This is a genomic window from Streptomyces pseudovenezuelae (assembly GCF_029892565.1).
GTDB classification, from domain to species: domain Bacteria; phylum Actinomycetota; class Actinomycetes; order Streptomycetales; family Streptomycetaceae; genus Streptomyces; species Streptomyces pseudovenezuelae_A.
Genome location: NZ_JARXVH010000010.1, coordinates 230,687 through 288,357, shown reverse-complemented (window position 1 = coordinate 288,357; position 57,671 = coordinate 230,687). Strand labels below are relative to the sequence as shown.

Sequence of the window (57,671 nt, the reverse complement as noted above, 5' to 3'; positions counted from 1 at the left end):
CGGGGTGCCGATGCGGCTGCGCCGGGCGCCCGTGCGTGAGCGCGAGGAGCGCGTCGAACTGCTGCTGTCCCTGGTGGGCCTCGCCGACCACGCGCGGCAGCGGCCCGGCGAGCTCTCCGGCGGCCAGCAGCAGCGCGTCGCCATCGCCCGCGCCCTCGCCAACAGCCCCTCGCTGCTCGTCGCCGACGAGCCGACCGGCCAGCTGGACGTCGAGACCGGACACGCCGTCATGGAGCTGCTGCGCGCCGTCGTGCACAGCGAGCGGGTCACCGCCCTGGTCGCCACCCACGACGCGACCCTGCTCGACCTTGCCGACCGGGTGCTGGAACTGGGCGACGGCGAGATCGTCGAGCACTGAGCCGGCGCTGAGCACCCCGCGTCAGGGTTCCGTCAAAGACGGCCGCTCAGCCCCTGCCCGCCCCTTTTGTCGCGATAGCCCGCCGTAATCTCGACGCTGCGCAGTCAGCGGTGAGCGGAAGACAATGGGGCCATGGGACGCGGCAAGCTTCGGATATACCTCGGTGCGGCACCGGGCGTCGGCAAGACGTACGCGATGCTCTCCGAGGCGCACCGGCGGGTGGAGCGCGGTACCGACGTCGTGGTCGCCTTCGTGGAGCACCACGACCGGCCGCGCACCGAGGTGATGCTGCACGGCCTGGAGCAGGTGCCCCGCAAGGAGCTGGAGCACCGCGGGGCCGTCTTCTCCGAGATGGACGTCGACGCGGTGCTCGCCAGGCACCCCCAGGTGGCCCTGGTGGACGAACTCGCGCACACCAACATCCCCGGCTCGCGCAACACCAAGCGCTGGCAGGACGTCGAGGAGCTGCTCGCGGCCGGCATCGATGTCGTCTCCACCGTGAACATCCAGCACCTGGAGTCGCTGGGCGACGTCGTCGAGTCGATCACCGGGGTACGGCAGCGCGAGACCGTGCCGGACGAGGTGGTGCGGCGGGCCGACCAGATCGAGCTGGTCGACATGTCGCCCCAGGCCCTGCGCCGCCGGATGGCACACGGGAACGTCTACAAACCGGACAAGGTCGACGCGGCCCTGTCCAACTACTTCCGGCCCGGCAACCTCACCGCCCTGCGCGAGCTGGCGCTGCTGTGGGTCGCCGACCGGGTCGACGAGTACCTGAAGCAGTACCGCAGCGAGCACCGGGTGTCGAAGATCTGGGGCTCGCGGGAGCGGATCGTGGTCGGCCTGACCGGCGGGCCCGAGGGGCGCACCCTCATCCGACGGGCCGCGCGGCTCGCGGAGAAGGGCGCCGGTGGCGAGGTGATGGCCGTCTACATAGCCAGCAGCGACGGCCTGACCGGGGCCTCGCCCAAGGAACTCGCCGTGCAGCGCACCCTGGTCGAGGACCTCGGCGGCACCTTCCACCACGTCGTCGGCGACGACATACCGGCCGCCCTGCTCGCCTTCGCGCGCGGGGCCAACGCCACCCAGATCGTGCTCGGCGTCTCCCGCCGCAAGACCTGGCAGTACGTCTTCGGGCCGGGCGTCGGCGCCACCGTGGCCCGCGAGTCCGGACCCGACCTCGACGTCCACCTGATCACCCACGGCGAGGCCGGCAAGGGCCGCGGCCTCCCCGTCGCCCGGGGCACCCGGCTCGGCCGGTCCCGGATCATCGCGGGCTGGCTCGTCGGCGTGCTCGGCCCGGCCCTGCTGGCGCTGCTGCTCAACACCGTCGACCTCGGCCTCGCCAACGACATGCTGCTGTTCCTGGCGCTGACCGTGGCGGCCGCCCTGCTCGGCGGACTGCTGCCCTCGCTGGCCTCGGCCGCGGTGGGCTCGCTGCTGCTGAACTACTACTACACGCCGCCCCTGCACAAGTTCACCATCGCCGACCCCAAGAACATCGTCGCCATCGTGATCTTCGTAGGCGTCGGCATCTCGGTCGCCTCCGTCGTCGACCTCGCCGCCCGGCGCACCCACCAGGCGGCCCGGCTGCGCGCCGAGTCCGAGATCCTGTCGTTCCTCGCGGGCAACGTGCTGCGCGGCGAGACCGGCCTGGAGGACCTCCTGGAGCGGGTCCGCGAGACCTTCGGGATGGAGTCGGCGGCCCTCCTGGAGCGGACCGGCGAGCACGACCCGTGGACCTGTGCCGGCCGCGTCGGCACCGGACCGCCCGTCGCCAGACCCGACGAGGCGGACGTGGACGTGCCGGTCGGCGACCACATGGCGCTCGCCCTGACCGGCCGTGTGCTGCCCGCCGAGGACCGCCGGGTGCTGGCCGCGTTCGCCGCCCAGGCCGCCGTCGTCCTGGACCGCCGCCGCCTCCAGGAACAGGCCGACCGGGCCCGCACCCTCGCCGAGGGCAACCGCATCCGCACGGCCCTGCTCGCCGCCGTCAGCCACGACCTGCGCACCCCGCTGGCCGGCATCAAGGCGGCGGTCTCCTCGCTGCGCTCCCACGACGTGGCCTGGTCGGAGGAGGACCGGGCCGAGCTCCTGGAGGGCATCGAGGAGGGCGCCGACCGGCTCGACCACCTCGTCGGCAACCTCCTCGACATGTCCCGCCTGCAGACCGGCACGGTCACCCCGCTGATCCGCGAGATCGACCTCGACGAAGTGGTGCCGATGGCACTGGTCGGGGTGCCCGAGGACAGCGTCGACCTGGACGTTCCGGAGACGCTGCCCATGGTCGCCGTCGACCCGGGGCTCCTGGAGCGGTCGGTGGCCAACCTGGTGGAGAACGCCGTCAAGTACAGCCCGCAGGGCAAGCAGGTCCTGGTGGCCGCCAGCGCGATCGCCGACCGGGTCGAGGTGCGGGTGGTCGACCGCGGCCCCGGCGTCCCCGACGACGCCAAGGACCGCATCTTCGAGCCCTTCCAGCGCTACGGCGACGCCCCGCGCGGCGCCGGAGTGGGCCTGGGGCTCGCGGTGGCCCGCGGCTTCGCCGAGGCCATGGGCGGCACCCTCAACGCCGAGGACACGCCCGGCGGCGGCCTCACCATGGTCCTCTCCCTGCGCGCGGCAGGATCGCCCCCGCAGGAGCTTCGACAGCAGGCACAACCCGAGAGGCAGGTCCAATGACCCGGGTGCTCGTGATCGACGACGAGCCGCAGATCGTGCGCGCCCTCGTGATCAACCTCAAGGCACGCAAGTACGAGGTCGACGCGGCCCACGACGGCGCCACCGCCCTCCAGCTCGCCGCCGCCCGCCACCCCGACGTGGTCGTCCTGGACCTGGGCCTGCCCGACATGGACGGCGTCGAGGTGATCCGGGGCCTGCGCGGCTGGACCCGGGTGCCGATCCTGGTGCTGTCCGCCCGGCACTCCTCCGACGAGAAGGTCCAGGTCCTGGACGCCGGCGCCGACGACTACGTCACCAAGCCCTTCGGCATGGACGAACTCCTCGCCCGGCTGCGGGCGGCCGTCCGCCGTGCCGAGCCGGTCGGGGTCGGCGAGGACGAGGTGACGGCGGTGGAGACCGAGGAGTTCACCGTCGACCTGGCCGCCAAGAAGGTCCACCGCGACGGCAGGGACGTACGGCTCACGCCCACCGAGTGGCATCTGCTGGAGGTGCTGGTGCGCAACACGGGCCGGCTCGTGAGCCAGCGCCAGCTGCTCCAGGAGGTGTGGGGCCCGTCGTACGGGACGGAGACCAACTACCTCCGCGTGTACATGGCCCAGCTGCGCAGAAAGCTGGAGGCGGACCCGTCGCACCCCAAGCACTTCATCACGGAGCCGGGGATGGGATATCGCTTCGAGAAGTGAGGACACGTGACGACAAGTGACCGGGGCCGGGGTACCCGTTCGAACGCTCGGGCTCGCGGGTACGTACGTGTCAGTGCACCCCGGTACGCTTCAGATATGAGCGCTGTCCCTCGTTCCGAAAAGCCGGTGGGCCGCTTCCGGCGCATGCTCGACCGGCTCTCCTCCTCCCAGGAGGACCTGGAGTCGGAGGAGCTGCGCGAGGACGCGGAGACCGCCGGCTGCGTGCGGATCGGTGACTGCCACGACCGACAGATCGTCACGGTTACTGGTACCTTGCGCACGGTCACCCTGCGCCCGCGCGCGGGAGTCCCGGCCCTGGAGGCCGAGCTGTTCGACGGCTCCGCCGCGCTGGACGTGGTGTGGCTCGGCAGGCGCTCCATCGTGGGGATAGAGCCGGGACGCAGACTGATCGCATCGGGCCGGATCTCGATGAGCAGAGGCCGCCGGGTGCTGTTCAATCCGAAATACGAACTGAGACCCCTCGGACGGGAGTAGCCGGTGACGTCGCTCGACAAGCCGACCGAAGACACTCAAGCCGACGATGCTCGGGCGGTGACCGAGGCCGCCCTGTTCGAGGCGTTCGGTGGAGTGCGGGGCATGGTCGAGACCGTCCTGCCCGGCCTGCTGTTCGTCACCATCTTCACGATCAACAAGGACCTGCACTGGGCGGCCATCGCCGCCCTCGCCGTGTCCCTGGCGCTCGTGGTGGTCCGGCTGGTCATGCGGGACACCGTCAAGCACGCCTTCAGCGGTGTCTTCGGCGTCGCCTTCGGTGTCGTCTTCGCGATGATGACCGGCAACGCCAAGGACTTCTACCTCCCCGGCATGCTCTACACGCTGGGCCTGGCGCTGGCGTACATCATCACGACCCTGTGCGGGGTCCCGCTGATCGGGCTCATCCTCGGCCCGGTCTTCAAGGAGAACCTCTCCTGGCGCACCCGCAACCCGGGCCGCAAGAAGGCGTATGCGAAGGCCAGTTGGGCCTGGGGCCTGATCCTCCTCGCCAAGTGCGCGGTCCTCTTCCCGCTGTACTGGTGGGCCAACACCGCACAGCTGGGCTGGGTCCTGGTCGCCCTCAAGATCCCGCCCTTCCTGCTGGCGGTCTGGCTGACCTGGGTCTTCCTCGCGAAGGCGCCCGCGCCGATCGACGTCTTCGCCGAGATGGAGGCGGAGGAGCAGGCCGAGAAGGACCGCAAGGCCGCACTCGCCGAGGAGCGCGCGGAGCAGGGCGAGGTCGCGGGCAGGCACCGCCGCGAGGCGTAGTCTCCGGCACGAAGAGCAGAGTTTCCGGTACGTGGATGAGGGGCCCTGGGAATCCCAGGGCCCCTCATCCACGTACCGAACCGGCAGAGCCGTCGGCTAGCCCGCCGCGTCCTCCCGGCGGACCGACAGCAGGTCCTCCAGTTGTTCCTCGCGTGCCTGGGCCGCCACGAACAGGAGTTCGTCGCCGGCTTCCAGGGAGTCCTCGCGGGACGGGGTGAGGACCCGGGTGCCGCGGATGATGGTGACCAGGGACGTGTCCTCGGGCCACTCCACGTCGCCGACCTGGGTGCCGGCCAGGGCCGACTCCTCGGGGAGGGTCAGTTCGACGAGGTTGGCGTCGCCGTGGCTGAAGCGGAGCAGCCGGACCAGGTCGCCGACCGACACCGCCTCCTCGACCAGGGCGGACATCAGGCGCGGGGTGGAGACGGCGACGTCGACGCCCCAGGACTCGTTGAAGAGCCACTCGTTCTTCGGGTTGTTCACGCGGGCGACCACGCGCGGAACGCCGTACTCCGTCTTCGCGAGCAGGGAGACGACGAGGTTGACCTTGTCGTCGCCGGTCGCGGCGATCACGACGTTGCAGCGCTGGAGCGCGGCCTCGTCCAGGGACGTGATCTCGCAGGCGTCGGCGAGCAGCCACTCCGCCTGCGGGACGCGCTCGACCGAGATGGCGGTCGGCGCCTTGTCGATGAGCAGGACCTCGTGGCCGTTCTCCAGCAGTTCGGCCGCGATCGAGCGACCCACCGCACCGGCACCGGCAATGGCGACCCTCATCAGTGACCGCTCTCCTCTTCGGGACCCTTGGCGAAGGACGCCTCGACCTTGTCGACCTCGTCGGTGCGCATCATCACGTGCACCAGGTCGCCCTCCTGCAGCACCGTCTGGGAGCTGGGCAGGATCGCCTCGCCGAGCCGGGTCAGGAACGCCACGCGGACGCCCGTCTCCTCCTGCAGCGTGCTGATCTTGTGGCCGACCCAGGCCGCGGAGGCATGCACCTCGGCGAGCTGGACACCGCCGGTCGGGTCGCGCCACAGCGGCTCGGCGCCCGAGGGCAGCAGCCGGCGCAGCATCTGGTCGGCGGTCCAGCGGACCGTCGCCACGGTGGGGATGCCCAGGCGCTGGTAGACCTCGGCGCGACGGGGGTCGTAGATACGGGCCGCGACGTTCTCCACGCCGAACATCTCCCGGGCCACCCGCGCCGAGATGATGTTCGAGTTGTCGCCGCTGGAGACGGCGGCGAAGGCGCCGGCCTCCTCGATGCCGGCCTCGCGCAGGGTGTCCTGGTCGAAGCCGACTCCGGTGACCCGGCGGCCGCCGAATCCGGGACCGAGACGACGGAAGGCGGTGGGGTCCTGGTCGATCACGGCGACCGTGTGCCCCTGTTGCTCCAGGGTCTGGGCAAGAGCGGAACCCACTCTTCCGCAGCCCATGATGACGATGTGCACGACCGTCCTTCCGGTGTCCTAAAACTACTGCTCAGCCAAGGGTCTCAGACCGACGCCCAAGCTACACACGCGCGGTAGGACGTCGGCACCCCTGTGCACGGTTGCCGTGCATGTCCTCGGCGTCAGCGGCGGCTGATGCTGCGGACACTCGCGAGCGTCAGGATTCCGAGGCCGACGAGGGTCGCCGCGGCACCGATCAACTCCGCTGTGGCGTGCATGGAACCTCCGGGTATGGCGGGCGGCAACGGCCGGGAAATGGGGTGGGGTTAGTCATATAGACATGGGGAGCGGGCGAGCTGCGGAATCCGTGGCGGGACCGCCGCCGAGTTCACCCGGAGAGCAGATGCGGGGTGGCGGGTAGTTGTGCACCCGTTCGAACGCCTACGATGCTCTGTTGTGTCCAAACTGACCGACGTGCCCAAGCGGATTTTGATCGGGCGCGCACTGCGCAGTGACCGGCTGGGCGAAACGCTCCTGCCGAAGCGCATCGCCCTCCCCGTCTTCGCCTCCGACCCGCTCTCCTCCGTGGCGTACGCCCCCGGCGAGGTGCTGCTGGTCCTGTCCATCGCGGGTGTGTCGGCCTACCACTTCAGCCCCTGGATCGCGCTCGCGGTCGTCGTGCTGATGTTCACCGTGGTCGCCTCCTACCGGCAGAACGTGCACGCCTACCCCAGCGGCGGTGGCGACTACGAGGTGGCGACCACCAACCTGGGCCCCAAGGCCGGGCTGACCGTCGCGAGCGCCCTGCTCGTCGACTACGTCCTCACCGTCGCCGTGTCGATCGCCTCCGGCATCGAGAACCTCGGCTCCGCCATCCCCTTCGTGGTCGAGCACAAGGTCGCCTGCGCGGTCGGCGTCATCGTGCTGCTGACCCTGATGAACCTGCGCGGGGTGAAGGAGTCCGGCAAGCTCTTCGCGATCCCGACGTACGTCTTCGTCGCGGGCGTCTTCATCATGATCGCGTGGGGCGCGTTCCGCGGCCTGGTGCTCGACGACACCATGCGGGCGCCGACGGCCCACTACACGATCAAGGCCGAGCACCAGGGCCTGGCCGGGTTCGCCCTCGTCTTCCTGCTGCTGCGCGCCTTCTCCTCCGGCTGCGCCGCGCTCACCGGTGTCGAGGCGATCTCGAACGGCGTGCCGGCCTTCCGCAAGCCCAAGTCGAAGAACGCGGCGAGCACGCTCCTCGCGATGGGCCTGCTCGCCGTCACCATGTTCTGCGGGATCATCGTCCTGGCCCTGACCACCAAGGTCCGCATGGCCGAGAACCCGGCCACCGACCTGCTCAAGAACGGCGCCGAGGTCGGCGCCGGCTATGTCCAGAACCCCGTCATCACCCAGGTCGCCGAGGCCGTCTTCGGCAAGGGCAGCTTCCTCTTCCTCGTCCTCGCCGCGGCCACCGCGCTGGTCCTGTTCCTGGCCGCCAACACCGCCTACAACGGCTTCCCGGTGCTCGGCTCGATCCTCGCCCAGGACCGCTATCTGCCCCGCCAGCTGCACACCCGCGGTGACCGCCTCGCCTTCTCCAACGGCATCGTGCTCCTTGCCGGCGCGGCCATGCTGCTCGTGGTCATCTACGGCGCCGACTCGACCCGGCTGATCCAGCTCTACATCGTCGGCGTGTTCGTGTCCTTCACGCTCAGCCAGACAGGCATGGTCCGGCACTGGAACCGCCACCTGGCCACCGAGAAGGACCCGGCCAAGCGCCGCCACATGGTCCGCTCGCGCGCCATCAACACCTTCGGCGCCTTCTTCACAGGACTGGTGCTGGTCGTCGTCCTCGGCACCAAGTTCACCCACGGCGCCTGGGTCGCCCTGCTCGGCATGGTCATCTTCTACGCGACGATGACGGCGATCCGTAAGCACTACGACCGCGTCTCCGCGGAGATCGCGGCCCCCGAGGGCCCGAGCGACGACAGCGTACGGCCCTCCCGCGTGCACTCGGTCGTCCTGATCTCCAAGATCCACCGCCCCACCCTGCGCGCCCTCGCCTACGCCAAGCTGATGCGCTCGGACACCCTGGAGGCGCTCAGCGTCAACGTCGACCCGGCGGAGACCAAGGCGCTGCGCGAGGAGTGGGAGCGGCGCGGGATCGACGTACCGCTGAAGGTGCTGGACTCGCCGTACCGCGAGATCACGCGGCCGATCATCGAGTACGTGAAGGGGCTGCGGAAGGAGTCGCCGCGGGACGCGGTGTCCGTGATCATCCCGGAGTACGTGGTCGGGCACTGGTACGAGCATCTGCTGCACAACCAGAGCGCCCTGCGGCTCAAGGGCCGGCTGCTGTTCGTGCCGGGGATCATGGTGACGTCCGTGCCGTATCAGTTGCAGTCCTCGGAGGCGGCCCGCAACCGGGCCCGCAGGCGGCAGGACTGGAACGCGCCGGGTGCGGTGCGGCGCGGTCCCGCGCAGGTGCGGCCGAAGGAGCCCACGGGCACCGGGACCGGTACGGGCACGGGCCCGGGCGGCAAGGGCTGACGTTCGTTGGTCGGCGGCCGGACGGCACCCACGTAGACTGGTGGGCTGTTGTCCGGCCGCTTTTCCTTTCGATGTTGTGGAGTCACCCCGCCATGCAGGCAGAACCGAAGAAATCGCTGGTCGGGGAGGCGTACGAGGTCGAGGTCGGGCCCGTCGCGCACGGCGGGCACTGTATCGCCCGTACCGCCGAGGGCCAGGTGCTGTTCGTCCGGCACACGCTGCCCGGCGAGCGGGTCGTGGCCCGGGTGACCGACGGCGAGGAGGGCGCCCGCTTCCTGCGCGCGGACGCGGTCGAGATCCTCTCGGCGTCCAAGGACCGCATCGAGGCGCCCTGCCCCTACGCCGGACCCGGCCGCTGCGGCGGCTGCGACTGGCAGCACGCCAAGCCGGGGGCGCAGCGTCGGCTCAAGGGCGAGGTCGTCGCCGAGCAGCTTCAGCGGCTCGCGGGTCTCACCCCGGAGGAGGCCGGCTGGGACGGCACGGTGTTGCCGGCCGAGGGCGACAAGCTGCCGGCCGGACAGGTGCCGCAGTGGCGCACGCGCGTGCAGTACGCGGTGGACGTGGACGGCAACGCCGGTCTGCGCCGCCACCGTTCGCACGAGGTCGAGCCGGTCGAGCACTGCATGATCGCGGCGCCGGGCGTCAGTGAACTCGGCATCGAGGAGCGGGACTGGGCCGGAATGGCGTCGGTCGATGCGATCGCGGCGACGGGTTCCCAGGACCGCATGGTGATCCTGGAGCCGAACCCGGGCGCCCGACTGCCCCTGGTCGAACTGGACCGCCCCGTCTCCGTCATGCGCGTCGAGGAGCACGACGGCGGTATCCACCGCGTCCACGGCCGCGCGTTCGTGCGCGAGCGGGCCGACGGCCGCACCTACCGGGTCGGCAGCGGCGGCTTCTGGCAGGTCCACCCGATGGCCGCCGACACCCTCGTCAAGGCCGTCATGCAGGGCCTGATGCCGCGCAAGGGCGAGATGGCGCTCGACCTCTACTGCGGCGTCGGCCTCTTCGCCGGCGCCCTCGCCGACCGCCTCGGCGACAAGGGCGCGGTCCTCGGCATCGAGTCCGGCAAGCGGGCGGTCGAGGACGCGCGGCACAACCTGGCCGGGTTCGAGCGCGTACGGATCGAACAGGGCAAGGTCGAGGCGGTGCTTCCGCGCACCGGCATCACGGAGGCCGACCTGATCGTCCTGGACCCGCCTCGCGCGGGCGCGGGCAAGCGGACGGTCGAGCACCTGGCGTCGCTGGGGGCGCGGCGGATCGCGTATGTGGCCTGCGATCCGGCTGCGTTGGCTCGGGACCTGGGGTACTTCCGGGACGGGGGGTACAAGGTGCGGACTCTGCGGGCGTTTGATCTGTTTCCGATGACCCACCACGTGGAGTGCGTCGCGATCCTTGAGCCCATCCCGAAGGACGCCTGACCTGCAGGTTCAGGTGATGTGCGTTATGTGCACTGTGGGCGTTACGGGCGATATCTTGACGCCGAAACGACGCTCGTGACGCTCAAATGACGCTCGTTCTGATGGGCCGCCAGCTGTCTGATCGCGCAGGTCACGCTGGATGGTAGGTGGAGTTTCCGAGGTCTGACTTTGCGGAAACTTGACGGAAATCGGCCTGGTTCCGCCGTCGCTGATTGCGGCGGCGGGTGCGCTGCCAGGCGCGGTTTGGCGGGGCTGGCGGCTGGACGGAGTAGGCGTTCAGTAGGTGGGTCCGTAGGGGCTCAAGCCGTGCATGAACGGCTTGAGCCCCTCGGCGCGCGGCTCGGGGATTTCCGGTAGCAACGGTGAACCGTTGAGCGGGTTCAGGCGTTTCACATGGCTCTCGGCCCATGCGATCCATGCCTCGGCTTCGTCCCTGGCCGGTCCGGTGGGAAGGCTCTCTGTGTGGAGTCGGAGTGCGCTGACGTACTCGGCCAAGCCTGCTGCCCGCCGCCACGCTTCGTGTTGCGCCTCCAGGTGTCGGACGCGGTATGCCTCTGCGTATTCGGTCGTCGCCTGCTGCTTCGCGGCTTCCCAGACCAGGCGCTGTTGCTTCGCCTGCTCGATGTCGGCCAGACGCTTGCGTTCGGCTGCCTCTCCGCGAAGACCGACCTCCTGCACGATCTCGGCGAGCTGGTCTTCAAGAGGGCGTGCGGACGTGTCGGCCCATTCGCCGGCTCGGTGCGGGAGGCCGCCGCTGACGCAGATCCTCAGACGGTCTGCGGGGGAGTGGTCGTAGCGCGGGATCCTGGTCCAGGAGTACTTCTCGGCGTCCGCGAGTTCCTTCTGAGTGGGGACGTGCTCAACCCGGTCCTGTTCCTGTAGGACGAGGAATTCGCATTTCTGGCCCTGTGCCGTGATGGTGAAGTGAGGTGGGCCGCTTCGCCGACGATGCGGTAGCGGTGCTGCATTCGCTGTGCCCATCGCGATGATGTGCCCCGCCTGCTGTGTTGCGGTGAGCAGAGCATGGATGAGTCGGAAAGCCCGGCTCTGCACGGACTTGGTCAGCCCCATGGGTTGAGGAAGGCTCTGTAGGGTTTTGACGATTGGATGCGGTTTTGTGAGCCGTGAGGGCACAGGAATGGGTGACAGCGTGGCCAAGCGCCAGGCGGGTGTGTCGACCAGCCGGATCTCGTAGCCGTCACGGCACCAACCTCCGTGCAGCTCCTTGGTCTTTGGGAGCTTCCCCGATCGTCGGGCAGCGGCGACGCGGATCGGCCATTTCTCGGTCTCCCGGCCGCTGGCTTCCCGTTTGACGATCCGGCCACCCGCCTCCGCAAGCTCTTCCAGGAGCTGCTCCGTGACGGTCTTCTTCCTCTTGCGGGGCACGGGGTTGGGGATCGGTGGAGGTGTCGGTGTGGCTACCTGCTCGCTGGCCTTCCGTCCTCCGGAGACTGCCGCCGGCTGCATTGCGGCTTTCTCGACTGGAGCGGTGCCTCTGGTGAGAGGTTTGTCGGGGGGATAGCTGCCGTGGTCGAGGAAATGCCGGCCTGCGGTCGTGAGCGTCGCGGACCAATGCCCTTTCCCCTTGGAGACTTTGACCAATCCTCGGCTCTGTAGCGCCTGGCAGCTGAGCTTGTGGGCCTCTCCCTCCCATATGCCGTCGGGGCAGCCTTGTCCGACCCACCGCAGCACCTGCAGTTGACGCTCGTTCACCTGACGCGCCACCCGAACCCCCTACTGTGCGAAGTTGCTCGTCGGCATTTTCACAGCTGAGCCCCGTCGCGGCGAGGTTGTCTTCGGTGAGGGCGTGCAGGGGCAGACTGTCTGGTGCGGTCATCGTGCTGATCTCCTTCGACACTTCGAAGATCAGTCGGTGGCCGCTTATCTATGCAGGCACCCACCAACACCAGGAGCAAACTCCCGGATCAGGTGGAACCTGTACACCACTTCCCAGGACGCAACCCCTGCTCCCTGCTCTCCTTGAGGTCGTCGAACAAGTACTCCTGCACCTCTGTGGCATGACCGGGCACGGCCTTCTGTAGTGCCTAGTACCCCTCACCGGTGAGCTGGGCGACTGCGCCTTGCCGGTCGCCGTCGGCACTGCAACGGCTCACCCAACCGGACTCCGCTATCGCGTTCATGGCGTGGGAGTGCCGACTCCGTGAGGAGTTGCTGACCTCGGCAAGGCGGCTCATGCAGGGAGCCGCCGGGGCTCCTTGGAGAGCGGTGCGGAGTGGGTGGCCATGCCGTCGTACAAGTAGTTGAGAGCTCAGCCGCTGAGCTCTCGATCATCTTCAGTGTCATCTGTATCAGCGGGTTCACCATGTACTGACGATGTGACTCCATCACAGGTGCTCATGGGCCATCCTGGGTGCCCGGGAAGGGCGGGGTACGCCGCTTCGAGGCGGCTGGGCACTCGGGTTAGTGGACGGTCGAGAACCGCTTAGGTTCTGCCAGAACGGCGCGTGCGCCGTCGAAGTCGGCCAGTCTTGCCGACAGGGTGGCCACGGCGAGGCGTTGGGGGAGCGCTGCTGAGAACTTCAGGCCGCGCACTGCCCGCTGGTCGACGTCGGGTAGTACCAGTGACAGCCCGGCTTCTACGGCGCTCAGTGCGTCCCGCCACATGTCTGGGCTCAGGTCCTCCCGTAGCCGCAGGTAGCAGTCCGTCGGCCGCTGGACGGGGTCGGTGATGGACGACAGCGTCGCGCCCAGCGTCACATTGGCCCGATAGCCCGCCCACGTCCACCAGCGGACGTCGTTTCCGCGCCGCGCGACCAGCGTCCCGCCGGGGTGGACGAGGTGATGGGCGTCCTCGTCACGCCACTCCTGGAGGCAGACCTCGGCTCGTCGGGTGAGTGAGACCCGTGGGTCGGTGCCCAGAAGGACATCCCGCATGGCGCGCGTTAACTGGTACGAGAGCCCGACGAGTGTGCCCCCGGACCACTTGGCGATCCCGCCGCCGTCCACCGGCTCGACGAACACTCGCTTGCGCCCCCAGTCGATGAACGTCACCTGCCAGCTGCGGCCCGCCAGCAGCAGTCTTCGCGGGCCTGGACGTTCCTCCGTGAGTACGGACGGGTCCATCCGACCGATCTCGGCGCGACCGGACAGGACGGTGAACTGCGGTGGCGCGGTGAAGGACGCGGTCAATTCGATGAAGTGACGTCGCCCGAAACGACGTTCGGCCTCCAGGCCGATGAACAGCATGCCTTGGTCGGTGTCCAGGAAGCCACCCTCCGTCAGGTGACGCAGGATGGGAGCGGCGGAACGGTCGAAGGGGGCCAGGCCGTTCCACTGCTCGGGCCACACCTGATCACCCAGCTTGTGCTCCTGGAGCGTGGCGGCTAGCAGTTGCTGCGCGACGAGATGGCGCGGCTCGGGTGGTGCGACAACTGGTTCGACCCAACCGCGGCCCCAAAGGAGCAGCAACGCGGCGGCCTGCAGCAGACTGTCCTTGTGGGTGGCCAGGAACAGGCAGTTGCGGGTGTTTCCCGCGCGACGCCCAGTACGCCCGACCCGTTGGAGGAACGAGGCAACTGTGCTGGGCGAATCAATCTGGACGACTCGGTCGAGGTCGCCGACGTCGATGCCCAGTTCCAGGGTGGACGTGGCCACGATGACACAGTCACGGGCTTCGGCGAATGCCTGCTCGGATCGAGCCCGCTCGTCGATCGAGAGAGAGGCATGAGACAGGAACACTGTGACGTCACGCGCCCGGAGTGCCGCGCCCAGCTCCTCGACCTGCCGTCGTGACTCACAGAAGACCAGACGCTTTTCACCCCGGTGCAGGGCCGCGATGACCTTGGCGGCGTTGGACAGAGAGCCCACATAGTCGAGTTCGATCTCACCGGGCGGGGACCCGGTCGTGCCGCCCGCAGGCACCTGGGCGGACGATCCCCCGGAGGGAGTCGTGAGCTCTGGGCCGATAACCTGTCCCGGGCGCCGACCGGCGCCGGATCCTTGTAACCAGGTGAGCAGTTGGTGGGGATTTCCGACGGTTGCCGACAGCCCGACCCGCTGAATGGGACGCCCAGTGACCCGTTGGAGGCGTTCGAGGACAGCCAGAAGATGCCATCCCCGGTCGTCGCCCGCGAACGCGTGCACCTCGTCGACGACGACGGCCCGGACTCCGCCCAGCAAGTGGGCGTGATCCGTCTTCACTCCAATCAGCATGGCTTCCAGCGACTCGGGCGTCGTCAGCAGGATGTCGGGCCTGTCGGTACGAATGCGCTGACGCTTCGACTCCTTCGTGTCCCCGTGCCACAGTGCCGCGCTCCGACCGAGCCACTGCGCGTAACCGTCGACGCGCGTCACCAGGTTGTTGAGTAGCGCCTTGAGCGGGCAGAGGTAGAGGACTGAAGTGCCGGTCCATCCCTGTGCGGACATGGCCGACAGGATCGGCAGACAAGCTGCCTCGGTCTTGCCGCTGGCGGTGGGTGCGAGGAGTATGGCGTCCTCGCCGTCCATCACCGGGTTGATCGCGGCTCGCTGCAGGGGCCGCAGATCCGGCCAGCCGAGCGTATTGACCACGTGGTGCAGGATGACGGGGTCGAGCCGGTCGACAGGATCCGCAGCCGACGTCATCACAGCTCCAGGTCAATGTCGTCGGCCGACGAGGAACCGGCCAGGTTCCGCTCTACGTCGGTGAGTTCACTGCCGCCCACCGTGAGCCGGTAGTGCTGGCGCGGGGCGAAGTCCGGGAACTGGTCGATGCGGTCGAGGATGTCGCCGACCAGCTTCTTGAGGAAGAGCCGGGGTGCGACCCCCACCTTGCCGCCGAGGGCTCCGCCCACCGCACGGGCGAGATCGGCGACGTACGCGTCGTCCGCCAGAGCTTTGATCCGGTCGGGAGAGTCTGCCCCGGCTGCGTAGAGATCCCGGATGGATATCCCGAGGCCGGTCAGCGACTCCAGGGTGAATCCGGGCAGGCGCAGCTGAACCGCCCGGGGGTTGTCGAATCGGGGATCGGTCGTGAAGTCCGTGGCGAGCCGTTGGGCGAGCGGCGGGAGCCGCTGCACGCCCTGCTGGCCGTCGTAGAAGGCGGGTGTGCCGGTGATGACCAGATAGAGGCCAGGGAACCGCCCGGAGTGAACTTCGTCGATCAGCTGGCGCAGGGCGTTGAGTGCCTTGTCCCGGGCATCCGACCGCACTCTCTGCAGGGTTTCCACTTCGTCCAGTACGACGAACAGACCTCGGTGGCCGGAATCCCGCAGGACGATGAGCAACCCCTGCAGGAAGCCGAGGGCTCCGAAGTGGTCGAGGTCGCCACGTACCCCTGCGGAGCGGCGTGCCGCAGCCGCCACATGGGGCTGGCCGCCGAGCCAGGCGAGGATGGCCGCTGCCGTCGCCTCGTCGCCCTCGGCGAGCGCGGTCCGGTAGCCGCGCAGCGCGGTTGCGAAGGACGTGGCGTGTCGCGACACCTCGGTCAGCCGGGCGGTCAGCAATTCCTCCACCGCGCCGCTCAGATCGTTCTCGTCGGCACCGGCGGCGAGAGCGTCCTCCTCCAGGGCGTAGAACCAGGCGTCCGCCACAGGCCGCAGGGCACTTGGCGGGAAGCTTGAGGTGGACAGCCGCTCAGTGAGGCGTCGGTAGACGGTCTCCAGCTTGTGCAGCGGAGTTTCCGTCTCCGAGATCTGGATCTCGGAGACGGCGAAGTTGCGCTGCTTGGCGCGCTCTCCGAGCCAGCGAGTGAAGAAGGTCTTACCGGAACCGTACTCACCGCGCACAGCTTTGAAGACCGAGGCGCCGGAGGCGACCGCGTCGAGTTCCGCGTCGAGCGCGGACTCGAAACGGTCGAGGCCGGTGGCAAGAAGATCCAGGCCACTCTCGGGCACCGCACCGCGCCGGAGGGCGTCGAGAGCGGCGCGCCGCCGGGCGGCGGAGACGAGTGAAGGACGAGGATCGATCACTTGCTGATTGTCCCATCCGTGCCAGGCTGTGAACCGTGCTCTGAGGTCACCTGCTGCGGAGACTGCCGTACCCGAGGTTGGCCGTGAGGTAGGTGACGAAGTCGCTGCTCTTCGCGGTCCTGTCGGCTCCCGACCGATTCTCCAGTTGGAATATCTGGAACTGCTCCTGAAGCGACGTCCACAGCAATTCGAGGCGCGCGGTGCTCGGGAAGACTTCTTCCCGAGCGGCGTTGTTCAGAGTTTCCGGCTTGCTGAACACACGGCCGATGAGGTCCACGGCACCGAGCATGGCGAGGTGGAAGTGCAGGTTCGTGTGCAGCGAACGGGATATGGGATCCGACGTCGACTGCAGGAACTCGTCCACCTGGCGTTGAGCCTTGGCCAGCCACAGGTAGACGGGAAGTTCCGTCTTCGCCGAGAAGACGCGCCGGTAGTCGGTGTCGGACTTCAACAGGCTCGAGGGGCGGGCACGGGCGTAGTCGGGCTGTCCCAGCGCCATGGCCATCACGGACTGTGCCAGCAGGGGAATGCTGACGATACGGTCGGCCGGCTTGCCCTGGTTCCGGTAGAAGTTCTTGCGCCGGTCATAGAACCAGCCGTGTTCCAAGAAGTACGACTCGATCTGCCGTTGGATGTCGTCCGTGGCCCGGAGGGAGGCGGCCGGTACGCTCGTCTGCCGGTTGGTGGCGCGGATGACGGAGTCCCGGGCGGCCTGGTCCACGGTGACGAGGATGCGTACTTGCACGAGCCTCTTGAAGACGAGGTCGGCTGGGTCCGTCAAGTAGAGGGCGTGCAGGGTCTCGTGGAGGGTGTACGAGGTCTGGAGGCCGTTGACTATCTGTACGTCGGAGAGGCTGAGCCGCTTTCCGATGGAGGTCGCCTGCGAACACACGATGGTGATGCCGTTGTTGAGCCACCAGAACTCCGGTGCCTCGGAGTTCTGGAGGGAAGCCGTGATCTCTCGGTTCACCTCGACATTGCCCTGATAGTCGCGGACGTTCCAGTCGAAGATGTGGGACTTGATCGACCCGGTCTCGTCGCTGAGGAAGTCGAGGTACTCGCCCAGGCCGACAAGGGCGATGTGACTGGTGCCGTGGGTGATGCTTTCCCTGTAGGGCAGTTCCAGGGTGTACGAGGGGAGGGTGCTGGCACGCTGCCAGAGTTCCGCGGGGCCGAGGAACTCGACCTCGCCGGTTGAGATCGCGAAGGCGTTGGAGAATTGCGTCTCCAGGATCTTGGCCTTCGCCTGAACCTTGGGGTGCACCTCGCTCGCCTCGCCGCGCGTCACGTACGAGAACTTGATGAGTACGGTCGGATGACGGGTGAGGAGCCGCGTCAACGCTGTCCTGAAGAGTCTGAAGCGAGCGAGGAGATCGGCTGTGTACAGCACGCCGACGGTGTCCTCGTCGACCTCCATGTTCAGCAGGTTTGCGCAGGTGGACGCCGCCTTGTCCAGGGCTGTTTCGGAGAAGCCGGCGCTTGTCTTGGCCTGGATGAGCCAGAGCGTCAGCTGGCTCCCCTGCTCCACGTTCGAGACAGCGGAGTGCTGCTGGAAGATCTCGCTGTCCTCGTGCAGGAGCCGACCGCCGAGGAAGACGTAGGCCCCGTCGATGCCGCCGTCGTTGGCGCCTCCGATCACGCCGGCCTCGATCTCCTCCTCCGAGAGACCGAAGCCGTGCAGCGCGTGTTCGCCGGCGAACCTCTCGAAGGCTGCGTCGAAGGAGAGCGGGACGGAGCGAGTGGTGCGGCGCTCCTCGATCATTTGGTTGATTAACACACGGTCGTTGGCGCTCATGGCTCCTGGCTCATCGGTGGAGGTAGCGGCATGTGGAACGTCAGCCCAGGTCGAACTGCATGCGGAGCAAGGAGAGATCGAGACGAACGGTCCGCCCGTCCGGCAGCGTGTCCAGGACTTGCACTCCGTCGTAATTGAGTAGTTGGCGCAGGATCGCGGCGAACCCGTCTGCTCGGGTCACCGGGTAGGACACGCGCTGCGCCAGGGCGGACACCGGCAGCGTGCCCCCGGCGTCGAGCAGGGCTCGAATTGCCCCTTCGACTTTGTCCATGGGCGGCTTGCGGGCAAGCAGGCCGATCTGGCCCTGAAATGCCTCTGAAGCGACGAGGGTGGAGATGAGGGTTTCGTCGGGATCGACGAGGGTGGTGGCCACCAGTGTCTCCTCGGCGTCGTGTGCCGGGACTACTGCGAGCTCGAACAACGAGTCGTGCGTACGGGCCAGTTGGGACTGGGTCTCCGTTCGCGCCTGCCGCTTTGCCGTGGCTGTCGGAGCCGGCGAGACGGTGATGGGGTGGGGCGTGGACGCCTCCAGTAGCCACCAGGTCGGCCGCTGGTCCTCCAGCTCCCGCCAGGCTGCAGGCGGGGTCGCTCCGAACGGCAGGAAGGCCAGCACAGGAATCGTGAACTCGGCGAGGGACGCCCCGCCGTGGTATCCGGCCTTGCGGGCTGTGTACCGGGAATCGGCGTCCCACAGTGCGACGATCGATCCCCCGGACTCCGGCGCGACGACCCGGGGGCCGTGCAGTGCGACCTCCATCGGGCCTACCGCGCCGTCCGGTGACCGGTGACGGGCGGACTGCGGCGAGCTGGCGTCCACCTTCGCTCCGTGCCGGTCCACGACATGCCCGTGGTCGCTGGTGATGACCACCGCCATCCCCTGCGAGGCGGCGATCCGCAGCAGATCCGGAAGACCCGGGATATGTCCGGCCTGCCAGGCGCCGTCCCCCAGCTTCTGTTCCTTGGCGAGTCGGTCGTCGATCGCGTTGAGGACCACAGCCACATGTGTACGGCCGTCCATGAGCGCTTCGGTGAGCGCGGGCCCAAAGGCGTCTCCCGCGCTGTCGGCTCGCAGATCGTCCTTGTGGAACACTGCCGCCTGCGCACCGTTCCAGAACGGAAGAGCGGGAAAGAGCTGGGCCTCGTCCTTCTGTGATCCCTGCGCCACTTTGCCCGCGAACAGCGAAGTGCGGGAAACGGAAGTGAGAGTGGGAAGAACCGCCGCCATGGCACGGCGGAGCGGAGCGCCTTCGGCGGCCACCGGATCGAACTCGGCCCAGGTGGCGCGTAGTTCCTCGCCCAGTTCGGTGGCGATGGCCGTACTCATCCCGTCCAGGACGATCAGCAGCACACGCCGGTCGGCGGCACCGCGGACCACCGGCTTCACCACTCGATCCAGGAATGTCTCCACCGTCAGCATTCCGCCGGGGTCTGTGCCCGCTGCGGTCCAGGTCGCCAGAACGCGTGCGAACTCACGGTCGATCTCGTGGCGCCGCGCACGCACGCGCACGGCCAGCGAGTCGTAAGCGGCCGTCAGTTGGTCGTCGGAGTCCCCACCGGCATCGATGTGTTCGAGGGCCCGGTCCACCCAACCGGTCTCCTTGAGGTGGCGCTCTATGGCTCCGCCCACGTGGGACGCCTCGGTTTCCGGTTCGGTGGCCAGCCACCGGACGAGCCGCTGGGCCATGCGGGTCCGCTCGATCCGCGACTGGACCTCCGGTCCCTGCGCACGCCGGTGCCTGCTCAAGGACCGCACGGCTGCGTCGAGCGGTCCCGTCTCACCGGCTGCCAGAGCCTCTCCTACGGCCGTGAACCTGGCGTCCAGACCTGCTGACAAGAGTGGACTGGTCCTGGCGGCGGCTTCCGCGCCGAACTGGCGGACCAGTACTGATGCGCTCTTCAGTACTGTGTCGCTGGTCCGGCGGGCCTCGCGGGCTGTTTCCGAGCCTGCAGCATGGTCCCTGGCTGCTGCGGCGAGCAGTGTGCCGACGTAGTCCTCCGAGGCCCGACCGAAGGCCGTCGTCATGGAGACCAATTGATCCCCCTGCGCTGAAGGGCGCTCTCCGAACCAGCGTTCCGCGCGGCCGCGTGCCGTGTAGACGGCGGCGTCCGGTTCGGAATGGCACCACAGCGCGGCACAGACAAGTCCGAAGGCCACCGCGTCCGGCCCGTGCTCGGCCTCGACGAGGTCCAGGAGCGCTCGACCCGCGAGTCCGGCGCGGTCGTCTTCGCTGAGGAACTCCGACAGGCCGCCGCGTTCGGGGCCGCGCAGCGCCAGGAAGCGCTCTGGACGGCCCGGAAGCAGGGACCATCCCAGCAGCGCGTGGGTGTCGAGGCGGTCGGCGGACGTGGTGTGGTCCTGACGGACCGCCTCGTCCTGGTAACTGCCCAGCCTCAGACGACGCAGCGCGAGCGCGGACAGGGCCGTGCCGCGCGACAGGATGCCGCCTCCCAGCCGGGGCCAGCCGCCCCTCGGTGGCGCGGCGTCCAGCAGGGCCTCCGCAGCCCACTTGTCGTCCCTGAGTCGCTGGTCGATCTGATGAGCGCCGAACGCGTCCCGCACCACGTCCCAGCTGTCCACCGTGTCGATGCGCTTCTTGTGGGCGCGGGCCAGGATGGCGGGGTCGAGCTCGTTCAGTTCGCGGTCGGTCAGGACGACTAGCAGGTCGGGGCCGGTCGCCGTGTCCGACAGGTGGTCGAGCAGGAGTTCGTGCACGGCGAGCGGGGAGGGAGCGGCCGTGATCCGGACCGACAGCCCGTCGCCCCAGACGTGTTCGGCGGGCCCGTCCCACTGCGGAGCGGAGCGCAGCAGCACCGCCCGTCGCTGCTCCTGGCCCGTCAGGGCGTCGGAGAGAGAACTCTGGGCCGACAGGAATTGGGTGATCGTCGCGAGGTTCAGCCGCACGGCCACCGTGCTGGTCGTCGCCGTGCTCATCCTTCGACGACCCGCCATTCGATCTCTACGGTGGTGCCGGGTTCGGCTGTCGCCAACTCCGCGATCTCAGCCTGGAGTTCGGCCACCGCCCTGGACGCACTTGTCCGCCCGCCCCCGGAGCGCTTCACTCGCCCCGGAGTAGACGGTCCTCTGCTCGACGTCTGCTGCTCGGGGACCGGCGGGTGACTCGTCGGAGTGTCGAGCGGTACGTCACCGGGGCGCGGGGACGGGGATGCGGGCGGCGGAGTCGGCGTCGCCCTGTTGCGTTTCACCAGAGCCAGTACTTCGCGCTGCGTCCTGGCCAGCGCCTCCTTCAGGTCGTTGGTCCGCTGGTCGCTCTGCGCGGCGTTGCGCAGGGACTCCAGCAGTGCCTGTCCCTCGGGGCCCTCCGTGGTGGCCAATTCGAGGGTGGTCCAGGACGCCGAGTCCAGCGCTTGTGCCACCGCACGGGCCTGCTTGACCGAGCTCCCGAACCGGTGAGCGCTGACCTGACCGAAGTCGAAGGCGGCTAGGGCCTCTACGGTCTTCCGTGCTCCGGCGGCGCCCTGACCGGCCGAGCGCGTGAGCTCCTGGAGCAGTTCGACGGCCCGCCGTGCTACGGAGAGGCGCCCGCCCTCGATGGTTTCGTCGAGCTGGAGGAAACCGGCGTGCCGCTCCAGCTGGGTCACCAGCTCACGGGCCGCCTCCAGGTGGGCGCCCGCCTGCCGGGCGATCTGCCGGGCGAGCTGGTTGACCATGCGGCCACGTCGCAGCGTGGGCGCGGGATCGCCGAAGACCGTTGAGAATCGCTCGCGGGTAGCACCCCAGTCCTCCTCAGAGGGCAGCGGCTGGCTGCGCAGCGCGTCATGATCCTTGATCTCGTTGAGTGCGGGCGCCGGGTCGAGAGGCGTGCCTGCGCGTACCCACACTCGATCGTCCATCTCGGCGAACGAGGCCACGACGAGGCGGGCGAGAAAGCCCGGCAGACCGCGCGGTGTGGGCCGGTCCGTCCAGTCGGTCAGGGTGATCAGGCTGAGGTCTCCGGTCACACCCTGTCCCCTGGCGAGCTGCCGGAAATGCTCCGCCCAGTACTCCGACACCTCGAAGTACGCCTCCTTCTGCTGCCCCAGCCGCAGCGGAGTGGCTACTCGGCGCATCAGGTTCCGGTCGGCTGCGGGGACTTCGGCGCGTCCGTCACGAGCCTCGGCGGCGGCTCGTACGTGGGTGAAGACCTTCCTGGCGTCGGCAGGCTTGACGACGGTGCCGTTGCCGTCGGGGTCGAGGCTCGGGTGGTCCGGGTACTGGCTAGCGAGCAGCTTGCCTGCGATGTGTCGGATGCCGTCCCGCAGTGACTGGCCGAAGGACAGCGTCAGCCCCTCGACTTCGCGCAGCGACTGCAGATGGTCGCCGAAGCCGAGTTCCACATCGGTGGCCTTCTTGTCGGCGAGGCCGTACGCCTGCTTGAAGGCCGCCTTCACGTTCTTGAGCAGCGAGTCTCGCTGGGTCTCCAGGAGTCCCTTCGCACGGGCCCGGTTGTCGGGGCTCAGGTGGCTGGCGTACTGGCCGTCGAACCGCTGGCTGTCGGACAGGGCCTTGTCGATGACGACGAGGCGGCGGAAGTCGGCGTACCGCTGACTGGAGAGGTGGGTGGGCAGCCAGGCGACACTGCGGGACGGCTCGCCCTGTCGCTCGCGCAGCCGCTGCATCCGCATGGCGTCCTCGCGTGCGCCCCACTCGCTGTCGTCGAAGGGAAGGTCGATCACGAGCCGCCAGTGCCCGTCCTGCTGGGGCATGAGGTCGTGGTCCGGCAGCTCATCCACGTCGGCGACATTGCCGAACACCACCTCGACGCTGCGCTCCGTACCCCGCCATGCGAAGTGCAGCTCGTTGATTAACTGGTCCTGTTTGATGCCAAGTTCCTCGACGAGGAGCCGCTTGGCGAGGGCCTCGCGGTTGCCTGGGTTGTCATTGACGTTGGCGTTGGCGACAACTGAGTCGACGTCGACGCCGGACAGTTCGAGCCGGACGCCCGGGTTGGCCTCGGTGCCGATCTCCTTGATCTCGGGGAAGCGGCCTGCCCACTCGGCCACTTTGTTCTTGAGGATGCCGTACTCGCGGCCCGGGATCGGGGCGACCACCGAGCCGTAGTTGAGTGCGGACAGGCGGCGGATGGTCAGGTCGGACAGGGCAGGGACGCTCGGGGCGAGCGCCGAGAGCAGCAGCGTGCCGACTATGCGGTTGTCACCAGTGAACTGCTTGATGCGGGTGCGCAGGTCCGGGTCAGTGATGCTGTCGGGACGGTGGGTGTACTGCTCGATGACCTCCTCCGACACGTTGTGCGTGAGGAGGAGGTACGGCCGTAACTTCGTCCGGTACAACTTGTCGGCTGCCTCGAAGACCACCTTCAGGCTGTCGGTGAACGGCTTGTCGCCGCCCGCTGTGATCACTGGATACAGGTCGCCGACCGGGATCAGGTCGCCCAGCCGTAACTCCGCCCGGTGCTCGGCGAGCAGCTGCCCCATCAGCTTCAGGCCGGTCCGGTTGCGCTGGAGCGCGGAGGACACGTGCACGAGAGTGTCCATGAACGCTGGCGAGAAGGGGTACGTCAGCCGGAAGCTCTCCTCGTCCGCGCCGACGCCGTCGGCACCGCGGTCGGAGCCCAGAAGCGTGTCCCATACCTCCTGGCGGATCCTGCGGGTCTTCTCGAACTCCGCGTCGACGAGGGCAGCGGCTTCGCCGTCCTTGGGCTTGAGTAGCCGCGCGTGCGCTACCTGTGGAAGGTTGCGGTCTTCCAGCGTGATCTTGTCGAACCGGCCCGAGGCCAGGTTGAGCGTGTCCTGGATGGATGCCTCGGCCGCCCCCGACACCTCCTCGCCGACAAGCTCGCGCAGGTCGCGCTGGCGGGCGATGAACGAGATCACCGGCACGGCACGGCGGGCGTCGCCGCCCTCCACGAAGTTGGTGATCTTGCCGGCTTCGCGGGCCACGAACTTCTGGTCGTGGATGAGGGTCGCGAGCCAAAGGATCAGCTCGTCCATGAAGAGGATCAGCCCGTCGTAACCGAGCGCCTTGGTGTGCTCGGCGATCACGGACAGGCCGGCGTCGAGCGAGACGAACCCGTGCTCGTCCTCGGCGGCGTTCTTGGCGAAGCCGGGCAGCAGGTGCGTGCTCGCGTCCTGGACAAGCCGTGCCCGCAGCTCGGCGGGTGTCGACGGGCTGACCAGGTTGAGCGCCTGGCCGCCCTCGTGGACCTCCTCGGCGGCGAGGGCGGTGTCGAGCAGCTGAGGCGTCCAGCCGAACGCCTCGCCCCACTCGTCCTCCTCGTCCGCGGCGCCGTCGCCGACGTCCGCCGAGGTGAGGCCGCCGATCACCGCCTGGTTGCCCATACGGGACCGCATCGCGCGGATGTCCTCGAACAGGGCGTCCGTCCGGTACACCTGCGGCGTCGGAGCCTCGGGGTGCAGCTTCTTGACGTGGCTTACGTATCCGCCGAGGATCCGCTGCTCCAGGGCCTTCGCTCCGAGCATGTGGTAGGGCACGAGCAGGAATCGCTTCCCCTCAGTGCCGAGCCACTCGTGCTTGGTGAGCACCGGGTCCAAGTCTGTCCGCGCGCGGACCGCCGGGGCTCCGCTGAGCAGTGCATGGAGCACCGCCATGAAATGCGACTTACCGGAACCGAACGACCCATGGAGGTAGGCCGCCTTCGACGTGTGCCCGTCGAGCGCGGCCCGGATCAGCCCGAGCGCCTCGTCGAAGTTCTCCAGCAGCCGTTCCGTGACCACGTAATCTCGCAGTGCACGCTCGGCGCCCTCCGGGGCTGTCGCCTCCGAGAGCTGGAGGACGAAGTCCGATGTGGAAATGGACTCCTTGATGTCGATGACATCGTGGAGTAAGAGCGGCTGTTGGGACATGAAAGATCACTCCCCGACGAGCGGCTGCGCAGGTTCATCCGATGGTATGACGTACCGCTGTCAACGGATGGTGTCTTTTCGCATATGCCCGACTACACGAGGGCGATTGCCTCCGCCCCGGGCGCCGGACTCACGAGCGAGCGCAGCTTGTCGCGCGTTTCCGGGTCCGTCGAGTACGCCAGACCAGATCGAGGACGAAGATCACGCCCGACCAGTCGTACTCGAAGCCCTGCGCGGTGTAGACGCAGCCGACCTGGCCGAATCCGTCCGGGTCGGTGGCCCACAGGGGCGCGGGCGGCGCACCGAGGACCGACCGATCGCCTTACACGTTCCAGGCCCTGCGCGTCGGCGGCCCGCTGGATCTCCGGCTTGGTGCCCATCTCCCCGGGCCGTACCACCTGGTGCTGGTCGAGCAGGAACACCGGCACCAGGGCGGCGTCGATCAACTCCGCCACCTGGGGACGGCCGGTACGCAGTTCTGACTTGGTGTAGCGGTTGGCGGAGGTCTTGTGCAGGCGGTGGGCCTCGTCGCAGACCAGTACGTCGAGGTCGTTCGGCTCGGCGTCCACGAAGCTGTTGACGTACATGAACAGCTTCTGCACCGCGGGCTTCCGGCCCCGGCGACCTTCCGCATGATCTTGGTGAACGACGCGGACCCGGTGGCGTGCAGAGCGGTCACCCCGCGCCGGTACACCTCGCCGAGAAGCGACAGAGCGACGACGCTCTTGCCGGAGCCGGGACCGCCGGTCACCACGACTGCTTGTGGTTGGACCGCTTGGCCTTGCGGACTGCGGACATCACCTTCTCGTAGGCGACCCGCTGCTCGGCGATGAGCACGAACTGCTCGCGGTCGCGGATCTCGGCCGCCGCGAGGGCCATAAGCTCTTCGACGGCCGGATCTTGCCGTCGAAGCAGCATGTCGGCCGCCGCCGCGCCGGGCTTCGCGGCGAGCCGCGAGCGCAGGAAGTCCAGGAAGACGCCGCGCTGTTCGCCGGTGTACATCCGGCCGTGCTGGTCCTCCTCGACGCCCCACAGGCCCGCGATACGGGATTCGGCCACGTTGCGATCTGTTCCGATCGCGGGGCCGTTGGCGTAGTGGCGGGCTACTTCTTGGCGGTACGGCGTCCTCTGTTCGCGGCGACCGGGCGCCAGGCGCGCAGGTCGTCGTCGGTGAGGCCGTGCTTGCCCTGCTCAATCTGCCGGTCGCCCTCGAAGAACTTAGCGGGGGTCGGGGCGAAGAACGGATCGGGCTCGTTGTGCCACTGCGTCAGCCACGGCTGGAGTTCGAGTAGCCCGGCGAGAAGCGGGGTGACCTCTTCGGTTGTCAGGCCCTCGTGGATGGCGATGTATGTGTCGAGCGCGATCGCCTGCTCCCGGTGGTCCCAGCCTGCCCAGCCGTACAGGTCGGGGGTGGCCACATTGGCTCGCGCGTACGAGATGAACCGCTCCTTGGGCACGTCCAGCTTGCCACGCGCTCGCCAGTAGGAAGGGCGCAGGAAGTCGGCGGAGGCGTACTTGGGCGGTACGGGTATGGAGTCCCGGATCTTCCGCTTGGCCGGCTCGTTCGGAGCGGCGTCCTCCTGGCGCTGGAGATCCCAGACGTGCTCCCAGTCCGCGCGCTTCTTGAGGGCGGCGGGCTTGTAGCGCAGGGCGGAGAGGAAGGGCACGTGCTCGTCGGTCATCAACTCGCCAACAACGATCGGCAGTTCCCTGTGGGGGGCGTAGATCTTGGCTACGGAGACGAAATCCTCGTCGCGGGAGAGGTTGTCGGTGAGGCGGGAGAGGCTGACGAGCGCGGGCATCCCGTTTTCGTCGAACCAGTAAGCCCGGTCCTCGATCCGCTCGAGCAACCAGCCCCGCAGAGCCTTCTCCTGGAGCGAGTCCCACCCTTCGGTGGCCCAGCGCCGCTTGTACTCTGGCCGCTCGACCATGCCGATGGCCCGGGACGCCTCGATGGCGTCGAGGCGCTTCTGGACGACCTGTCGGTAGGCGGCGGGCCAATGGGCGGGAATCTCGGTGATGGGTGTGGACCCATGCCGCTTGAACCATTCGTCGCTGGTCTCCCGTGCGGCGACTCGACGGGCTAGCGCGATCTCGAAGGCGCGCTCGCCGAGAGCAAGCTCGGGGATCTCCGGAGAGTCGGGGTCCTCGGCGACGCGTAGGTCTTCGGGGTGCAGGTGGTAGAGCGAGTAGACCTGCCAGTCCAACTCTTCTAGGAGAGTGATCATTCGGGAGCGGGTGTAGCTCCATGTAGCGTGGGCCTCCCGAAGGGTGTTTGCTGTAGGCCTCAAATCGGCTGCAGTGCACTTGGGGTTGGCAGCGGCGTGTCTTTGAATCAGATTGTCGATAGCTTCAGCAAAAGTGGTCGGGGAGCCAGGAGGTAGGGGGAAATCTTCGATGTTGGTGCCGGTGAATTCGAAAAAGCTCTCCCAGGCGTAGCGCCCAGTCCCCCGCTCGCCCCCTCGGTTTCCCTTGTCGTGACTGATCTGCTTCAGCCAAAAACCGGCAGTGGAACTGTTGAGGAGGCCGATAATGCTTAGATGGTCGGCCTCACTCGACTCCGCTCGAAGATTTATCACGGGTGCGGAGCGGCTCGATACCTTGCCGCCTCTGTCGAGTGCAAAGTGGTTGTGAGAGGAAACGAAGGCGAAGGTGATGGAAAGTGGTGCCTGGTAGCGCTGTTTGAAGAACATTGAATATTCGAACCAGGTTAGACCCCGTTCTAGCTGGGTCTTACCAAATGCGGGTCGATTTATCAGAAGTCGTCGATAAGGCCAGAGGAATCTTTCTATCGCTGGAGGTGCGTCCGCTCGTAGATTGCTCGCGTCGTAGGGCCAGAGTGACACTACTGGATCCAATATGAGGAAATCTCGTACCTCTGTTCCTTCGATCAGCGGACGCTTGTGACTCGATGGGATACGGTGACGCCGGAGGGATCCAGCGCCGACCATATATGCGTGATCCTCACGAGTTACGGCGCCCGCGCCTATATCGGCTGCCACGGCAGAGAGCTTTGAAGCTGCTTGACTGTTGAGTATTTCCACGAGCTCGAGGCCGCCATCTGTGAGGATCCATGGCTGCTTGCCGAAGTAGCGATGCCTCTCTAAATCGTCTACCGACACCCATCGGCTTACGGAACCTGGCTCGTCGATCTGGTTCAAAATTGCGTTCCAGACCAGTCCATCTTCGTCATTCTCGGGCGTGTCGGGCTCTCCTTGCACACTTCGCACGGTCCTGACGAAGGCGGAGCGCCTGTTCCCCGCACGCGGCATGCCGATGAGGATGACCGTAGGGGTTCCATGCCCCGGAATATAGGCGCCGGACGTGTCGATCACTTCAGTCAACTCGACTTCGTGACCGAAGAATTTCTCGATTAATGACGAGCCGAACTCGCGCTTCATGAACGAGTTGGCCGTGATCTGGCCGACCATGCCGTATCCGAGTCCGCTGTCGGCGTCGCCGGTCCTTGCCAACTCGAAGAATCGCTGAGCGAACGGGACTGAAAGGGCATAGGACCCTGTGCACGCACTGTACAGGCCCCGATAAAGCTCGTTAAGCTTCTTGTCCTTCACCGTGATATATGGAGGATTACCCACTACTACATGATATCGCCCCGGCTTCAGGATCTCAGGGTGCTCATGCGCATCCTCGGTCTCGTACTTGAAGTCGGCCAGCTCATCCGCGCCCTCCTCCTCCAGGTCATCAAAAAGGTTCCCCTGCTTGTGTCGGTGCTTGATAAGCGAGTCACCCACCGCCAGATGGATCGGCCAATCGTATTGGGCTGCCTCCGCCAGTGTCGACACCTCACCGGCGGCCATGGCTGCCACTATCAACCGGAACCGAGCAATAGCCACCGCGAAGGGGTACAAGTCCACCCCGTGTACGGAGTTCAGCGCTTCCCGCACCCGCTCGTGCACGTCCTTGTCTGGCCGGGCATCCGCCCAAAGCCGCACCAGTCGCCGAAACACCTCCAGGACGAAGTGCCCCGACCCGCAAGCGGGGTCGATCATCTTCAGATCCTTGTACCCGAACTCCAGCACCGCTGGCGCCATCGTTCGGTCGAGGATGAACTTCACCACGAATTCCGGCGTTTGAAGCAGTGCGTATGTCTTCCGCGCGGACTCATTGAGGTCCTGATACAGGTCACCCAGAAACCGTGTGTTCCAGCCTCGCGTCCCGTCCCCGTCCTTCTTGAGCGGGTCCGTAAAGTCGTGGACGAGGGTGCCGTCCGCATTGCGCCGGCGCCAGAACTCCACTAATTCCCGCGCGCCGTCGTGCGATAACGGGATCTGGAACAGCGGGTTGTGTCGTGGGTCGAACAGCAGGCGACCCGCCTGCCCCGCCCCCAGTTCCGCGAACGCCTGCTCCAGCCATCCCCGGTACGTCGGGTCCGCTGCCTCCGAGACGTACTCCTCGAACCGCGCCAGCGCCAGATGCCGCCGATCGGCCTCCGGCGCAGTCAGATACGGCTCGGGGATCAGCCCGTTGTCCTCGACGAACCGGACGAAGACCGTACCCAGCGCCCATGCCACCGCGACCTGCGTGATCCGATTGTCCAGCCAGGAGTTCCAGGTTGCCGCCGTACGGCCCAGCTTGCGGGCGCGCTCGTACTCAGCGCGGAATCTCGCGCCCTCTGCCACTACGCCGACCTGCTTGCCGAGGTCAGCCTCGACTGCCTTGACCTGCTGCTTCAGGTCATTCAACAGAGCCCTGCGGTCGATCACTCGCAGTCCCCCTCGTTCCGTTCGTGCTTAAGACACTCACGTCCGTCAGGCTGGACAGGTACTCCCTTCTTACCCACGAGTCCGGCAGGTCGATCCATTCACCCAGGCCGGCCTGGTACGCCACCGCCGTGTGCCCCAGCTTCGGCTCACGCCCAGGGTCCGCCTGCGGTACCAGCAGCCACAGCCCCCGCCCGCCCTGCCGAGATGCCTCCGCGAGCCGGTCGAGGACGCCCATGCCGTCGTACCGGGCGAACACGGCCGCCTCGGTCAGTAGAACCGGGCCCGAACCGGCCCCCGGGGCCAACAACTCCCGTACCTGCGGTTCCACCGTCCCCCACGCGGTCCGCGCGTACTCGCTGAACTTCAGCGCGCCCCGCGAACCGGGCTCGGCCACGTCTGCCTTCAGGAGTGTCTCCCACGTCGGCTTCGTGCCCGGAGGGACAAGCGCGTGCATCGACGAGAGGAAGAGTTCGGTCACGGAGACTGCCTGCGCGCCGATGCGGTGGCCCGCCAGCCTCCGTACCGCCTCGACCGTACGGACGTGGTGCACGGTCAGGACCCGGTAGCCGTCCCGCCGGGCCGAGGCGAGGAGCCGCTCGTCCGCGCGGACGCCGCCCGCGACCAGCGGGTCGTCGGAGTAGCGCGTCACTGCGCCTGCCTCCGTCGACTGACGCCAGTCTGCGACCGTCAGATAGGTGGACGCACTGTCCATCCGCGTCGGCAGATAGCGGAGCGTCTTCGTGTCCTCGCGCGTCGACAGGGTGAGGTCGAAGCCGGCGTCGCGCAATGCCTTGGTCAGAGGGCCGCCGGTCGGCAACTCGTGCGTGCTCCTGCCCCGGCCGTCCCTGATGACCAGCTCCGGGAAGCGGGCCCGTACCCGCTCGTTGACGTCCTCGCCCGTAAGGCCGGGCTGCCGGGCTTCTGGTACGCCCGGGATCAGCCGTACTAGGCCGGCCTGGGTGAGGCGCAGGGCCCGTACCAGGGACAGGTTGCGCGGGTAGATTTCCAGGCGGGGCGTCGCCGCCGCGTTCAGGGAGGCAGCGGCGGCCAGTTCGACCAGTCGCCGTTCGTCCCAGTCCACGACACCGGGCGGCGGGGTCAGTACGCCCAGCTCGCTCAGGACCGTCGTAGCCGTCGGCAAGGTATCCAGACGGGCCAGGCGGTCGGCTGTCTTGCCCAGGCGGGTTGCGTAGTCGAGGAGTCCCGGAGCCGTCGGGGTGTCCGGAGCGTCGACCTCCCGTACGTCCAGCGCGAGCAGGCCCGCGGCCAGTACGTCCTCCGTCGCCCTGCGGTTGGCCTGGTGCTGGAACTCGGCCTCGTCCGGCTGGAGTTGCTCCACCTCCACGATGGCCCGCACTGCGGCCAGAGCCAGCGCGCGGCGCTGTTCGCGTCCCGGCAGCTGTGTACCGCGTCGTACGGCGAGGGCATCGGCGATCTCCACGGCGGGGGCGACCCGGCCGAGGCCCACCAGGAGGCCGACCATCTCGTCCCGCAGGGCGTGGACCGCGGGGTGCTTCTTCCAGCGCTTGCGCTCCTCCTTCAGCATCTGCGGGATGCGCCCGGCGGACAGGCCGAGTGCTTCTGCGACGTCCTTCTGCTTGGGCCAGACGCCGATGCCGGGCAGCTCTCCGTGCTCGTTCGGTAGACGCAGCAACAGCCGTACCATCTCGACCTTGTTGCTGTTGGAGCGGTTGTTGTTCAGTTCCGGAACGAAGAGAGTGGCGAGCGTGTCCAGACTCACCGAGCGGAGGGCGGACTCCGTCAGGCGCGCCGCTGCCTCGTCCGTGGCCAGGGCTCCGGCGACCGCCGACCCGGTGGCGGTGAGCTGGGCGAGTTCCTCCTTCGCCTCCGCGCGGCCCTTCGGGGTGAGCGGGGAGAGTGAAGCCTCGCGCAGCAGCCTGCCCCACTGGCGCTGGCGGCGCTGCACCTCGGTGCGGGTCTTGGTGCCGAGGCCCGGCGCGTTGAGGAGCTTGCTGCGGCTGTAGTCGAGGAGGCCGCCGACGGTCGTGATTCCGAGGCCGTAGAGGAAGGACTCCGCGGCCGGGGTGAGACCGGCGGCGGACAGGTGGGTGTCGCGGGTGACCGCCGCCGCCAGACGCTCACGCTGTTCGTCCGCGGTGAGTGGCTCGGCGTCCGCGATCGCTGCAGCGCGCTCGCCCGCCGCGGTCTCCTGCGGTGAGGGTTCGGGGTGGCGGGAGCGGTGGTTGGACGGGACCGTCTGCGATGCGTCGAGGAAGATTTTCCTCCAGGCATCCCGCATCGGCTTCAGCTCGGCGAAGCGCTTCGCCGCGTCCCGGTGGAGGGCCTTGCGGAAGAAGGCGACCAGGCTGTCCCGTACGGCGGGCTCGAAGGCGTCGGCTTGGACGGTCGGGTACGGGAACTCCTTCGCGTCCGTCATCCTCGGCGGGAGCGAGCCATCGCCCCACTTGGGCAATTCGCCCGAGGCCATCTGGTGCAAGGTGACGGCGATCGCGTACCGCTCGGCGTGCGAGTCGTACGCGGTGCGGGTCAGGCTGCCTATGAATGGGTCGAGGTATCCATCGGTGCCAGCCTCGTAGTCCTTCGCAGGGTAGCCCGCCAGGGAGAAGTCGATGAGGACCAGCTCGCGGGTGCGGTTGGGGCGGATACGGATGGCGATGTTGTCCGGCTTGATGTCGCGGTGCCAGACACTCTCGCCCTCCAGGAAGTCCACGGCCCCGAACAGGTAGTCGCCGTATGCCTCCAACTGGTCAATCTTCAACCGGCCGTGCTCGCGCAGCTGGCGCGCGACCGTCTCCTCGCGGCGGCGGGTGCGTGTGCCGGTTTTGGTGCCAGAGTCGGCGGCCTCGGCGTCCTGTTCGGTGGCGTCGCGCTCGTCGCCCACGTACTCAAGAGCGAGCACGGTACGCGGGCCGATGTGCAGGGGTTCCGGCTCGACGAGCCGGATCACGCGGGAGTCGGGGCGCAGCCGGTTCATCACCTCGGCCTCGTGCACCAGGACTTGGCCTCTGCTGTCCGAGAGAGCCACCTTCAGGACGGCCAGCGGCCGGGTCTTGCGCGCTTCGGCCTCCAAGTCGCGGACGAGGAAGGCCCGGCTGGTGGAGCCGGTTCCGAGGCGCCGCCGGACTTCCCAGCGCCCGCCGAGCACATCGCCGGCCACCGCTTCGAGAGGGTCCTTCTCGGGACCCTCGGCCGGTTCGGGGTCGGGCTCCGAGGGCGGGGCGGTCAGGCCGTCCTCGACGATCTCCAGCATCTCCAGGAACTCGTCCACCGAGGACAGGCGTTGACCGGGCCGGTAGGCGGTCGCCGCCTGCACCAAGAAGTCGATGTCCTCGGAGAGGTCGTCGACCAACGAGCTGGGGCGCAGACCCTCGCCCGCCTCAAGGCGGGCCAGCAGCTCGGCCTGGCTCGCGGCCGGGGCCCTGCCCGTGACGAGGAGGTACGTGAGGACACCGAGGCCGTACACGTCCAGGTAAACGGGGTCGGCCGTGAGGGCAGTCAACTCCGGGGCGAAATAGGGGTCGGAGCCCTCCGCAAGGTGCATGGCCGAGAGCGCGGTCGGCGCGAAGCGGGTTATGCCCTGCCCGTTGTCGCCGTCCGTGGCGGAGGCGCGCTGGGTGGCGATCTGCCAGTCCGATATCTCCAGACGGGGGGTGAGCCAGGCGGCGTCCTCCCCGACCGCCCGACCGCCGCGGCCCCGGTCGCGGGGGATCACGTGAACGGCGCGGGCGGCCAGCGCCCTGTGGTGGATGCGGGCGGAGTGCGCGGAACGTATGGTCTCGGCGAGCTGGCGGACCAGTGCCATCCGGCCGAGGATGTCGAGCCCCTTGCCGTGCTGGAGCAGGTACTCGTCCAGGCGGAGCGTGCGCGGGTCGTAGTCGAAGATCAGGGAAGGGCCCGCTAAGTGCCCGGAAGGGTAGTACTGCTTGAGCTGGACCACACCTGGGTGCTTGAAGCGCTGCAGTACGGCCGCTTCACGGCGGGCCGCGTTTTCCACCGACCGCCGGATCGACGCGTCCGATCCGCGCTCGCTGAGGTAGACGCGGACCCGGGCCACCTCGGGCAGCTCGCTGTGGCTCGCCTTGTAGTCGGTCCAGGTCGGGCCGGAGTCAATGGACTTGCGGACCAGCTGATACGGGCCGACCTTGTACTCGGCGTCACTGCGCCGGATACCGATCCGTTCGAGCGTGGTCTTGATCTCACGGGACTCGACGGCGTTGATGCGGCGCCGCTCGTTGCGTGGAGGCTGCTTCAGCAGGGTGACCAGCTCGTCGACCGTGTGGACGCCATTCTGATCGTGGGCGGGCAGGCGGACACGCAGACCGCCATCGGTGAAGCAGACGGCCTCGCCGACCCATACCCGCCTGCCGTTCTGGCCGAGCAGTGTGGCCAGCTCCTTCGCCTTCTTGTTGACGAGGTGGAGCGGGTTGCCGTGCGGGCGACGATGGTCACCGGGGGTGGTCTGCACCCAGGTGCCGTTCTCGCTGGTCACGGAGCCGTGCCAGTCCTTGAGCTCGATCATGTATACGCCGCCGGGCGCGACGACGAGGAGGTCGACCTCGCGGACGTGTCCGGTGTTGGCGGTGAAGGTGAAGTTCGACCACGCGCGCCACGGATCGACGTCCGCCAGCTTCTCCCGGATGGCTTCCAGGCCACGGTGTTCATGGTCGAACTCGGACTCGGTGACCGTGGTCCACCGGCCTTGTCGCATGAGCTGTCCCCGCCCCTTGGAATCTGCCCCCGGTCACCGTCCGTTCGTGTTCATGCGTGCCGTTTCCACCACGTCACGGACCTCATGAATCCTAGTCGCGGCCGACGAAGGTGGGTAAGGCGTGCGTTGAACCGCAGCCGTCGATCTTGGGGGGCGCGTGCAAGGGACACACGCGGAAAGGACGTCGCCGACGCTCCCGCGCGCCCCCATTTCGGCCAGCACGGCCGAAGAAGTGTTGGTCGGGGCAGAGGGCTTTCCCGAATCCCATGAAGGCATGGGGCAGGGACGGGGATCTGACTCTGCTCGCCATGGCAATACTGGTGATCGGTGGTACCGCGCTGGTGTCGTGTTGCGGCGGTTCGACAGCCTTCTGCCGGCCGTGTCGCCGCAGGGGATCTGTTCGCGCGCTGCCGCGATCACACCTTCACCTTGGTCACGATCACCGACTTGGCGGGCCTCGGCAGTCAGACCTTCTCGGTCACCATCCGGGGATGGTCCGCGGTGAGTATGGAGATGTCTTCGACATCGGACGTCAGGATCGTGACACGGCCCGGCTGAGCAAGCGCGGTGGCGCAGAGCATGGCATCGATGGCGTACTTGTGGCCGTGCAGCCCGGCCGCGCGAAGCAGGGCCGCCGCTGACTGGGCGAGGGCCTGGGTGACCGGCTCGACCCGCAGCCGGGACAGCGTCCATTTCAGCGCGGCGTCATTGATCCTGGGGTGGATGACCTCGACCAGGACTGCGGCTGAGGTGATCACCGGAAGGTCGGCGTCGCGGGCAGCGGTGAGCCACTCGTGGACCTCGCGATCGCGCTGCACGGCCTTGGCCAGGCCCTCGCTGTCCAGGATCAGAGCGCCACTCACGCGGCTGCCCCGGCTGCGGATGAGGCGGTGCCGGTGAGCTTGGCACGCTTGGCGGCCACGGCCTCCGGATCGGCGGGGCCGTTGACCTTGTCGAAGTCGGCGATGAGCTCGTCCAGGTGGTCGCGTTCGATCTGGCGTTGTGCGGCCTTCTCCAGATACGCGGACACCCCGCGCTTGCCGACTCGCTCACGGATCGCCTGCAGAGTGCCGGCGGTGAGAGAGACGGAGACGCCGCTGCTGGGGCCGTCGCCGGGGAGGAAGTCGGTGTCGTCGTCAGCCATAGCACGAGTATGGCATTTCAAATGCTATACGGCGACGCTATTCCGAGTCTCCATCCACGCTCCCTCGGAGGCGAGTCTGCGGGGACATCAACACTGGGGTTGGGGCATGCGTCAAGAGATCGCACGTAGTGCCCATAATGCACATCGGTCTGGGTTTGAATTTCCCCTGGCGCGTCGCTGACCTGCGGTTTTCTTCCACATGTTTTCGATACACATGTTTCCGATGACGCATCACGTGGAGTGCGTTGCCATCCTTGAACCGGTGGCCAAGAGCTCCTGACCTGGCCCTCTCCGGGTGTCGTGGCGGTCAGCGCATCGCGACCGCCACGATCTCTCCGAGGACGCCAGGCTTGGCGAGGCGCTCGTCCACCCCCGCAGCCGCGAGGAGCGCAACGACCTGACCCTGCGTCGTCAACCGGTCATCGGCGATCTTCTGGATCTGCGGACCCTGTCCGTTCTGAGTGCCTGCGCCCTGGCCGGACCGCCGCAGCCGCCCCTGCTCACCGGCGCCGAGACGGACCGGATCCGCCACCCCTAGTCCGGACCGGGTCTCGCGCCCGGTCCCGGCCTCGATCCCGACGAGCACCACCCCGTCGAGGCTCTCGCCGAAGACGGCCGGATGAGCCTCGCCCGGCTCGCCGCGCGCACGCACACCTCCGCCGCGACGGCCCAACGCAGGCTTCACCAGCTGAGAAGGTCCGGCGGCGCCGAGATCGCCACCGTCGTCGACCGTTGCCAGGTCGGCCTGGAGATCCAGGCGGTGTTCTTCATCCAGATCGACTCGGTCTCGCTCACCGACGCCGTCAAGCAACTCACGGCCCGCACATGGACGACGTCCACCGACTCCTGGTCGAGGAACTTCCCTGCCTGCCCGGCTACCGGCACGCCCGCGTCCACCTCGTCACCACGTTCGTCAAGGAGGGCGGCATGATCTTCCACGACGGCCGCCGGCACGCCGTCGCGCCGTGAAACCGGCGATGGGCACGTCGGGACCGAAGATACATACCGGACGCGTCAACTGATGGAGGAACAGGCCCGGTTGAGGTGAGGGCTGGGGTCGGGTTCTGAACGGATCGTCACGGTGACGCGCCCGCATCGGCGAACTGCTGTGGATTCGGCTTCAGTTGTTGACGGCGGGCGAGGGCGGGGCTACAACCCGGGGAGAGCGCTCTCACATCCGCTGTTGCTCCAACCCCCCGCACGCCGAACCGGATTGAGGAGACCCCCATGCAGACCTCCGCCGGCGTACCCGGCACACTCGGCAGACCTTCGGCCCGTGTCGTGCGCCCCCGTACCGCCCTCGGGCTTGTCGTCATTCTGATCGTCGCCTGTTTCGCCGCGCTGACGTCCTCGCCCGCCCGTGCCGCCGACCAGTTGCTGTCCCAAGGGCGGCCCGCCACCGCGTCCTCGACCGAGAGCGGGGCGTTTCCCGCGAGTGCGGCCGTGGACGGGAACACCGGTACCCGTTGGTCCTCGGCTTTCGCCGACCCGCGGTGGGTTCGGGTGGATCTCGGGTCCACGCAGCAGCTCACGCGGGTCTCGTTGAACTGGGAGGCCGCCTACGCCACCGGGTATCAGATCCAGACCTCGAACGACGCGAACAGTTGGACCACCGTCTACTCCACCACCACCTCCACCGGTGGCAGCCAGAACATCACCATCAGCGGCAGTGGGCGCTATGTGCGGGTGAACGGCACTGCGCGGGCCACCCCGTACGGGTACTCGTTGTGGGAGTTCCAGGTCTACGGGCCCGGGAGCACCACGCCGCCGGACGACTTCTGGGGGAGTACGAGTGACATACCTCCGGCCAGCCAGGCCGTCGAGGTGAAGATCCTCAACCGGACCAACGGCAAGTACCCCGACAGCCAGGTGTACTGGAGCTTCAACGGGCAGGTGCACTCCATCGCCGAGCAGCCCTATCTGGACATGCCGGCCAACTCCGCGGGTCGTATGTACTTCTACCTGGGCACGCCCAACGGGCCGTACTACGACTTCATCGAGTTCACGGTCGGCGACAACGTCTTCAACGGGAACACCACCCGGGTCGACGCCTTCGGCCTCAAGCTCGCCATGCGGCTGCACAGCAAGGACGGTTACGACGTCGAGGTCGGTGAGAACCGGCAGACCTTCGCCGAGGACCGCGCCACTACATTCCAGCGGTTCACGGACGCGGTGCCTTCGCAGTTCAAGGTGCTGGCCCAGACCCAGGGTCCGTACCGGATCATCGCGCCCGGCAGCGACCCGAGCTTCCGCGCGGGTGGCGTCAACGCCAACTACTTCACCTCGTACGCCCAGTCGGTCGGCGTGAACGCGGCCACCTCCGACATCTTCGGGTGTGCCGGCTCGCTGGCCGCCAACCCCGACATGTGTGCCGGGCTCAATCGTCATGTGGCCACGCTGCCGGCTTCGCAGCAGTCCGACCCGGCGCAGTTCTACAAGGCGGCGCCCGCGAACTACTACGCCAAGTTCTGGCACGACAACGCCATCAACCAGCTTGCCTACGGCTTCCCCTACGACGATGTCGCGGGCCAGTCCTCCTTCGTCTCCCACGCCAGTCCGCAGTGGCTCCTGGTCGCCGTCGGCTGGTAGCACACGCCGAAGCGGGGCCGCCCTTTTCGCAAGGGCGGCCCCGCTCCATGTGGCGCTGTACCGGCGGGAGTTACTGGACGTTGATCGTGAAGGTGCTGGTGGTGTTGCGGATGTCCTGGGCGTTACCGCTCATCCGCAGGTTGATGAAGGTGGCCGAACCGACGGCGGGTCCCTGACCGGGTTCGGGCAACTCGTTGGCCCAGACGCCCCACCCGGACTTGGCGTCGAACGCGTCTCCGCTCTTCTTGGAGTTGGTGATGGAGATGTCGGTGAAGATCGTGTCCTTCACCGGGAACTGCGGCTGGCCGCCGACGTAGTTGGTCTGGAACATCACGCCTCCGTAGGTGGAGTCGTCGATGTCGACGTCGTTGACCCGGATGCCCTGGAAGACCTTGGAGGCCGAGAACGCCCAGATCGCGGGGAAGACCTGGGAGCCCCAGAAGTGGCCGCCCGTTCTGTCCAGGGAGACGTTCTCGATCGTCGTCGGATCGGTCCCGAAGCCGTTCATCGGGTAGCCGAAGTCCAGCGAGGAGATCGTGATGCCGGAGTAGACCAGGGTGTCGGCGACCCTGATGTTGCGGAAGGTGTTGTTGAAGCCGCCGTAGACGGCGATACCGGCCGCACGCCAGGTGAGCGTCGACGTCAGGTTCTCGTAGAGGTTGTTCTTCTCGTCCGCGCCGCCCGCGTCGATCGCCGAGAAGAGCGCGAAGCTGTCGTCGCCCGTGGCCCGGGCGTCGTTGTTGACCACGTGGTTGTCCGTGGAGCCGTTCGTCATGTTGATGCCGTCGGCGAACGTGTCACGGATGCGGGAGTTCTTGATGGTCACGCTGTCGGTGTTGGCGCCCCAGTAGAGGCACACCATGTGCTCGACCCAGATGTCGTCGATGGTGATGTTGGCGACGTTGGAGAAGTCGAACACCTTGCCCGGACCGTCGATCCGGGACGTGTAGTTGCCGAAGTAGGCGAAGCCGGTGAACGACGAGCCGTTCGCGGTCGCCTCGGCCCGGAAGCCGACGTCGGTGTTCTCCTGCGAGGAGGGTGCGTGGAAGCGGGTGAACCACGACCCGGCTCCCAGGACCTTGACCGCCTTGCCGTAGACCTGGAACTTGCTGGCGGTCTCGTAGTCACCGGCGGGCAGGTAGACGCCCACGAGCTTGCCCGTGGTGTCCATGCGGACCTTGTCGAGCGCGTTCTGCACGTCCTGGTGCGAGAAGCCGGCCGGGACCGTGTAGGCGGCCGGGTCCGGATTCGGGACCGCCGTCGCCTGTTCGAGGTTGACGAAGTCGACGGCGTAGGTGGAGGTGTTGGCCGCGTCCTTCTGGAGCCGGATCTTGGAACCGGGCGGAACGGTCTTGCCGAGCTGGACGTTCGCCTCGTCGTAGATGTGGCGCGGGGCGCCGGAGCCGGGCGAGTTGCCGGGCGCGGTCTCGTTGCCGTAGAGCCAGGCGTACTTCGAGGTGAGGTCGATGGCCTTCAGGAACTGGCCGTCGACGTAGATGTTGAGCGTGGTGTCCGTGCCGTCCGGGATCTCGAAGCGGGTGACCAGGGTGTTGGTCGCCGCGCGGGTGGTCCACTCGACGTACTGGCCGGTCCCGGTGAGGGTCACCGCCTTGCGGCCGCTGGCCTCGCCGGCGATGTCGCCGATCGTGCGGTTCGGGCCGACGACCTTGGCGCCGCCGCCGACGGTGCCGTCCTCGGCCTCGTACATGTCGTACGGCATGTCCGCGCCGCGGCCGACGAACAGGGCCTGCGTGGTGGTGTTGTTGGCCCGCTTGACCGGCAGTTCGTTGGCGTCGTCGGCGATGACCGTGGTGACGCTGAACTTGCCGTTGGCCGCGGTCCACGAGCCGAGGGCGACCGGTGAGGTCGTCTGGCCGGCTGCGATGGCGCCGTTGTAGGTGCCGGTGAGCGTCTTGACGGTGGCGCCGTTCGCGTCCTTGACCGTCAGCGTGACGCCGTGGGCGCCGGAGGCCGAGGCCACCGAGCCCTGGTTCTTGATCGCGACGGTGAAGGTGACGTTGTCACCGGCCGAGGCGCTGGACGGGGTCCAGGCGACCGGCGCGGCGACCAGGTCGGAGCTGGAGACCGGCTTGACGACGAGGGCGTCGGAGCGGGTGAAGACGTTGTTCGCGTCGTTCTGCTCGATGACCTTGTTCGTCGGGTCCACCTCGGCGCCGACCGCGTAACTGCCCGCGTCCCGGGTGCCGATGCCCGCCGTGACGGTCGTCGACTGGCCGGCCGCGAGGGCCGGGACGTCCGCCGTGGCGGCCTTGGTGCCGCCGAGTGTGAAGTTCAGGTCGGTGGCCTTGGCCGCCTTGCTGCCGCTGTTGGTGACGGTCGCCGTCAGGCTGATGGCGACCGACTCGACAGGAGCCGCGGGGGAGTTGGTGATGCCGGTGACCCTGAGGTCCGGGTTGGCCGCCGGGGTGCCGATCACCTGGAACTCGGCGACCTGCGCGCCTGGGGCGCCGGTGTTGGAGGCGAACTTGAGCTGGATGTCCGCGGCCGCGCCGGAGACCGGGATGGTCAAGGTATTGCCGCTCGACGGATTGAACGTGTAGTCCTTCGCCGCGGCGAGACTCGTGAACGCGGTCGCGTCCTGGTCGCGGCCGAGCACCTGGATGTTCTGCGTGCGCGTGGACCAGGCGGCGTCCGGGTTGAGCTTGACGACGACCTGGCTGAGGTCGGCGTTGGCGCCCAACTTGGTGGTGAGGGTGGCCGGGTAGGCGCCGCCCGCGCTCTCCCAATAGGTGGCCGTCTGGCCGTCGTTGGCGTTCGCGGCGATGTAGGTGAAGGTGTACGAGGAGGCCTCGATGGGCTTGCCCTGGGCGAGGTCGGAGCCCGAACCGTTGCCGGCCCGGGTCACGCTGTTGCTCGCCACCGACACGTTCCCGGCGGCGTCCTTGGCCTTCACGGAGTAGGTGACTGTGGCCGACGGTGACGGGGTGTCGGTGTAGGTCAGGACGTTGCCCGCCACGGAACCGACGACCTGCCCGCCCGCGTAGACGTCGTAGCCGGTGACCTGGACGTTGTCGCTCGACGCCTGCCAGGTGAGCTTCACGTCGTTGCCGGACTGCGTGTAGGCGAGGTTGCCGGGCGCGGTGGGCGCCTGGTTGTCGCCGCCCGAGCCCGCGCGCGTGACGCTGTTGCTGTTGGCGGAGACATTGCCCGCCGCGTCCTTGGCCCGCACGAAGTACGTGACGGCGCTGCCGGCCGGCTGGGTGTCGGTGTAGGTGAGGACGTTCCCGGCGACGCTCGCCCTCAACTGCCCGTTGGCGTAGACGTCGTAGCCGGTCACGGCCGTGTCGTCGCTGGCCGCGCTCCAGGTCAGCTTGATCTGCCCGGTGGCCGGCTCGGTGTAGCTCAGGTTGGTCGGCGCGGTGGGCGCCTGGGTGTCGCCGGTGGCCGGTCCGTAGACCTCCAGCTCGGACAACTGCCCTGCCGGCCAGCCGGTGTTGGCGGTGATCAGCACGCGTACGTACCGCGTGGTGGTCGTGTCCAACGTGATGGTCGTCGACTGGTCGTTGGAACTGTCGAAGGTGTACGCCTTCGAGGCCGTCAGGTCGGTGAAGTTCTGGTTGTCGGTCGAACCCTGGACCTTGAGCGTCTCGCTGCGGCTCGGCCAGCCGCTGGGCAGTCGCAAGGTCACCTGGTTGATCTGGACCGATGAGCCGAGGTCGACCTTGACCCACTGCGGGAAGGCGTTGTTGGCGCTCTCCCAGTAGGTGTTGCGGTTGCCGTCACCGGCGTTGGCCGCGCCGTAGACGTCGGCGTGCCCGCTCTCGCTGAAGGGCTTGCCCTGGGCGAGGTTGGGGGTCGCCGCGGCGGCGGTGAGGACCTGCAGCTCCGCCAACTGAGCGGTGCCGGCGACCGAGTTGGCGCTGAAGTCGGCCCGTACGAACCGGGCGAGGGTCGCGGGGAAGGAGACCTTCACCGTGTTGTCGTTGCCGGGGCTGAAGACGTACTGCGCCGACGACTTGAGCGTCGCGAAGCTCTTTCCGTCGGCGCTCGCCTGGAGCGCCAGCGTCTGCTTGCGGGTCTGCCAGTCCTCGGGCAGCCGCAGCACGACCTGGTGGACGCGCTCGGTCCGCCCGAGGTCGGTCTGCACCCACTGGGCCGACTTCTTCCCGGCCTGCCAGTAGGTGTCGGTGTCGCCGTCGGTGATGTTGGTGGCCTTGTGCGCGCCGCGGGTGCTGCCCGCGGTGGTCTTGGCGTCCGCGGCGGCGTTGGGGCCGCCTGCCGCGTGGGCGCCGACGGCCGGCAGGCCCAGCACCATGACGGCGGAGGCGAGCGCGGCGGTCGCTGCGCGGCGCCTGGTGGATCTCTGCTTGTGTCGAGTCATGCGGGGTCGCTTCCTGCGGAGGCTCGCGCGCCGGTGGGGGCGGCGAGGGCGGCTCATTCCTGGCGGCGTGGTGCAGAAAGGTGCAGGACGATCAGGAGTGCGGTGTGGAGCGCGGTGCGTCTGGGTGGGGGCACCGTGAGGCAGAATTTTGCGTTGTTTCATCGAAATATTGCAGAGCTGAGTGGGCAGGTCTACAGCCTGAACAGCACAATTTTCACCAGAAGCACCCATCACTCAGGGGCGGTGGCGGCGCGGGCGTCACTTCCGAGCTGATGGGGCGGCCGAACGGCAGGCGTCGGAGCGGGCTTTACGGGCCCGTGCGGCGCGATACGCGGCTCGGCGGCAGTTGGAAACTTGCGTTCCGGGACCGCAAGCGAACGCAAGATACGCAAAAACTTGCGCGATTCATGCGCTCCCGGGAATCGGCGTCCGGGCAGCACCGTCCGCCAGGACGTCGAGGATGTTGTCGACCGCCAGGTCGACCATCGCGGCCCGTGTGGCCTCGGTGGCCGAGCCGATGTGGGGGAGTGTGACGACGTACGGTTCCGCGACCAGCGGGGACAACTCCCGGCCCATCGGCTCGTGTTCGTAGACGTCGAGGCCCGCGGAGTGCAGGCGGCCCTCGCGGACCGCGTGGAGCAGGGCCTCCTCGTCCACGACGCCGCCGCGGGAGGTGCTGACGAGGGTGGCGGTGGGCTTCATGACGGCCAGTTCGCGGGCCGAGACGAGGTGCCGGGTCTCCTCGGTGAGGGGCACGTGCAGCGACACGACGTCGGACTCGGTCAGCAGCGTGGGCAGGTCCACCGAGGTCGACAGGTCGTCGTCGGGGGCGTACGGGTCGTGGTGGAGTACGCGCATGCCGAAGCCGTGGGCCCGGCGGGCGACCGCGCGGCCGATCTGGCCGTAGCCGATCAGGCCGAGGGTGGCTCCATGGATGTCCTGGCCGAGGTAGTCGTGCATCCGGAAGAGCTCCCACGAGCCTTCCGCCAGGCTTGCGGACGCGGCGCCCAGCCGGCGGCGGGCGGAGAGGATCAGCGCGAAGGTGAGGTCGGCCGTGGTCTCCGCGAGCACACCCGGGGTGTGGGTGACGACGATGCCGCGCTCCGCGGCGGCGGCCCGGTCGACGTTGTCGAAACCCATGCTCGCCAGCGCGATGACGCGCAGCGAGGGGCCCGCCGCGTCCATCAGCGCGGCGTCCACCGGGTCGTTGCCCAGCGCCAGTACGCCGCTCGCTCCGGGCGCGAGTGCGGCCAGGTCGGCGGGAGCGGGCTTCTCGGCGCCGGGCCAGGTCACCAGATCCGCCGTTTCGGACAAGCGGTCCAGGCCTTTGCCGGGCAGGATTTCACGGGTGGCGAGGACACGCTTTTTCATCTGGTTTCTCCAGTGACGAGCCGTGCGCGAGCCGTGCATATGTCGTGCACAAGCCGTGCATTGTCGACCAGGCGGACGGTTTCCCAAAAAGCTAGTCGGGGCCGTCACCGTAAACAAATAGCGGATTCTTCTGACGCTATCGGCGATCCTTATCCTCGATCAGTTCCAGGAACAGATCGTGCACCGCCAATGCGGGCTCGGAGAGAGGCTGGTTGTCCGACGTCACCAGGGACAGCTTGACCTGGATGACCGGCTCCACGATCCGCCGTACGGACAGGGAGCGGGCGTCCAGGATGGCGCGCGCCGCCGACCAGGGCAGCACCGTGGCGCCCAGGCCCGCGTCCACGGCGTTGACGAGCGTCAGCGCGGATTCGACCTCGCCGACCACGTTCAGCTGGAGGGAGGCCTGCTGGAAGGCGGCGTCCACGACCTGGCGGATGGTGTGGATGCGGCTGGGGAGGAGCAGGGGCACGCTCGCCAGCTCCTCCAGGTGCACCTCGCCCTGCCCCGGCGGGGCCGTCTCGCCGGGTGCGCCGATCAGGAACAGGTCCTCCGTGCGTACGGGCTCGTACTGCACACCCCGCAGCGGGCCGGCTCCGTAGATGAACGCCATGTCCATCCGGCCCGTCATGATCGCCTCGCTGATCACGCCGCCGAAGTTCTCGTTGATGTGCAGCAGGATGTCCGGGTAGCGCTCGCGCACGCTCGTGAGCAGGGGCAGGGCGAGGGCCGCGCCCAGGCTGTACGGCGCGAGGCCGACCGACACGCTGCCGGCGGGGGCCCGGCCGGAGACCCCGACGGCCGCGTGGGCGAGGTCCACCTGCCGCAGGATCAGCTGGGCGTGCTGGTACAGCGCCCGGCCCGCCTCGGTCGGGGCGACCCCGCGCTTGCTGCGGATCAGCAGCTGCTGGCCGAACTGCGCCTCCAGCGCGGACAGTTGCTGGCTGAGCGCGGGCTGGGCGATGTGCAGGATGTCGGCCGCGCGCGTGATGCTCCCCGCGTCGATGATCTTGATGAACGAGTACAGACGCCTGGTGTCCATGCGCGGGGCCTTCCAGATGGAGCGAAGCCTCATCGTAAGGAGGGATCTCCCCCGAGCACAGCCCCGGTGAGTGGCGGGTGTGAGGGGAGTCATAGCGGTTCGCGATAACGCCAGACCGAACGGATATTGGCGATCACGCGACGAGCGGAATAAGTTGAGCGGAACATCCACACCGGAACGGCTCGAAGAATTCATTGTTCGTGTCCGAGGTGTGCGGATCATTTCCCGGATGTCACGAAGACGTGATGCCTTCGCCTTCCCCGGTTTCGCCTTCCCCGGATTCTCCCTTTCCGGCATTCCCTCGCGGAGGACGTCATGACCCCCATGGTTGATCTCGTCGCCGATCTCGGTGAGGGATTCGGCGCGTACACAATGGGCGACGACGCTGCCCTTCTGGAGATGCTGACCTCCGCCAATGTGGCCTGCGGATTCCACGCCGGTGATCCGCGCATCATGGACGCCACCGTGCGGACCTGCGTGGAGAAGCGGGTGGCCGTCGGCGCGCACCCGAGCTTTCCCGACCTGGTCGGCTTCGGCCGCCGCGCGATGGACCTCACGCCGGAGGAGGTCCGCACGGACGTGCTCTACCAGATCGGTGCTCTGCAGGCGTTCGCCGTCGCGTACGGCACCCGGGTGCACCACGTCGCCCCGCACGGCCGGCTGGGCAACCTGGTCGCCGTACGCGCCGACTACGCCCGTGCCGTCGTGGACGCCGTGGCCGCCCTGGACGAGTCGCTGATCGTGCTGGCGCAGGACGGCGAGCTGGCCGACGCGGCCCGCGCCCGCGGACTGCGCGTGGGCATCGTGGGAATCGCGGACCGCGCGTACCGCGCCGACGGGACCCTCGTCCCGCGCTCCGAGCCCGGCGCGGTGATCCACGACCCCGACGAGGTCGCCGGACGCACCCTGCGCATGGTCACCGAAGGCCTCATCCGCAGCGCCGACGGCACGGACGTCAAGGTCGCCTGCGACACCGTCCTGCTGCACGGGGACAGCCCCGGCGCGATCGCGCTGGCCGGCCGTATCCGCGAGCAGCTTCTCGCCGCCGGTGTCGAGATCACCTCGCTCGACAAGGTCCTGAGCGGCAAGGGGTGTCCCACGTGAACGGCCTGCCCAAGAAGAGCCCTGACATGAACGGCAACGTCACCATCACCGACTGCGGCGACTCCGCCCTGGTGGCCAAGGCCGTCGGCCTGGACGCCGAGGCCGCCTGGCGGCTCGTGCACGCCCTCGCCGACGCCCTGGACGCCGTCCGGCTGACCGGTGGCCACGACGTGGTGCCCACCTACGACGCCCTGCTCGTGGAGTTCGACTGCACCAGCACGGATCACGCCACCGTACGGAGCGTGCTGGCGCACGAGGCCGCCCGCCTCGGCCCGCATCCCGAACCGATCACCCCGCCGCGCCACTTCGTCGTCCCCGTCGTCTACGGCGGTGAGTACGGTCCCGATCTGCCCGAGGTGGCCGCCCAACTCGGCCTGAGCGAGGGCGAGGTCGTCGAGCTGCACTCCGGTTCCGACCTGACCGTCCGCTGCCTCGGCGCGCCCGCCGGGGCGCCGATGACGGACGGTCCGCCCTTCCCGAAGCCCGTGCCGCGCCTTGCCTCGCCCCGGACCCGCGTCGATCCCGGTTCGGTCGCCGCCGCCGGCCGGCAGGCGGTCATCTGCCCGATGCCCTCGCCCGGCGGCTGGCCGCTCCTGGGCCGCACCCCCGTGCGCATCCTCGACCTGCACAGCGACCCGATCACCGCCTACCAGCCCGGCGACACCTTCCGCTTCCGCCCCATCACGCCCCAACAGTGGGACGAATACGCCGACTTGAGCCTCGCGGACCTGGTGGACTCGGCGGGCCTGGCGAACTCGGCGGACCTGGTGGACCACCATGGCTGACACCCTCACCATCCGCACCGCGGGCATCGTCACCGTGCAGGACCTCGGCCGCGTCGGCCGCTCCCGCTACGGGCTGCCCGCCAACGGAGCCGCCGACCAGCACTCGGCGCGCGTCGCCAACGTCCTGTGCGGCAACGACGAGCGGGCCCCGCTGCTGGAGATCACGGCCCTCGACTTCGCGTGCGTGCCCTCCAGCGACATCCTCATCGCCGTGACCGGCGCCCCCGCCGACGTGACCGTCGAAGGAGGCGTACGGCCGCAGTGGGAACCCGTTCCGGTGCGCGCCGGTGAGACCGTCAAGGTCAGCGGGATCCGGCAGGGGCTGCGCGTCTACCTGGCCGTACTCGGCTCGTTCGAGGCGGACCGGCTTCAGGGCAGCTGCGCTCCCGACACGATCCTCGGCTTCGGGCCCGCCCTGAGCACCGGCGACGAACTCGTCCTGCGCACGGCCTGCCCGCCCCTCGACCACCCCTTCTCGCGGATCCCGCTGTTCCGCCTGAAGGCGCCCGTCCCCCCGTTCCCCACCAGCTGGACCATCGACGTCACCGACGGCCCCGACCGGGCCGAGTTCGGCGACACGGGACGGCGCCTGTTCGACGCCCCCTTCACCGTCACGCCGCGCAGCAACCACATCGGTCTGCGGCTGCAGGGGGAGGTGCCTCGCCGCGTCACCAAGGGCGAGGTGCTCTCCCGGGGCGTCCCGATCGGCGCCGTCGAAGTACCCGCGGGGGACGAACTCCTCGTACTGCACCGCGGTCGCGGTGTCACGGCCGGCTACCCCGTCCTCGCCGTCGTCACCGCCACCGGTCTGTCCGCCCTGGGGCAGGTACGCCCCGGGCAGACCATCAGCTTCCGCCATCGCACCCTCGACCAGGCGGTCGCCGCCCACCGCGCACAACGCAACGCCATCGACGCCCTGAGATCCCGGGTCCGCACGGCCTTCGACGCCCTGCGCATCCGCGCACCCGCGGGGACCTGACGCCCCGCACCTCTTCACCACAGGCCCGCTTTCGAAGGGGCGCGGGGAACTGCGCGACCAGCCCCCACCGGGCCGCACGAAATCCGCATCCGCTCCCCCCACCCGCACTTCGAAGGGGCGCGGGGAACTGCGCGACCAGCCCCCACCGGGCCGCACGAAAACCGCATCCGCTCCCCCCACCCGCACTTCGAAGGGGCGCGGGGAACTGCGCGACCAGCCCCCACCGGGCCGCACGAAAACCGCATCCGCTCCCCCCACCCGCACACAGCTCACCCGCACCCAAAACCCACCCGCACCCGCTCACCCGCTCCCCGCCAACCCGCTGGAAGCACCCCGCACGGAGCCGTAACGCCCTCATCCCACGCCTGCTGCCCAGACAGGAGACGCCATGAGCACCGTGGCCGCTCAGCCAGTCCCCAACACCGTCGATCCCAGAACTGCCCGCAAGGTCACCCTCGCGGGATGCGTCGGGATCTTCGCCGAGCTCTACGACAACGGCATCTTCGGCTTCATGGCCGGATCGCTCGCCGCGGTCTTCTTCCCCGGCTCGGACAACGCCATCCAGCTCGTCTTCCTCGGCTACGCCGTCTCCTTCTTCTTCCGCCCCCTCGGCGCGGTCATCTGCGGTCACCTCGGCGACCGCATCGGACGCCAGCGGATGCTGGTCTTCGTCATCATGCTGATCAGCATCGCCACCGCGGCCATCGGCATCCTGCCCACCTACGCGAGCATCGGTGTCGCGGCGCCCACCCTGCTGGTCCTGCTGCGCGTCGCCCAGGGCTTCTCCGTCGGCGGCGAGGCCTCGGGCGCCATGAGCTTCCTCGCCGAGCACGCCCCTGAGGGCAAGCGCGGCCTCTACACCAGCTACGCGCAGATCGCCTCGTTCCTCGCCCTGCTCACCGGCACCCTGGTCGCCGCCGCCATGACCAGCGGACTCGGCGACGACCGCATGCAGTCCTGGGGCTGGCGCATCCCGTTCCTGCTCGCCGTGCCGCTCGGCATCACCGGCATCTACATCCGCAAGCGCATCAGCGACACGCCCAACTTCACGCGCCTCAAAGAAGAGGACGGGCTGTCCAAGAACCCCCTCAAAGAGGCGTTCACCTCTCCCGAGCACCGCCGTGCCATGCTGCTGGCCCTGTTCATCCCGCTGATGAACGGCTCCGGTTACTACGTCCTGTTCAGCTACATGCCCACCTTCATGAGCAGCGAGCTGGACTTCGGCAAGGTCCAGGGCCTCCTCGTCACCGCCTCCAGCCTGGTCGCGATCTGTATCGCCATCCCCTACATGGGCCGTCTTTCCGACCGGATCGGGCGCAAGAAGGTCATCGCCGGGGCCGCGATCGCCATGGCCATCGTGGGCATCCCCTGTTACCTGCTGATCGGCACCGGCAACGTGGCCCTCGCCGTCATCGGCGCCTGCATCATGGCCGTCGTCTTCGCCGGGCACACGGGCGTCATCCACATCCTGCTCGTCGAACTCTTCCCGACCCGGGTGCGCTACTCGGCCTACGGCCTGGGCTACAACGTCTCCTCGGCCCTCTTCGGCGGCACGGCCCCCCTGCTCATGACCTATCTGATCGACCGCACGGGCAACGTCAACATGCCGGCCTTCTACGCCGTCATCACCGCGCTCGGCACGCTCATCGCCGTCTCCCGGGTGACGGACCGGGCGCACCTGCCCCTGCGCGACGCCTGACCGCCCCCGGCACCCGCACACCTCTCGGCACCCGCACACCCCCCACCCCGCACAGCAAGGAGCCCTCAGCATGCCCATCTCCGACTACAGGACGGCCCTCGTCACCGGAGCGTCGACCGGCATCGGAGCCGTGGTCGTCGAGCGACTCGCCAAGCGAGGCCTGGAAGTCCACGCCGTGGCCCGCAACGCCGAACGGCTCAACACCCTTGCCGACGAGACCGGTTGCATCCCGCACGCCGTCGACATCACCGACACCGAGGCGCTCACCGCCGTCCTGGACGGCCTGGAGATCGACGTCCTCGTCAACAACGCGGGCGTCTCGCGCACCGGCAACATCCTCACCGCCGACGAGTTCGCCGTCGACGAGCAGGTCGCCGTCAACATCCAGTCCGTGCTGCACCTGGTCCGCCTGCTGATGCCCGGCATGGTCGAGCGCGACCTCGGCCACATCGTCAACATCAGCTCCATCGCCGGTGTCTACAACTTCGGCGGCAACACGATCTACCACGCCACCAAGGCGGCCGTGCACACCCTCTCCCGCCAACTGCGGGTCGACGGCTACGGCCGCCGGGTCCGCGTCAGCGAGATCTGCCCCGGCCGGGTGGAGACGGAGATCTTCGGCCGGCTGCTCGGCGACATGGAGGCCGCCCAGCGCGAGTTCTACGACGGCTACGAGTCCCTCAAGCCCGAGGACATCGCCGACGCCATCGAGTTCGCCGTCGACGCGCCCCGGCACGTCAACATCGGCCACATCGAGATCCTGCCCACCTTCCAGGTCCCCGGCGGCCTCAACTTCGAGCGCAGGGAGGGCTGATCACATGAAGACGGCAGAGCGACTGCGCCGCATCAAGCCCTCGCCGAGTACGGCGGCGGCGCAGCGCGTGCGCGAGCTGAAGAGCCAGGGGCTCACCATCCTCGACCTGACCGTGGGCGAGCCCGACTTCGACACCTCCGACCACGTCAAGGCCGCCGCGATCAAGGCCATCGAGGCGGGCGAGACCAAGTACACGCCCGTGAACGGCACTTCGGCCCTGCGCGCCGCGATCGTCGGGAAACTCCGCGAACGCCACGGATTGGAGTTCACGGACGCGCAGATCACGGTGGGCGGTGGCGCCAAGCAGGTCATCTTCCTCGCCCTGATGGCCACCCTGGACGAAGGGGACGAGGTCATCGTCCCCGCCCCGTACTGGGTGTCCTATCCGGACATGGTCCGCGCCAACGACGGCACTCCGGTCATCGTCGACTGCCCGGAGGCGGAGGGCTTCAAGCTCATGCCGGAACGGCTCGGGGCGGCGATCACCGAGCACACGCGCTGGGTCGTCCTCAACACCCCGGGCAATCCCACCGGATCCGCCTACACCGTCGCGGAACTCCAGGCACTGGCCCAGGTGTTGCTGGCCCACCCGCACGTCGGCGTCCTCACCGACGAGATCTACGACGAGATCTGGTACGGCTATGAGGACGCCCCGTCCCTCGCCGCCGTCGAACCCCGCCTGGCCGACCGGGTGTTCCTCACCAACGGCGTCTCCAAGACGTACGCGATGACCGGGTGGCGTATCGGGTACGGGGTCGGCCCGGCGGACCTGGTGACCGCGATCAACACCCTCCAGTCCCAGACCTCTTCCTGCCCGTCCTCCGTGAGCCAGGCCGCCGCTGCCGCCGCGCTCACCGGGCCGCAGGACTTCGTGCGGGACACCGTGCGGGTCTACCGCGCGCGTCGGGACGCGACCGTGAAGCTCGTCAACGACGTCCCCGGGCTCAGCTGCACCGTCCCGGACGGCGGTTTCTACCTCCTGGTCAACTGCCAAGAAGCCATTGGGAAGTTGACGCCGGACGGACACCGGATCGAGAACGACGAGGACTTCGCGCGCCACCTGCTCGACAGCGGGCAGGTCGCGGTGATCCACGGTTCGGCCTACGGCGCGCCCGGCTACTTCCGTATCTCGTTCGCCACGTCGACGGACGTCCTCACCGAGGCGTGCGAGCGCATCGCGACGGCCTGCGCCGCACTGAAGTCCGCCGCCGCACCCTCCGTCTGAAAGGTCATCATGATCCGCGTCAGCACCAAGTTCGAGCGGCCGGAACCCTCCGTCGTCAGGCAGTTGAGCGCCTTCTCCTCGGCCACCATCCACGAGGCACAGGGCCGGCTCGGGGCGCTGGACTCGGCGATCAAGCCGGTCGACCACCGCATGTCCCTGTGCGGCCCCGCCTTCACCGTCCAGTGCGCGCCGCGCGACAACCTGATGCTCCAGACCGCCATCGCCTACGCCCAGCCCGGCGACGTCGTGGTCGTGTCCGCCGGCGCCTACGAGGAGGCGGGCTCCTTCGGTGACGTCCTCGCCAACGCCTGCCAGGCCAAAGGGCTCGGCGGCCTGATCACCGACACGGGCGTCCGGGACACCGAGGACCTGCGCGACCTGGGGTTCCCGGTCTTCTCCCGCAGCGTCTCCATCAAGGGCACGGTCAAGGAGACCGTCGGCCCGATGTGCGAGCCGGTCACCATCGGCGGGGTGCTCGTCCGCCCCGGCGACGTGATGCGGGCCGACGCCGACGGCGTGGTCGTCGTCCGCCAGGAGGACGCCGCCGAGGCGGCCGCCGCCTCGCAGAAGCGGGTCGACACCGAGGCGGAGTTCATCGCGGCGTACCGGGCGGGCCGGACCGTCGTCGAGATCTGCAACCTCGAACCGCTTCTCGCGGCGAAGGGGCTGGTCATCGAGGAGTAGGGCACCCGCGATCCGCCCCAACAGCCCGTCCCGGCACCTTGATAGCCTGCCGGGGCCGGTCGAGCCACATCCGAGGCCAGGGAATCCGGTGCGAATCCGGAGCTGACGCGCAGCGGTGAGGGGGACGGGCGGGGGCACGCACGCCACTGGAGGGGACCGGGTCGCCGGGACCGTACCGGGAAGGCGCCCCGGCCGGAGGAACCCGAGTCCGAAGACCTGCTGGCACCTCCGTACCCCAGGGTGCGGAGGCCGTCCGTAGGCCAGGCTCCGCGTTCGAGCCGCGACACCGAGGCATGCCCGTGCTCCGTCCCATACGCACCGTGGCCCTTCTGCTGGTCCCCGCCCTCCTGCTCACCGCCTGTGGCTGCTGCTCCGACGACGACGGCGGTGCCGACACCGAGAAGGCCGCCGCCGGCTATCCGCTCACCCTCGCCGACTGCGGTCACCAGGTGACCCTGAAGTCGGCGCCCGAGCGGGCGGTCTCCCTCAACCAGGGCACCACCGAGATCCTGCTCTCCCTCGGGCTGCAGGACCGTATGGCCGGTACGGCCACCTGGACCGACCCGGTGATGAAGGGCCTGGAGAAGGCCAACGCGTCCGTGCCACGGCTGGCCGACAACGGCCCGTCCTTCGAGAAGGTCCTGGACGCCGAACCCGACTTCGTCACCGCCTCCTTCGTCTCCACGCTCGGCAAGGGCGGGGTCGCCACCCGCGAGCAGTTCGAGAAGCTCGGCGTGCCCACCTATGTCTCCCCGTCCGACTGCGCCGAGGGCAAGGACAACGACAGCGGCGGCGACGGCTCGCGCAGCAAGCCGCTCACCCTGGACGCCGTCCACGGCGAAGTACGCGACCTGGCAAGGGTGTTCGGCGTCGAGGCGCGGGGCGAGAAGCTCGTGGCCCGGCTCAAGGAGCGGGTGCGGACGGCCACTTCCGGGCCGGCCGCCTCCGACGTCTCCCTCATGTACTGGTTCGCCAACTCCGAGGCGCCCTACCTGGCCGGTTGCTGCGGCGCCCCCGGTGCCATCACCCGGGCCGTCGGCGCCAAGAACGCGTTCCCCGACACGCACGACGAATGGCCGCAGATCAACTGGGAGACGGTCGCCGACCGCGACCCCGACGTGATCGTCCTGCACGACCTCAACCTGGCCGCGATGTACTGCGACCGCCTGCTGGTGCTCCGCGAGGGGCGGGCCGTGGCCGAGGGCACACCGGGGGACGTACTCAGCGCGGAACTGATCAAGGACGTCTACGGCGTCCACGCCCGGGTCACGAGCGAGGACGGCCACCCGGTGATCCGCTTCCTGCGCCGGGGGGCCTAGTCCCGAGGCAGGGGCGGGTCGGCCGACCCGCCCCACGGAGTGCCGCCCCCGACGACCGGCCGGCGCCTCTCACACCACCCACCTCAGCCCTGTGCGTCCGGCGTAACCCCCGACGACCGGCCCAGGAGACACCCGCGTAATGGGCATTTCGTACGGTCGCGGAAGCTTCATCCGCACGGGACGAACAGGAGAGGCAGGGATGCCTGTGGCCGCGCCGGACTCGCGGAACGCCGGCACGAGGAAGGTGCGCACGGTCTGCTCGTACTGCGGAGTGGGCTGCGGCATGGTCCTCGACGTCGGCATGGGCCCGGACGGACGGCGTACGGTCCTGAAGGCGTCCGGCGACAAGGCGCACCCCGCGAACTTCGGCCGCCTGTGCACCAAGGGCGCGACCACCGCCGACATGCTGGCCGCGCCCGGCCGACTGACCACCGCCCTCCGCCGGCCCGAGCGGGGCGCGCAGGAGGAGCCCGCCGCTCTCGGCACGGCCGTCACCGAGACGGCTCGGCGACTGCGCGCGATCATCGACGAGCACGGGCCCGACGCGGTCGCGTTCTACGTCTCCGGGCAGATGGGGCTCGAAGCCCAGTACCTGGCGAACAAGCTGGCCAAGGGGTTCGTGCGGACCAACCAGATCGAGTCGAACTCCCGGCTGTGCATGGCCAGCGCCGGCACCGGCTACAAGCTGTCGCTCGGGGCGGACGGGCCGCCCGGCTCGTACCAGGACCTCGACCGCGCCGACGTCTTCTTCGTCATCGGCTCCAACATGGCCGACTGCCACCCGATCCTCTTCCTGCGGATGATGGACCGCGTGAAGTCGGCCGGAGCGAAAGTGATCGTGGTCGATCCGCGCCGCACCACCACCGCCGAGAAGGCCGACCTGTTCCTGCAGATCAAGCCGGGCACCGATCTGGCGCTGCTCAACGGGCTGTTGCACCTGCTGTACGAGAACGGGCACACCGATCCCGACTTCATCGCCCGCTGCACCGAGGGCTGGGAGGCGATGCCCGCCTTCCTCGCCGACTACCCGCCCGCCGCCGTGGCCGAGATCACCGGGCTCGCCGAGGACGACCTCAGGGAGGCCGCCCGGCTGATCGGTGAGGCGGGGGAGTGGACGAGTTGCTGGACCATGGGCCTCAACCAGTCCACGCACGGCACCTGGAACACCAACGCCCTGGTCAACCTCCATCTCGCCACCGGCGCCATCTGCCGCCCCGGCAGCGGTCCCTTCTCGCTCACCGGCCAGCCCAACGCCATGGGCGGACGGGAGATGGGGTACATGGGGCCGGGCCTGCCCGGCCAGCGGTCCGTGCTGGTCGACCAGGAGCGGGCGTTCGTCGAGGAGTTGTGGGGGCTGCCGGCCGGGAGCGTGCGCGCCGACGGGGTCGGCAAGGGCACCGTCGAGATGTTCCGGAAGATGGCCGACGGCGAGATCAAGGCCTGTTGGATCATCTGCACCAACCCCGTCGCCTCCGTCGGCAACCGCAAGACGGTCATCGAGGGCCTGGAGGCCGCCGAGTTCGTCGTCACCCAGGACGCCTTCGCCGAGACCGAGACCAACGCGTACGCCGATGTCGTGCTGCCCGCCGCCCTGTGGACCGAGACCGAGGGCGTCCTGATCAACAGCGAGCGCAACCTCACCCTCGCCGCACCGGCCGCCGACCCGCCCGGCGAGGCCACGGCCGACTGGCGGATCATCGCGGCCGTCGCCCGGGAGTTGGGGTACGAGGAGGGCTTCTCCTACGACAGTGCCGAGGAGGTCTTCGAGGAGCTCAAGCGGGCCTGGAACCCGAAGACCGGCTGGGACCTGCGCGGAGTGACCTACGAGCGCTTGCGCTCGACGCCCGTGCAGTGGCCGGCCGCGACCGAGGACGGGCCCGACCGCAACCCGGTGCGGTACGTGAACGAGGACGGCTCGCTCACCTTCCCCACCGCGAGCGGCCGTGCCGTCTTCTTCGCCCGCGCGCACATCCCGGCCGCCGAAATGCCGGACGACGACTACCCGTTCGTCCTCAACACCGGGCGGTTGCAGCACCAGTGGCACACGCTCACCAAGACCGCGAAGGTGCCCAAGCTGAACAAGCTCAACCCCGGGCCCTTCGTCGAACTGCATCCGCGAGATGCCGCTCAACTCGACGTCAGCGACGGCGATTCGGTGGAGGTCGCCTCTCGGCGGGGGCGGGCCGTGCTGCCGGCGGTGGTCACCGACCGTGTGCGGCCCGGGAGTTGCTTCGCGCCCTTCCACTGGAACGACGTCTTCGGGGAGTACCTGAGTGTCAATGCCGTGACCAGCGACGCCGTCGATCCGCTGTCCTTCCAGCCCGAGTTGAAGGTTTGCGCGGTCTCGCTGACGAAGGTGTCCACGCCGGTGACGGTACGAACTCCCGGGCCACAGACGGCGATACCGGTTGCGGAGGTCGGCGAGGTCGTCGAGGTCGGGGAGGTCGCGGTGCCGGTGTCCGGCGACGTGGTCGACGGGCCGTTCGGACTCGCGCCCGCCCCGCCGCCCGTGCTCAGCGCGCAGGAACGGCAGTACCTCGTCGGGTTCCTCGCGGGTATCCCCTCCGGCGCCCCGGGTGTGCCCGTGCTGCCGCCCTCTGCGCCCTTCAGCCCCGAGCACGCGCTGTGGGTCAACGGCGTGCTGGCCGGCATGTATTCGCGGGCGACACTCGGTATGGACTCGCGGGCGACGCCCGGCCCCGCCGACACCGGCGTCACGGCGATGCCGCCCGGCCGTGAGGTGGTGATCCTCTGGGCCTCGCAGACCGGCAACGCCGAGGAGTTCGCCGCCGCGATCGCCGAGCGGCTCAAGACGGACGGACACGCCCCCTCCCTGCTCGGCATGGACGAGACCGACCCCGCCACGCTGCCGCCCGGCGCCGACCTGCTCCTCGTCACCAGCACCTTCGGCGACGGCGACGCCCCCGACAACGGCTCCGGCTTCTGGGAGACACTGGCCGCCCCCGACACCCCGCGCATGGAGGGCCGCCGCTACGCCGTCCTCGCCTTCGGGGACTCCTCGTACGACGACTTCTGCGGCCACGGCCGTCGCCTCGACCAACGCCTGCGGGAACTGGGCGCGTTGAGGCTCACGCCCCGCACGGACTGCGAACCGGACTACGAGGACGCGGCACACGCCTGGCTGGACGAGGTACTCACCGCGCTCGCGGGGACGCCGGAACGGGAAGCCATACCGGCGGCGCCCGCCCCGGCCGCACCGCGTACGCGAAAGCCCACCCCCGTCACCGCCCGCCTCACCGGCAACCGCCTCCTCAGCCGCCCCGGCGCCGGCAAGGAGGTCCGCCGGTTCACCTTCGACACCCGCGACAGCGAGTCCCCGCTCGTCTACGAGGCGGGCGACGCGCTCGGCGTGCGGCCGCTCAACTCCCGTGCCCTGGTGGGGGAGTGGCTGACCGTCACCGGCCTGGACGCGGACACGGCGGTCGACGTGACCGGCGTGGGAGAGGTCCCGCTCGGTGACGCACTTCTGCGCCACCTCGACATCACCCGGATCACCCCCGGACTGCTCCGCTTCCTCACCGAACGGGTCGGCGACCCACGGGAGTTGAAGAAGCTGCTGCGTCCCGACAACAAGGACGGCCTGGCGAAGTGGTGTTGGGGCCGACAGGCCGTCGACGTGGTCGCCGAGCACCCGGTACGGGCCGGCGCCCAGGAGTGGACGGACGTCCTCGGCCGCCTCCAACCCCGCCTGTACTCCATATCGTCCAGCCCGCTGACCGACCCCCACCAGGTCTCCCTCACCGTCTCCGTCGTGCGCTACGAGAACCTGGCGGGCCGCCCCCGCCAGGGCGTCTGCTCCCCGTTCCTCGCCGACGCCGAACCGGACACCCCCGTACCGGTGCACGTCCAGCGCTCCCCGCACTTCCGCCCGCCCGCCGACCCCGCCACCCCGATGGTCATGATCGGCCCCGGCACCGGAGTCGCCCCCTTCGTCGGCTTCCTCGAACAGCGCCGCGCCCTCGGCCACCGCGGCCCCAACTGGCTGTTCTTCGGCGAGCAGCACCGCGCCACCGACTTCTACTACGAGGACGAGCTGACCGCCCTCCTCGCCGACGGCACCCTCGACCGCCTCGACACCGCCTTCTCCCGCGACCAGCGCGCCAAGGTCTACGTCCAGGACCGCATGCGCGAACACGGCCCCCTGCTCTGGTCCCGCCTCCAGGAGGGCGCCCACCTCTACGTCTGCGGCGACGGCTCCCGCATGGCCAAGGACGTCGACCGGGCCCTCCGGGACATCGCAGCCCTGCACGGCGGCCTGGACGAGGCGGGAGCGGCGGCGTACGTGA

General features: G+C 68.7%; 34 protein-coding genes, 1 pseudogene and 1 riboswitch (2 of these 36 running past the window's edge). Of the genes and pseudogenes, 18 read left to right on the top strand and 17 right to left on the bottom strand.

Going from position 1 to position 57,671, the window contains the following annotated elements:
- The 5 genes from M2283_RS30610 to M2283_RS30590 all read left to right on the top strand — a co-directional run.
- A protein-coding gene (locus M2283_RS30610; protein ID WP_280879672.1) for an ABC transporter ATP-binding protein crosses the window boundary here: on the top strand, nt 1-358 show its 3' portion. 338 nt of this gene lie to the left of the window's left edge; 358 of the gene's 696 nt are visible here — the last part of the coding sequence; its start codon lies off the left edge, out of view; it ends in the stop codon at nt 356-358.
- A gap of 132 nt (nt 359-490) precedes the next feature.
- Entirely contained in the window at nt 491-3,037 is a 2,547-nt protein-coding gene (locus M2283_RS30605) for a sensor histidine kinase KdpD (RefSeq protein ID WP_280879671.1), read from the top strand.
- Nucleotides 3,034-3,720: a response regulator gene (locus tag M2283_RS30600; RefSeq protein ID WP_280879670.1), complete on the top strand. Its 687-nt coding sequence runs from the start codon at nt 3,034-3,036 to the stop codon at nt 3,718-3,720. Before M2283_RS30605 ends, M2283_RS30600 begins: the two co-directional genes overlap by 4 nt.
- Nucleotides 3,721-3,816: 96 nt before the next feature.
- Nucleotides 3,817-4,215, top strand: a complete 399-nt coding sequence (locus M2283_RS30595) for an OB-fold nucleic acid binding domain-containing protein (RefSeq protein ID WP_123997184.1) — start codon at nt 3,817-3,819, stop codon at nt 4,213-4,215.
- Nucleotides 4,216-4,218: 3 nt separating this feature from the next.
- Nucleotides 4,219-4,983: a DUF3159 domain-containing protein gene (locus M2283_RS30590; RefSeq protein WP_280879669.1), complete on the top strand. Its 765-nt coding sequence runs from the start codon at nt 4,219-4,221 to the stop codon at nt 4,981-4,983.
- A 96-nt stretch (nt 4,984-5,079) separates the two neighbouring features.
- Here the strand turns inward: M2283_RS30590 and M2283_RS30585 are convergent, their stop codons facing one another.
- Both M2283_RS30585 and M2283_RS30580 read right to left on the bottom strand, forming a co-directional pair.
- On the bottom strand, nt 5,080-5,757 hold the full coding sequence (locus tag M2283_RS30585; protein WP_123997182.1) for a potassium channel family protein: 678 nt from the start codon (nt 5,755-5,757) through the stop codon (nt 5,080-5,082).
- Nucleotides 5,757-6,428: a potassium channel family protein gene (locus M2283_RS30580; RefSeq protein WP_280879668.1), complete on the bottom strand. Its 672-nt coding sequence runs from the start codon at nt 6,426-6,428 to the stop codon at nt 5,757-5,759. The genes M2283_RS30585 and M2283_RS30580 overlap by 1 nt, the downstream gene beginning before the upstream one ends.
- A gap of 396 nt (nt 6,429-6,824) precedes the next feature.
- On the opposite strand from M2283_RS30580, the gene M2283_RS30575 reads away from it, so the two are divergent.
- Together M2283_RS30575 and M2283_RS30570 are read left to right on the top strand one after the other, a co-directional pair.
- Nucleotides 6,825-8,906 (top strand): APC family permease, encoded by a 2,082-nt coding sequence (locus tag M2283_RS30575; protein ID WP_280879667.1) that lies wholly within the window; start codon nt 6,825-6,827, stop codon nt 8,904-8,906.
- Between the two features lie 92 nt (nt 8,907-8,998).
- Complete coding sequence (locus M2283_RS30570) at nt 8,999-10,327, top strand: class I SAM-dependent RNA methyltransferase (protein WP_280879666.1); 1,329 nt, start codon at nt 8,999-9,001, stop codon at nt 10,325-10,327.
- A 276-nt stretch (nt 10,328-10,603) separates the two neighbouring features.
- Here the strand turns inward: M2283_RS30570 and M2283_RS30565 are convergent, their stop codons facing one another.
- From M2283_RS30565 to M2283_RS30515, 12 genes and pseudogenes are all read right to left on the bottom strand, one after another.
- Nucleotides 10,604-12,052 carry a hypothetical protein gene (locus M2283_RS30565; protein WP_280879665.1) on the bottom strand — a complete coding sequence of 483 codons (1,449 nt, stop codon included), beginning with the start codon at nt 12,050-12,052 and terminating at the stop codon, nt 10,604-10,606.
- 696 nt (nt 12,053-12,748) lie between these two features.
- On the bottom strand, nt 12,749-14,911 hold the full coding sequence (locus M2283_RS30560; protein WP_280879664.1) for a DEAD/DEAH box helicase: 2,163 nt from the start codon (nt 14,909-14,911) through the stop codon (nt 12,749-12,751).
- The gene (gene brxD, locus M2283_RS30555) at nt 14,911-16,236 is read right to left on the bottom strand and encodes a BREX system ATP-binding protein BrxD (protein WP_280879663.1); all 1,326 of its coding nucleotides are present in this window, start codon (nt 16,234-16,236) and stop codon (nt 14,911-14,913) included. The genes M2283_RS30560 and brxD overlap by 1 nt, the downstream gene beginning before the upstream one ends.
- 46 nt (nt 16,237-16,282) lie before the next feature.
- Nucleotides 16,283-18,031: an AIPR family protein gene (locus tag M2283_RS30550; RefSeq protein ID WP_280879662.1), complete on the bottom strand. Its 1,749-nt coding sequence runs from the start codon at nt 18,029-18,031 to the stop codon at nt 16,283-16,285.
- Nucleotides 18,032-18,071: 40 nt separating this feature from the next.
- Nucleotides 18,072-20,963 carry a BREX-2 system phosphatase PglZ gene (gene pglZ / locus M2283_RS30545; RefSeq protein WP_280879661.1) on the bottom strand — a complete coding sequence of 964 codons (2,892 nt, stop codon included), beginning with the start codon at nt 20,961-20,963 and terminating at the stop codon, nt 18,072-18,074.
- Nucleotides 20,960-24,853 carry a BREX-2 system ATPase PglY gene (gene pglY / locus M2283_RS30540; RefSeq protein WP_280879660.1) on the bottom strand — a complete coding sequence of 1,298 codons (3,894 nt, stop codon included), beginning with the start codon at nt 24,851-24,853 and terminating at the stop codon, nt 20,960-20,962. The genes pglZ and pglY overlap by 4 nt, the downstream gene beginning before the upstream one ends.
- A 92-nt stretch (nt 24,854-24,945) precedes the next feature.
- Nucleotides 24,946-25,604 (bottom strand): annotated as a pseudogene (locus M2283_RS52000) (DNA/RNA helicase domain-containing protein).
- Nucleotides 25,601-25,912, bottom strand: coding sequence for a hypothetical protein (locus M2283_RS51680; protein ID WP_348538936.1), 312 nt, complete (start codon nt 25,910-25,912; stop codon nt 25,601-25,603). The pseudogene M2283_RS52000 and the gene M2283_RS51680 overlap by 4 nt, the downstream one beginning before the upstream one ends.
- Before the next feature lie 44 nt (nt 25,913-25,956).
- Nucleotides 25,957-29,577 carry a BREX-2 system adenine-specific DNA-methyltransferase PglX gene (pglX, locus tag M2283_RS30530; RefSeq protein ID WP_280879659.1) on the bottom strand — a complete coding sequence of 1,207 codons (3,621 nt, stop codon included), beginning with the start codon at nt 29,575-29,577 and terminating at the stop codon, nt 25,957-25,959.
- Nucleotides 29,549-34,267 (bottom strand): BREX system serine/threonine kinase PglW, encoded by a 4,719-nt coding sequence (gene pglW / locus M2283_RS30525; RefSeq protein WP_280879658.1) that lies wholly within the window; start codon nt 34,265-34,267, stop codon nt 29,549-29,551. The genes pglX and pglW overlap by 29 nt, the downstream gene beginning before the upstream one ends.
- Before the next feature lie 464 nt (nt 34,268-34,731).
- Nucleotides 34,732-35,130, bottom strand: a complete 399-nt coding sequence (locus M2283_RS30520; protein ID WP_280879657.1) for a PIN domain-containing protein — start codon at nt 35,128-35,130, stop codon at nt 34,732-34,734.
- Nucleotides 35,127-35,411, bottom strand: a complete 285-nt coding sequence (locus M2283_RS30515) for a hypothetical protein (protein ID WP_280879656.1) — start codon at nt 35,409-35,411, stop codon at nt 35,127-35,129. The genes M2283_RS30520 and M2283_RS30515 overlap by 4 nt, the downstream gene beginning before the upstream one ends.
- Before the next feature lie 825 nt (nt 35,412-36,236).
- Here M2283_RS30515 and M2283_RS30505 point away from each other — a divergent pair.
- Both M2283_RS30505 and M2283_RS30500 read left to right on the top strand, forming a co-directional pair.
- Nucleotides 36,237-36,380 (top strand): hypothetical protein, encoded by a 144-nt coding sequence (locus M2283_RS30505; RefSeq protein ID WP_280879654.1) that lies wholly within the window; start codon nt 36,237-36,239, stop codon nt 36,378-36,380.
- A gap of 258 nt (nt 36,381-36,638) precedes the next feature.
- On the top strand, nt 36,639-38,000 hold the full coding sequence (locus M2283_RS30500; protein ID WP_280879653.1) for a beta-1,3-glucanase family protein: 1,362 nt from the start codon (nt 36,639-36,641) through the stop codon (nt 37,998-38,000).
- A gap of 70 nt (nt 38,001-38,070) precedes the next feature.
- On the opposite strand, the gene M2283_RS30495 is transcribed toward M2283_RS30500, so the two are convergent.
- The 3 genes from M2283_RS30495 to nac all read right to left on the bottom strand — a co-directional run bounded on the left by M2283_RS30495 (nt 38,071) and on the right by nac (nt 44,755).
- Nucleotides 38,071-42,342, bottom strand: a complete 4,272-nt coding sequence (locus M2283_RS30495; protein ID WP_280879652.1) for a discoidin domain-containing protein — start codon at nt 42,340-42,342, stop codon at nt 38,071-38,073.
- Nucleotides 42,343-42,747: 405 nt separating this feature from the next.
- Nucleotides 42,748-43,713 carry a 2-hydroxyacid dehydrogenase gene (locus tag M2283_RS30490; protein WP_280879651.1) on the bottom strand — a complete coding sequence of 322 codons (966 nt, stop codon included), beginning with the start codon at nt 43,711-43,713 and terminating at the stop codon, nt 42,748-42,750.
- 136 nt (nt 43,714-43,849) lie between these two features.
- A complete protein-coding gene (gene nac, locus M2283_RS30485; RefSeq protein WP_280879650.1) occupies nt 43,850-44,755 on the bottom strand; it encodes a nitrogen assimilation transcriptional regulator NAC in 906 nt (301 codons plus the stop codon).
- Between the two features lie 315 nt (nt 44,756-45,070).
- Here nac and M2283_RS30480 point away from each other — a divergent pair, with 315 nt between their 5' ends.
- The 9 genes from M2283_RS30480 to M2283_RS30440 form a co-directional block, all read left to right on the top strand.
- Nucleotides 45,071-45,859: a LamB/YcsF family protein gene (locus tag M2283_RS30480; protein WP_280879649.1), complete on the top strand. Its 789-nt coding sequence runs from the start codon at nt 45,071-45,073 to the stop codon at nt 45,857-45,859.
- A complete protein-coding gene (locus M2283_RS30475; RefSeq protein WP_280879648.1) occupies nt 45,856-46,644 on the top strand; it encodes a 5-oxoprolinase subunit B family protein in 789 nt (262 codons plus the stop codon). The genes M2283_RS30480 and M2283_RS30475 overlap by 4 nt, the downstream gene beginning before the upstream one ends.
- Nucleotides 46,637-47,623, top strand: a complete 987-nt coding sequence (locus M2283_RS30470; protein ID WP_280879647.1) for a biotin-dependent carboxyltransferase family protein — start codon at nt 46,637-46,639, stop codon at nt 47,621-47,623. The genes M2283_RS30475 and M2283_RS30470 overlap by 8 nt, the downstream gene beginning before the upstream one ends.
- Before the next feature lie 388 nt (nt 47,624-48,011).
- Nucleotides 48,012-49,322, top strand: coding sequence for an MFS transporter (locus M2283_RS30465; protein ID WP_280879646.1), 1,311 nt, complete (start codon nt 48,012-48,014; stop codon nt 49,320-49,322).
- A gap of 70 nt (nt 49,323-49,392) precedes the next feature.
- A complete protein-coding gene (locus tag M2283_RS30460; RefSeq protein WP_280879645.1) occupies nt 49,393-50,136 on the top strand; it encodes an SDR family oxidoreductase in 744 nt (247 codons plus the stop codon).
- A gap of 4 nt (nt 50,137-50,140) precedes the next feature.
- Entirely contained in the window at nt 50,141-51,361 is a 1,221-nt protein-coding gene (locus tag M2283_RS30455; RefSeq protein WP_280879644.1) for an aspartate transaminase, read from the top strand.
- A 9-nt stretch (nt 51,362-51,370) separates the two neighbouring features.
- Nucleotides 51,371-52,045, top strand: coding sequence for a 4-carboxy-4-hydroxy-2-oxoadipate aldolase/oxaloacetate decarboxylase (locus M2283_RS30450; protein ID WP_280879643.1), 675 nt, complete (start codon nt 51,371-51,373; stop codon nt 52,043-52,045).
- Nucleotides 52,046-52,084: 39 nt separating this feature from the next.
- A riboswitch (cobalamin riboswitch) is annotated at nt 52,085-52,283 on the top strand.
- Nucleotides 52,284-52,338: 55 nt separating this feature from the next.
- Nucleotides 52,339-53,364 carry an ABC transporter substrate-binding protein gene (locus tag M2283_RS30445; protein ID WP_280879642.1) on the top strand — a complete coding sequence of 342 codons (1,026 nt, stop codon included), beginning with the start codon at nt 52,339-52,341 and terminating at the stop codon, nt 53,362-53,364.
- A gap of 199 nt (nt 53,365-53,563) precedes the next feature.
- Nucleotides 53,564-57,671, top strand: partial view of a bifunctional nitrate reductase/sulfite reductase flavoprotein subunit alpha gene (locus M2283_RS30440; protein WP_280879641.1) — the 5' portion only. The gene runs 44 nt beyond the window's last position; the window shows 4,108 of its 4,152 coding nt (coding positions 1-4,108); it begins with the start codon at nt 53,564-53,566; the stop codon falls past the right edge of the window.

What these genes read in the sequence shown, in the direction of transcription:
- nac (WP_280879650.1), bottom strand. Translation starts at nt 44,755, where the DNA reads ATGGACACCAGGCGTCTGTACTCGTTCATCAAGATCATCGACGCGGGG.
- M2283_RS30450 (WP_280879643.1), top strand. Translation starts at nt 51,371, where the DNA reads ATGATCCGCGTCAGCACCAAGTTCGAGCGGCCGGAACCCTCCGTCGTC.
- M2283_RS30495 (WP_280879652.1), bottom strand. Translation starts at nt 42,342, where the DNA reads ATGACTCGACACAAGCAGAGATCCACCAGGCGCCGCGCAGCGACCGCC.
- M2283_RS30465 (WP_280879646.1), top strand. Translation starts at nt 48,012, where the DNA reads ATGAGCACCGTGGCCGCTCAGCCAGTCCCCAACACCGTCGATCCCAGA.
- pglZ (WP_280879661.1), bottom strand. Translation starts at nt 20,963, where the DNA reads ATGAGCACGGCGACGACCAGCACGGTGGCCGTGCGGCTGAACCTCGCG.
- M2283_RS30600 (WP_280879670.1), top strand. Translation starts at nt 3,034, where the DNA reads ATGACCCGGGTGCTCGTGATCGACGACGAGCCGCAGATCGTGCGCGCC.
- M2283_RS30605 (WP_280879671.1), top strand. Translation starts at nt 491, where the DNA reads ATGGGACGCGGCAAGCTTCGGATATACCTCGGTGCGGCACCGGGCGTC.
- M2283_RS30585 (WP_123997182.1), bottom strand. Translation starts at nt 5,757, where the DNA reads ATGAGGGTCGCCATTGCCGGTGCCGGTGCGGTGGGTCGCTCGATCGCG.
- M2283_RS30505 (WP_280879654.1), top strand. Translation starts at nt 36,237, where the DNA reads ATGGACGACGTCCACCGACTCCTGGTCGAGGAACTTCCCTGCCTGCCC.
- M2283_RS30595 (WP_123997184.1), top strand. Translation starts at nt 3,817, where the DNA reads ATGAGCGCTGTCCCTCGTTCCGAAAAGCCGGTGGGCCGCTTCCGGCGC.
- M2283_RS30470 (WP_280879647.1), top strand. Translation starts at nt 46,637, where the DNA reads ATGGCTGACACCCTCACCATCCGCACCGCGGGCATCGTCACCGTGCAG.
- M2283_RS30560 (WP_280879664.1), bottom strand. Translation starts at nt 14,911, where the DNA reads ATGACGTCGGCTGCGGATCCTGTCGACCGGCTCGACCCCGTCATCCTG.
- M2283_RS30455 (WP_280879644.1), top strand. Translation starts at nt 50,141, where the DNA reads ATGAAGACGGCAGAGCGACTGCGCCGCATCAAGCCCTCGCCGAGTACG.
- M2283_RS30550 (WP_280879662.1), bottom strand. Translation starts at nt 18,031, where the DNA reads ATGAGCGCCAACGACCGTGTGTTAATCAACCAAATGATCGAGGAGCGC.
- pglY (WP_280879660.1), bottom strand. Translation starts at nt 24,853, where the DNA reads ATGTCCCAACAGCCGCTCTTACTCCACGATGTCATCGACATCAAGGAG.
- M2283_RS30570 (WP_280879666.1), top strand. Translation starts at nt 8,999, where the DNA reads ATGCAGGCAGAACCGAAGAAATCGCTGGTCGGGGAGGCGTACGAGGTC.
- M2283_RS30515 (WP_280879656.1), bottom strand. Translation starts at nt 35,411, where the DNA reads ATGGCTGACGACGACACCGACTTCCTCCCCGGCGACGGCCCCAGCAGC.
- M2283_RS30480 (WP_280879649.1), top strand. Translation starts at nt 45,071, where the DNA reads ATGACCCCCATGGTTGATCTCGTCGCCGATCTCGGTGAGGGATTCGGC.
- M2283_RS30445 (WP_280879642.1), top strand. Translation starts at nt 52,339, where the DNA reads ATGCCCGTGCTCCGTCCCATACGCACCGTGGCCCTTCTGCTGGTCCCC.
- pglW (WP_280879658.1), bottom strand. Translation starts at nt 34,267, where the DNA reads ATGCGACAAGGCCGGTGGACCACGGTCACCGAGTCCGAGTTCGACCAT.
- M2283_RS30500 (WP_280879653.1), top strand. Translation starts at nt 36,639, where the DNA reads ATGCAGACCTCCGCCGGCGTACCCGGCACACTCGGCAGACCTTCGGCC.
- M2283_RS30460 (WP_280879645.1), top strand. Translation starts at nt 49,393, where the DNA reads ATGCCCATCTCCGACTACAGGACGGCCCTCGTCACCGGAGCGTCGACC.
- M2283_RS30490 (WP_280879651.1), bottom strand. Translation starts at nt 43,713, where the DNA reads ATGAAAAAGCGTGTCCTCGCCACCCGTGAAATCCTGCCCGGCAAAGGC.